This window comes from Corynebacterium sp. HMSC071B10, from assembly GCF_001814825.1.
GTDB lineage: Bacteria > Actinomycetota > Actinomycetes > Mycobacteriales > Mycobacteriaceae > Corynebacterium.
On sequence record NZ_KV818007.1, the window covers coordinates 276,007 to 333,376 of the forward strand.

At 65.0% G+C, this 57,370-nt stretch carries 54 protein-coding genes and 1 tRNA gene (1 of these 55 cut by a window edge); 46 read left to right on the forward strand and 9 right to left on the reverse strand.

What is annotated here, in order from left to right:
• Window positions 1–262 precede the first annotated feature (262 nt).
• The 22 genes from HMPREF2990_RS07955 (at window position 263) to HMPREF2990_RS08060 (ending at window position 23,588) form a co-directional block, all read left to right on the forward strand.
• Window positions 263–334, forward strand: a tRNA-Val gene (locus HMPREF2990_RS07955).
• Between the two features lie 188 nt (window positions 335–522).
• Window positions 523–1,095, forward strand: a complete 573-nt coding sequence (locus HMPREF2990_RS07960; protein ID WP_070763839.1) for a copper resistance CopC family protein — start codon at window positions 523–525, stop codon at window positions 1,093–1,095.
• A gap of 32 nt (window positions 1,096–1,127) precedes the next feature.
• The gene (locus HMPREF2990_RS07965; protein ID WP_070763841.1) at window positions 1,128–1,826 is read left to right on the forward strand and encodes a copper chaperone PCu(A)C; all 699 of its coding nucleotides are present in this window, start codon (window positions 1,128–1,130) and stop codon (window positions 1,824–1,826) included.
• A gap of 53 nt (window positions 1,827–1,879) precedes the next feature.
• Window positions 1,880–3,046, forward strand: a complete 1,167-nt coding sequence (locus tag HMPREF2990_RS07970; protein ID WP_070763843.1) for a Dyp-type peroxidase — start codon at window positions 1,880–1,882, stop codon at window positions 3,044–3,046.
• Window positions 3,047–3,218: 172 nt separating this feature from the next.
• The gene (gene thrS, locus HMPREF2990_RS07975) at window positions 3,219–5,294 is read left to right on the forward strand and encodes a threonine--tRNA ligase (RefSeq protein ID WP_070763845.1); all 2,076 of its coding nucleotides are present in this window, start codon (window positions 3,219–3,221) and stop codon (window positions 5,292–5,294) included.
• Window positions 5,295–5,388: 94 nt separating this feature from the next.
• Window positions 5,389–5,901 (forward strand): HIT family protein, encoded by a 513-nt coding sequence (locus HMPREF2990_RS07980; RefSeq protein WP_246817501.1) that lies wholly within the window; start codon window positions 5,389–5,391, stop codon window positions 5,899–5,901.
• Complete coding sequence (gene pgsA, locus HMPREF2990_RS07985; RefSeq protein WP_038590905.1) at window positions 5,894–6,529, forward strand: phosphatidylinositol phosphate synthase; 636 nt, start codon at window positions 5,894–5,896, stop codon at window positions 6,527–6,529. Before HMPREF2990_RS07980 ends, pgsA begins: the two co-directional genes overlap by 8 nt.
• Window positions 6,530–7,474: a phosphatidylinositol mannoside acyltransferase gene (locus tag HMPREF2990_RS07990; RefSeq protein WP_070763848.1), complete on the forward strand. Its 945-nt coding sequence runs from the start codon at window positions 6,530–6,532 to the stop codon at window positions 7,472–7,474. It begins immediately after the preceding gene.
• Window positions 7,475–8,569: a glycosyltransferase family 4 protein gene (locus HMPREF2990_RS07995; protein ID WP_070763850.1), complete on the forward strand. Its 1,095-nt coding sequence runs from the start codon at window positions 7,475–7,477 to the stop codon at window positions 8,567–8,569.
• Between the two features lie 3 nt (window positions 8,570–8,572).
• Window positions 8,573–9,052, forward strand: coding sequence for a hypothetical protein (locus tag HMPREF2990_RS08000; protein ID WP_070763852.1), 480 nt, complete (start codon window positions 8,573–8,575; stop codon window positions 9,050–9,052).
• A gap of 34 nt (window positions 9,053–9,086) precedes the next feature.
• Complete coding sequence (locus HMPREF2990_RS08005; protein ID WP_070763854.1) at window positions 9,087–9,965, forward strand: acyl-CoA thioesterase; 879 nt, start codon at window positions 9,087–9,089, stop codon at window positions 9,963–9,965.
• Window positions 9,966–10,053: 88 nt separating this feature from the next.
• Window positions 10,054–10,806, forward strand: a complete 753-nt coding sequence (locus HMPREF2990_RS08010) for a YebC/PmpR family DNA-binding transcriptional regulator (protein WP_070763856.1) — start codon at window positions 10,054–10,056, stop codon at window positions 10,804–10,806.
• Between the two features lie 146 nt (window positions 10,807–10,952).
• Complete coding sequence (gene ruvC / locus HMPREF2990_RS08015) at window positions 10,953–11,507, forward strand: crossover junction endodeoxyribonuclease RuvC (RefSeq protein ID WP_070763858.1); 555 nt, start codon at window positions 10,953–10,955, stop codon at window positions 11,505–11,507.
• 11 nt (window positions 11,508–11,518) lie between these two features.
• Window positions 11,519–12,118, forward strand: a complete 600-nt coding sequence (gene ruvA / locus HMPREF2990_RS08020) for a Holliday junction branch migration protein RuvA (protein ID WP_070763860.1) — start codon at window positions 11,519–11,521, stop codon at window positions 12,116–12,118.
• A gap of 6 nt (window positions 12,119–12,124) precedes the next feature.
• Window positions 12,125–13,201 carry a Holliday junction branch migration DNA helicase RuvB gene (ruvB, locus tag HMPREF2990_RS08025; RefSeq protein WP_038590888.1) on the forward strand — a complete coding sequence of 359 codons (1,077 nt, stop codon included), beginning with the start codon at window positions 12,125–12,127 and terminating at the stop codon, window positions 13,199–13,201.
• Window positions 13,202–13,243: 42 nt separating this feature from the next.
• The gene (yajC, locus tag HMPREF2990_RS08030; protein WP_246817492.1) at window positions 13,244–13,558 is read left to right on the forward strand and encodes a preprotein translocase subunit YajC; all 315 of its coding nucleotides are present in this window, start codon (window positions 13,244–13,246) and stop codon (window positions 13,556–13,558) included.
• Window positions 13,559–13,693: 135 nt separating this feature from the next.
• The gene (gene secD, locus HMPREF2990_RS08035) at window positions 13,694–15,544 is read left to right on the forward strand and encodes a protein translocase subunit SecD (protein WP_083317078.1); all 1,851 of its coding nucleotides are present in this window, start codon (window positions 13,694–13,696) and stop codon (window positions 15,542–15,544) included.
• A gap of 2 nt (window positions 15,545–15,546) precedes the next feature.
• Window positions 15,547–16,716 (forward strand): protein translocase subunit SecF, encoded by a 1,170-nt coding sequence (secF, locus tag HMPREF2990_RS08040; protein ID WP_070763864.1) that lies wholly within the window; start codon window positions 15,547–15,549, stop codon window positions 16,714–16,716.
• A 40-nt stretch (window positions 16,717–16,756) separates the two neighbouring features.
• The gene (locus HMPREF2990_RS08045) at window positions 16,757–18,388 is read left to right on the forward strand and encodes an ABC transporter substrate-binding protein (RefSeq protein ID WP_070763866.1); all 1,632 of its coding nucleotides are present in this window, start codon (window positions 16,757–16,759) and stop codon (window positions 18,386–18,388) included.
• Between the two features lie 60 nt (window positions 18,389–18,448).
• Entirely contained in the window at window positions 18,449–19,015 is a 567-nt protein-coding gene (locus tag HMPREF2990_RS08050) for an adenine phosphoribosyltransferase (RefSeq protein ID WP_038590882.1), read from the forward strand.
• Window positions 19,016–19,060: 45 nt separating this feature from the next.
• Entirely contained in the window at window positions 19,061–21,340 is a 2,280-nt protein-coding gene (locus tag HMPREF2990_RS08055; protein WP_070763868.1) for a RelA/SpoT family protein, read from the forward strand.
• A 166-nt stretch (window positions 21,341–21,506) separates the two neighbouring features.
• Window positions 21,507–23,588, forward strand: coding sequence for a bifunctional metallophosphatase/5'-nucleotidase (locus HMPREF2990_RS08060; RefSeq protein ID WP_070763870.1), 2,082 nt, complete (start codon window positions 21,507–21,509; stop codon window positions 23,586–23,588).
• Window positions 23,589–23,749: 161 nt separating this feature from the next.
• Here the strand turns inward: HMPREF2990_RS08060 and HMPREF2990_RS08065 are convergent, their stop codons facing one another.
• Window positions 23,750–24,094: a hypothetical protein gene (locus HMPREF2990_RS08065; protein ID WP_070763872.1), complete on the reverse strand. Its 345-nt coding sequence runs from the start codon at window positions 24,092–24,094 to the stop codon at window positions 23,750–23,752.
• Between the two features lie 236 nt (window positions 24,095–24,330).
• Entirely contained in the window at window positions 24,331–25,329 is a 999-nt protein-coding gene (locus tag HMPREF2990_RS08070; protein WP_070763874.1) for a peptidylprolyl isomerase, read from the reverse strand.
• Between the two features lie 132 nt (window positions 25,330–25,461).
• On the opposite strand from HMPREF2990_RS08070, the gene tpx reads away from it, so the two are divergent.
• The 3 genes from tpx (at window position 25,462) to hisS (ending at window position 27,990) form a co-directional block, all read left to right on the forward strand.
• A complete protein-coding gene (tpx, locus tag HMPREF2990_RS08075) occupies window positions 25,462–25,959 on the forward strand; it encodes a thiol peroxidase (RefSeq protein ID WP_070763876.1) in 498 nt (165 codons plus the stop codon).
• A 79-nt stretch (window positions 25,960–26,038) separates the two neighbouring features.
• Entirely contained in the window at window positions 26,039–26,695 is a 657-nt protein-coding gene (locus HMPREF2990_RS08080; protein ID WP_070763878.1) for an MBL fold metallo-hydrolase, read from the forward strand.
• 11 nt (window positions 26,696–26,706) lie between these two features.
• Window positions 26,707–27,990 (forward strand): histidine--tRNA ligase, encoded by a 1,284-nt coding sequence (hisS, locus tag HMPREF2990_RS08085; RefSeq protein WP_070763880.1) that lies wholly within the window; start codon window positions 26,707–26,709, stop codon window positions 27,988–27,990.
• A 4-nt stretch (window positions 27,991–27,994) separates the two neighbouring features.
• Here hisS and HMPREF2990_RS08090 read toward each other — a convergent pair whose 3' ends face one another.
• The 5 genes from HMPREF2990_RS08090 to HMPREF2990_RS08110 are packed head-to-tail and all read right to left on the reverse strand — an operon-like array spanning window position 27,995 to window position 32,950.
• Window positions 27,995–29,392, reverse strand: a complete 1,398-nt coding sequence (locus HMPREF2990_RS08090; RefSeq protein WP_070763882.1) for an L-serine ammonia-lyase — start codon at window positions 29,390–29,392, stop codon at window positions 27,995–27,997.
• Window positions 29,393–29,434: 42 nt separating this feature from the next.
• Window positions 29,435–30,106, reverse strand: a complete 672-nt coding sequence (locus tag HMPREF2990_RS08095; protein ID WP_070763884.1) for an FMN reductase — start codon at window positions 30,104–30,106, stop codon at window positions 29,435–29,437.
• Window positions 30,107–30,126: 20 nt separating this feature from the next.
• Window positions 30,127–31,245, reverse strand: coding sequence for a CE1758 family FMN-dependent luciferase-like monooxygenase (locus HMPREF2990_RS08100; protein ID WP_070763886.1), 1,119 nt, complete (start codon window positions 31,243–31,245; stop codon window positions 30,127–30,129).
• A 35-nt stretch (window positions 31,246–31,280) separates the two neighbouring features.
• The gene (locus HMPREF2990_RS08105; protein WP_070763888.1) at window positions 31,281–32,030 is read right to left on the reverse strand and encodes a CBS domain-containing protein; all 750 of its coding nucleotides are present in this window, start codon (window positions 32,028–32,030) and stop codon (window positions 31,281–31,283) included.
• A gap of 14 nt (window positions 32,031–32,044) precedes the next feature.
• Complete coding sequence (locus tag HMPREF2990_RS08110) at window positions 32,045–32,950, reverse strand: KPN_02809 family neutral zinc metallopeptidase (RefSeq protein WP_070763890.1); 906 nt, start codon at window positions 32,948–32,950, stop codon at window positions 32,045–32,047.
• 139 nt (window positions 32,951–33,089) lie between these two features.
• On the opposite strand from HMPREF2990_RS08110, the gene aspS reads away from it, so the two are divergent.
• The 16 genes from aspS (at window position 33,090) to HMPREF2990_RS08190 (ending at window position 50,205) form a co-directional block, all read left to right on the forward strand.
• Window positions 33,090–34,910 (forward strand): aspartate--tRNA ligase, encoded by a 1,821-nt coding sequence (gene aspS / locus HMPREF2990_RS08115; protein WP_070763978.1) that lies wholly within the window; start codon window positions 33,090–33,092, stop codon window positions 34,908–34,910.
• Between the two features lie 167 nt (window positions 34,911–35,077).
• Window positions 35,078–36,325, forward strand: a complete 1,248-nt coding sequence (locus HMPREF2990_RS08120) for a protein kinase family protein (protein WP_070763892.1) — start codon at window positions 35,078–35,080, stop codon at window positions 36,323–36,325.
• A gap of 61 nt (window positions 36,326–36,386) precedes the next feature.
• Window positions 36,387–37,769: a replication-associated recombination protein A gene (locus tag HMPREF2990_RS08125; RefSeq protein ID WP_070763894.1), complete on the forward strand. Its 1,383-nt coding sequence runs from the start codon at window positions 36,387–36,389 to the stop codon at window positions 37,767–37,769.
• 90 nt (window positions 37,770–37,859) lie between these two features.
• Window positions 37,860–40,529 carry an alanine--tRNA ligase gene (gene alaS, locus HMPREF2990_RS08130; protein ID WP_070763896.1) on the forward strand — a complete coding sequence of 890 codons (2,670 nt, stop codon included), beginning with the start codon at window positions 37,860–37,862 and terminating at the stop codon, window positions 40,527–40,529.
• 138 nt (window positions 40,530–40,667) lie between these two features.
• Window positions 40,668–41,162, forward strand: coding sequence for a Holliday junction resolvase RuvX (gene ruvX, locus HMPREF2990_RS08135; protein WP_038590855.1), 495 nt, complete (start codon window positions 40,668–40,670; stop codon window positions 41,160–41,162).
• Complete coding sequence (gene mltG, locus HMPREF2990_RS08140) at window positions 41,159–42,310, forward strand: endolytic transglycosylase MltG (RefSeq protein WP_070763898.1); 1,152 nt, start codon at window positions 41,159–41,161, stop codon at window positions 42,308–42,310. The genes ruvX and mltG overlap by 4 nt, the downstream gene beginning before the upstream one ends.
• 12 nt (window positions 42,311–42,322) lie before the next feature.
• A complete protein-coding gene (locus HMPREF2990_RS08145) occupies window positions 42,323–43,201 on the forward strand; it encodes a shikimate dehydrogenase (protein ID WP_070763899.1) in 879 nt (292 codons plus the stop codon).
• 11 nt (window positions 43,202–43,212) lie between these two features.
• Window positions 43,213–43,635 carry a prepilin peptidase gene (locus HMPREF2990_RS08150; RefSeq protein WP_070763901.1) on the forward strand — a complete coding sequence of 141 codons (423 nt, stop codon included), beginning with the start codon at window positions 43,213–43,215 and terminating at the stop codon, window positions 43,633–43,635.
• Between the two features lie 24 nt (window positions 43,636–43,659).
• Window positions 43,660–44,889, forward strand: a complete 1,230-nt coding sequence (gene aroC, locus HMPREF2990_RS08155; RefSeq protein WP_070763902.1) for a chorismate synthase — start codon at window positions 43,660–43,662, stop codon at window positions 44,887–44,889.
• A gap of 2 nt (window positions 44,890–44,891) precedes the next feature.
• A complete protein-coding gene (locus HMPREF2990_RS08160) occupies window positions 44,892–45,473 on the forward strand; it encodes a shikimate kinase (protein WP_083317079.1) in 582 nt (193 codons plus the stop codon).
• Window positions 45,474–45,497: 24 nt separating this feature from the next.
• Window positions 45,498–46,550 (forward strand): 3-dehydroquinate synthase, encoded by a 1,053-nt coding sequence (gene aroB / locus HMPREF2990_RS08165; protein WP_070763904.1) that lies wholly within the window; start codon window positions 45,498–45,500, stop codon window positions 46,548–46,550.
• A 46-nt stretch (window positions 46,551–46,596) separates the two neighbouring features.
• Window positions 46,597–47,034: a type II 3-dehydroquinate dehydratase gene (gene aroQ / locus HMPREF2990_RS08170; protein ID WP_070763906.1), complete on the forward strand. Its 438-nt coding sequence runs from the start codon at window positions 46,597–46,599 to the stop codon at window positions 47,032–47,034.
• A gap of 15 nt (window positions 47,035–47,049) precedes the next feature.
• Complete coding sequence (locus HMPREF2990_RS08175; RefSeq protein WP_070763908.1) at window positions 47,050–48,141, forward strand: aminopeptidase P family protein; 1,092 nt, start codon at window positions 47,050–47,052, stop codon at window positions 48,139–48,141.
• Window positions 48,142–48,214: 73 nt separating this feature from the next.
• Complete coding sequence (efp, locus tag HMPREF2990_RS08180; protein WP_070763910.1) at window positions 48,215–48,778, forward strand: elongation factor P; 564 nt, start codon at window positions 48,215–48,217, stop codon at window positions 48,776–48,778.
• Complete coding sequence (nusB, locus tag HMPREF2990_RS08185; RefSeq protein WP_070763912.1) at window positions 48,778–49,341, forward strand: transcription antitermination factor NusB; 564 nt, start codon at window positions 48,778–48,780, stop codon at window positions 49,339–49,341. Before efp ends, nusB begins: the two co-directional genes overlap by 1 nt.
• A gap of 21 nt (window positions 49,342–49,362) precedes the next feature.
• Window positions 49,363–50,205 (forward strand): PPK2 family polyphosphate kinase, encoded by an 843-nt coding sequence (locus HMPREF2990_RS08190; RefSeq protein ID WP_070763914.1) that lies wholly within the window; start codon window positions 49,363–49,365, stop codon window positions 50,203–50,205.
• Here the strand turns inward: HMPREF2990_RS08190 and HMPREF2990_RS08195 are convergent.
• Window positions 50,202–50,660, reverse strand: a complete 459-nt coding sequence (locus tag HMPREF2990_RS08195) for a YbjN domain-containing protein (RefSeq protein ID WP_070763916.1) — start codon at window positions 50,658–50,660, stop codon at window positions 50,202–50,204. The genes HMPREF2990_RS08190 and HMPREF2990_RS08195 overlap by 4 nt on opposite strands.
• Window positions 50,650–51,213 (reverse strand): type III secretion system chaperone family protein, encoded by a 564-nt coding sequence (locus HMPREF2990_RS08200; protein ID WP_246817494.1) that lies wholly within the window; start codon window positions 51,211–51,213, stop codon window positions 50,650–50,652. Before HMPREF2990_RS08200 ends, HMPREF2990_RS08195 begins: the two co-directional genes overlap by 11 nt.
• A 162-nt stretch (window positions 51,214–51,375) precedes the next feature.
• Between HMPREF2990_RS08200 and pyrR the strand changes: the two genes are divergently transcribed.
• The 5 genes in view from pyrR to carB are tightly spaced (at most 34 nt apart) and all read left to right on the forward strand, a layout consistent with a single transcriptional unit that may run on beyond the window.
• Complete coding sequence (pyrR, locus tag HMPREF2990_RS08205) at window positions 51,376–51,945, forward strand: bifunctional pyr operon transcriptional regulator/uracil phosphoribosyltransferase PyrR (protein WP_070763918.1); 570 nt, start codon at window positions 51,376–51,378, stop codon at window positions 51,943–51,945.
• A gap of 3 nt (window positions 51,946–51,948) precedes the next feature.
• Entirely contained in the window at window positions 51,949–52,869 is a 921-nt protein-coding gene (locus HMPREF2990_RS08210; RefSeq protein ID WP_070763920.1) for an aspartate carbamoyltransferase catalytic subunit, read from the forward strand.
• Complete coding sequence (locus HMPREF2990_RS08215) at window positions 52,870–54,186, forward strand: dihydroorotase (protein ID WP_070763922.1); 1,317 nt, start codon at window positions 52,870–52,872, stop codon at window positions 54,184–54,186. It abuts the gene before it with no gap.
• A 19-nt stretch (window positions 54,187–54,205) separates the two neighbouring features.
• Window positions 54,206–55,381, forward strand: coding sequence for a glutamine-hydrolyzing carbamoyl-phosphate synthase small subunit (gene carA / locus HMPREF2990_RS08220; protein ID WP_141757845.1), 1,176 nt, complete (start codon window positions 54,206–54,208; stop codon window positions 55,379–55,381).
• A gap of 34 nt (window positions 55,382–55,415) precedes the next feature.
• Window positions 55,416–57,370 carry the 5' portion of a carbamoyl-phosphate synthase large subunit gene (carB, locus tag HMPREF2990_RS08225; protein WP_070763926.1) on the forward strand. 1,390 nt of this gene lie beyond the right edge of the window, so only the first 1,955 of its 3,345 coding nucleotides appear in the window; its start codon is at window positions 55,416–55,418; its stop codon lies off the right edge, out of view.

Below are 57,370 nucleotides of genomic sequence, written 5' to 3' on the forward strand. Positions count from 1 at the left end.
GTGATGCGCTACCAACTGCGCTACATCCGCATGCACTGCATTGTGCGAGATAAAACATTAACCTGTTGCTCACCAGAGTCCAAATCGTGAGGTCATGCGCGTAAAGTGGCACCTCTAGTGGTCTCGGTTGGAGGGGTGGGGATTACAACACTGTAGTTTGAAAGCCACGCCGCGTGTTTTTGGGGGGCGGAGCGCGCAAAGCGCCCCATATCCTGCGGATTCGTGGAAAAGGTCACCGGCGTTGTAAAGTACTTACTCGTTCGGTCCTATGGCTCAGTGGAAGAGCGTTCCGTTCACACCGGAAAGGTCGCTGGTTCGATCCCAGCTAGGACCACACCGAGACAGCCGCCAGCTTCTGGCGGCTGTCTTCTTTTCTGAACCCCCCATTTTGGGCGGGCATCAGGGCATCAAACAAAAGTTGGTGGGCCGGGAACTCTTTAGGGCTGTGGCCCGACTACTCTCCTAAGCGGAAACGTGAAACACACGTCCCTCCGCGCGACCAAAGAATGGAGAGCCTTTTTGATGCAACGCTTCCCGTGGCGCACGCAGTGCGCTTTGGCCGCGGCCGGCGCTGTCGCAGGTCTAGCCGCGATTGGTGCCCCGGCGGCACTCGCTCATGACTCGGTGATCGGTGGGGACCCGGAGAACGCATCTGTGGTCTCGGAGTTCCCGGATTCGATTACGTTGGAGTTCTCTGGGCAGCCGAAGGAGGGGTTTAATACCGTCGCGCTGTCTCGCGTCAGTGACGGTGAGATCCTGTTCACTGGGGAGCCCGAGTTAAACGAACGACTGGTGACTGTTGATGTCCCCGCAGAAGTGGAGGAGAACGCCGAGCCTGGCGAGTACCAGGTTGGGTTCCAGATCATCTCTTCTGACGGTCACTCAACAAAAGGCCGCACCACCTTTACTTACGAGCCGGCGGCCGGAGCACACTCCGAGAGCGCAAACGATGACGACGCGGCAGTTGATGCCGCATCCGAAGGCTCTGCAACGCAGGATTCCGGTATGAGCGCCGGTGTACTTATCGGGATCATCGTCGCGGTGATCGCCGTACTTGGCGTCGGCATCGTCCTCATCGGCCGAAAGAACAAGTAAAACCCACTCATCCCGACAGAAAAGAGAAGAACATGTCTATCTCCCGTTCCACCACCATCGCACTTGCAGCTGTGGCAACCTTGACGCTCGGTGCCTGCAGCCCTGCGAATGAGAACGACTCCACGCAGACCGAGGAGACCACCGCCGCATCCGAGGCAGCCACCTCGAGCGCCGCAACCGAGTCTGCGGCCGCAGACTCCTCCGATGCAGCTGATGGCGAGGGTGAGCTGCTTGGCGACGGCGACCTCAAACTGGAGAACGCCACCGTGCGCGCCAAGGCTGCCGCTGATGCGGAGGACGGCACCGAGATGACCGCCATCTTCGGCACCATCCACAACACCTCGGACAACGAGATCACGGTTACCGGCTTCACCACCTCGCTGGGCGAGGCTTCCTACGAGATCCACGAGACCGTGGACGGCGTCATGCAGGAGAAGGAGGGCGGCATCACCATCCCGGCTGGCGGCACGGCAGAGCTGGCCCCTGGCGGCGACCACCTGATGATCATGGGCTACGCCCCGGAGATTCCGGCAGGCGACACCGTTGACATCGAGTTCGAAACCGCTGACGGTGAGAGCATTGCTGTCGACGGCGTCGCGGTGCGCTCCATGCTGCCGGGCGGCGAGGATTACGGCGAAGACGGCCAGCTCGCGGGCCACAGCGCGATGAACCACGATGAGATGGAACATGGCGACATGGACCATGGCGAGATGGATCACAGCGCACACTAGTAGCAAGAGAAGCACCAGAAGCAGAACTAGAAAAGGGGAAGTGAACTTTTACGATGGCGGTTTCGCGACGGGGATTTCTCGCTGGTTCGGCGGGCGTGGCGTCGATAAGCATGCTCGCTGCCTGCGCAGACGAACCGGAAACCCCGCCGCTGCCGCTGCGGGAAGCAACCGTAGATTTTCACGGTGCGCACCAGGCTGGCGTGGCCACGCCTGAGCAGGCGTGCCTGAACCTCATCGGCTTCAACCTCAAAGACGGGGCCGACGCGAAGGTGGTCGCGCGGCTGATGCGGCTGTGGACTGAGGACGCGCGCAGGCTGGCCAATGGGCAGAATCCGCTGGGCAGCCTTGAGCCGGAGATGACGGCTTGGCCCGCAAGCCTTACTTTTACCTGCGGCTTCGGCGAGGGGCTTTTCGCCAAGGCGGGGATGGATAAGCCGGAGTGGCTGCACGACATTCCGGCAATGACCCGCGACAAGCTCGACCCGAAGTGGGGGCAGACCGACCTGGTGCTGCAGATTTGCTGCGACGACCCGGTGATGGGCGCGTGGGCGATGCGGCACATGACGCGCGCGGGCGTGGATTACGTGGAGACGGCCTGGGTGCAGCAGGGCTTTGTCAACGCGCGCGGGGCCACGCCGGAGGGTGAGACCCCGCGCAACCTGTTTGGCCAGGTGGACGGGACGGTCAACCCGCACACGGAGGAAGAATACAACGAGCAGGTGTGGATCCCTTCCGGCCCGTTTGCCGGTGGCACGTCGCTGGTGGTGCGCCGCATCGCCATGAATTTGGACACGTGGGAGCTTTTGGATCGCCGCTCCCGCGAAGAGGCGGTGGGCCGCACCTTAGACACTGGTGCGCCGCTGACGGGCGGGGACGAGTTTTCGGAGCCTGATTTCGAGGCCCGCGATGAGTACGGGCTGCCGGTCATTGACCGCAACTCGCACATGGCGCGCGCCCGCGCGGTGGGCACGAAGATTCTGCGCCGCCCCTACAACTACAACTTGCCGCCCGAGCCGGGGTCCGGCGAGCTGTCCAACGCCGGGCTGGTGTTCATGTCCTATCAGCGCGACCCGGACGAGAGCTTTACCCCGATGCTCGCGCACCTCGATGAGGTCGATCGTCTCAATGAGTGGATCACCCACATCGGCTCGGCCGTGTACTACATCGTGCCCGGCGTCGGTGAGAGCGACTACTGGGGTCAGTCGCTGCTCGAAGCCTAGGTTGCTTTTCGACGCTACGTGACCCCCGCCAACCCGCAACCCCGCACAGCCGCGGGGTAGGATGTGCAACGACGTGTCGGGCCCTCTTTCGCGCCCGCCGCATGACGAACAGTGAACTTGAAGGGGTGCGCCCAGGTACGGCGGACCCCAGATGATGCGCAAAGGAGCGCCAATGGCCACCGATGTAGCCGATGTCAACGTGCAGGTAGAGTTCGAGCCCTTCGAGGTGCCAGCGGGCACCCCCGTGGGCGCGGCGATGCGCGAGCTGAACCTGCCCAACCGGGGCGACAACGCCGTCGTTGTCGTGAAGAACGAGGCGGGCGAGCTGGTTGATCTCTCGCACGTGCCGGATGAGACCGCAACCTTTACCCCGGTCGCTGCCAATACGGAGCTGGGCCGCTCGGTAATCCGCCACTCCTGCGCGCACGTGCTCGCGCAGGCGGTGCAGGCGGAGTTCCCGGGCACGAAGCTCGGTATCGGCCCGGCGATCGAGGGCGGCTTCTACTACGACTTCGACGTGGCTGAGCCCTTTACGCCGGAGGACCTGAAGAAGCTGGAACGCCGGATGAAGAAGATCATCAAGCAGGGCCAGAAGTTTGCCCGCGGCGTCTTCGAGTCCGCTGAGGTGGCGTCGGAAAAGCTGGCGGACGAGCCGTACAAGCTTGAGTTGATCCAGGACAAGGGCAACGTCGACCCGGATTCGGACGAGGCGACCGAGGTGGGTGCCGGTGAGCTGACCTACTACGACAACGTCAATCCGCGCACGGGCGACGTCGAGTGGTTTGACCTCTGCCGCGGCCCGCACGTACCGACCACCAAGTACATCCCGGCGTTCGCTCTGACCCGTTCTTCCGCTGCGTACTGGCGCGGCGACCAGAACAACGCTGGGCTGCAGCGCGTCTACGGCACCGCGTGGGAGTCCAAGGAGAAGCTGGACGAGTACATGACCATGCTCGAGGAGGCGGAGAAGCGCGACCACCGCCGACTGGGCAACGAGATGGACCTGTTTTCCTTCCCGGACGAGGTGGGCTCGGGCCTGCCGGTCTTCCACCCGGACGGCGGCATTGTGCGCATGGTGATGGAGGAGCACTCCCGCCAGCGCCACCTGAAGGCCGGGTACTCCTTCGTCAACACCCCGCACGTGACCAAGGGCGAGCTCTTCCAGAAGTCGGGCCACCTGGACTGGTACGCCGACGGCATGTTCCCGCCGATGCAGCTCGACGGCGAGGTCGACGAGGACGGCAACGTGACCAAGCAGGCGGTGGACTACTACGTCAAGCCGATGAACTGCCCGATGCACAACCTGATCTTCGACTCGCGCGGGCGTTCGTACCGTGAGCTGCCGCTGCGCCTGTTCGAGTTCGGTACTGTGTACCGCTACGAAAAGTCCGGCGTGGTGCACGGCCTGACCCGCGCGCGCGGGTTTACCCAGGACGATGCGCACATCTATTGCACCGAGGACCAGCTGGAAGAAGAGCTGACCAGCGTGCTGGAGTTCATCATCTCGCTGCTGCAGGACTACGGCCTGGACGACTTCTACCTCGAACTGTCTACCAAGGACCCGGAGAAGTACATCGGCGACGACGACATCTGGGAGCGCTCCACCAACATCCTGCAGTCGGTGGCGGAAAAGTCGGGCCTGGAGCTGGTTCCGGACCCGGCGGGTGCCGCGTTCTACGGGCCGAAGATTTCCGTGCAGGCGCGCGACGCGATCGGCCGCACCTGGCAGATGTCCACGGTGCAGCTCGACTTCAACCTGCCGGAGCGCTTCAACCTGGAGTACACCGGCCCGGATGGGTCGAAGACCCGCCCGGTGATGATCCACCGCGCGCTGTTCGGCTCGATCGAGCGCTTCTTCGGCGTGCTGCTCGAGCACTACGCCGGCGCGTTCCCGGCGTGGCTTGCACCGCGCCAGGTGATGGGTATCCCGGTCGCCGACGAGTTCGCCCCGCACCTCGACGCGGTTGTGGGCAAACTCCGCGAGGCGGGCATTCGCGCAGAGGTCGACCACTCCGATGACCGCATGCAGAAGAAGATCCGCACCCACACCACCGGCAAGGTGCCTTTCATGCTCGTGGCAGGTGCCCGCGACGTGGAGGCGAACGCGGTGAGCTTCCGCTTCCTCGACGGCACCCAGGTCAACGGTGTGCCCGTCGACGAGGCCGTGGCGCTGATCATCGACTGGGTCGAGGCCAAGCGCAACGAGCAGCCGAGCGAGGAAGCCATTGCGGCCCGCCGTGGGAACTAACGGCGAGGGTGCCGGCAGCGGCGCTCACGCCGGCAGCGCTGCCCAGGCCGCGGCAGGCGACTACGTCGACAGCGGGGCGGGCGATGCGGACCGTTTGCAGCGCCTGTGGGCCCCGTACAGGTCCAACTACATCGCCACGGCACCGAAGCGCAGCACGGACCCCTTTGTGGATATTCCCAAGGGTAGTGATGAGGACGGGCTGATCATCGCCCGCGGCGAGACGGTCTACGCTCTGCTCAACCTGTACCCGTACAACGCGGGCCACCTTATGGTGGTGCCGTACCGCAAGGTCGCTGAGCTGGAAGCGTTGACCTGCGAGGAGACCGCGGAGCTGATGGTCTTTGCCAAGCGAGCGGTGCGCACGCTCAAAGCCGTGTCCACGCCGGAGGCGATCAACGTTGGGCTCAACCTGGGCAAGGCGGCAGGCGGCTCGGTGGGCGACCACCTGCACTTACACGTCGTGCCGCGCTGGGCAGGCGACTCGAACTTCATGACCGTCATCGGCGGTACGAAGGTGCTCCCCCAGCTGTTGCGCGAGACGCGCCAGCTGCTTGCCGACGCCTGGCCCGGCCCCCAGCCAAACGATAAAGGAGACAGCGATGCTTAGCGTGCACGGGCGCAAGCCCGCGGCCGTCGTGGTCAAGCCCGTGGCGCAGGCGCTGCTGCGCGTGGGGCTGACGCCAAACGTGACAACACTGGTGGGCACCGCCGCCACGGTTGTCGCCTCGGTCGTCCTCATCCCTGCCGACTACTTGGTGTGGGCCGCGCTGCTGAGTATCTTCTTCGCCGCCTTCGACATGGTCGACGGCACGATGGCCCGTCTCTCCGGCGGCGGTACCGCCTTCGGCGCCACGCTGGACGCCAGCTGCGACCGCATTACCGACGGCGCGCTGTTCGCCGCCATCGCCATGTGGCTGGTCTATGTGGATCATGCGCACCCCGCGCACGTTGCCGCCTGCCTGGCGGTGCTCGTGCTGTCGCAGGTGATCAGCTACATCAAAGCCCGCGGCGAGGCTGGGGGCTTACGCATCGTCGGCGGGCTGATCGAGCGCCCCGAGCGGCTCATCATCGCCGTAGTCGGGCTGCTCCTTGAGGGCTTCGGCGTGGGCGGTGCCGTCGTGGTGTCCCTGTGGGTCTTGCTTGTCGGCTCCGCCATTACCGTGGTGCAGCGCCTCATCTTCGCGGCCCGCGACCCGCAGTCCGCGGAGCGTCTCGCACCACCGCCGGGGGCGTAGATGGAACGCATCGATCTGGCGACTGCGGGCTACCTGGCGGGGTGGAAGCTCGTCGGCAAGCTGCCCGCCGGGTGGACTGCCGCAATGTTCGCGAGCGGCGCGGACGCCTTGTCCCAGCAGGGGGCCGGGATGGAAATGCTGCGACGAAACCTCACCCGGGTCGTCAGCCCGACCAAGGTGACGCGGGCGCTGGTGCGCGACGCGACGCGCTCCTATGCGCGCTACTGGCACGAGGTTTTCCGCCTCCCACAGCTTGCGGGCGAGCAGCGACTTATGCGCGAGCTCGACGTCGGTGTTGAGGGCCGGGCACACATCGACGCCGCGCTGGACAAGGGTAGGGGCTTGATCTTGACGCTCCCGCACAGTGGTAACTGGGATATGGCGGGGATGTGGCTTGCGCACCACTACGGGGGCTTCGCCACCGTGGCCGAAAGGGTCAAGCCGGAGGCCTTGTTTGATGCCTTTGTGGACTTCCGTGAGCAGCTCGGCTTTGAGGTGCTCCCGCTCACGGGCGCGGCGACCCCGCCGTTTGCGCGTCTCAAGGAGGTGCTCGCAGACGGCGGCATCGTGTGCCTCATGGGCGAACGCGACCTGAAAGGAAGCGGCGTGAAGGTACGCTTCTTTGGCGAGGGCACCACGATGCCGGCAGGCCCGGCCAAGCTCGCCATGGAAACTGACGCGCAGCTTGCGGTCGCGCACTCCTGGTATCCCGATCCTGCCGCACGGGGTCCGCGGTGGGGCTTTTTGGTCTCCGCACCCGTGGAGGTTTCCACGCTCGAGGCGACCGCGCAGCGGGTGGCCGACGAATTCGCCGCAAACATTGCGCGCCACCCCCAGGACTGGCACGCGCTGCAGCCCATCTGGCCCGCCGATGCACAGTGGCGTAACGCCGCGCACCCGCGCCGTCGGCAGGCACCCGGAGGGGAGTCAGGGGGCGCAGCCTAGATGCGCATCGGCATGGTCTGCCCTTACTCCTTTGACCACCCCGGCGGGGTGCAGTCCCACGTGCTCGATCTCGCGCGCGTGTTTCGGTCTCGGGGGCATGTAGTTGGGGTGCTCGGCCCGGCGTCGGCAAGCACTGCTCTGCCAGAGTGGGTGACCCGCGGGGGCCCTGCCGTGCCGGTGCGCTACAACGGCTCTGTGGCGCGGCTGGCGTTTGGGCCGCAGGTGCGGCGCACCACCCGCGAGTTTCTCGCGCGGGGCAACTTCGACGTGCTGCACGTGCACGAGCCGAACTCGCCGAGCTACTCCATGGTCGCGACCGCGCTGGCCAGCGGGCCGATCGTGGCGACGTATCACACCTCGGCAACGCACTCCTATGCCCTGCGCGCCGCGCTGCCCCTGCTGCGCGCGAATCTGGAGAAGATCCACGCGGGCATCGCGGTGAGCGAACTCGCACGCCGTTGGCAGGTGGAGCAGGTGGGCGCGGACCCGATCGTGATCCCCAACGGTGTCGACACCGCACAGTTTCGGCAGGCGCGTGTCCCGCGCGACCCGGCGGCACCGGTGGAGATCGTCTTCCTCGGCCGTCTCGACGAGCCGCGCAAGGGGCTCGATATCTTCCTGCGCGCAATTGCGCTTCTCGACGTCCCCGTGCGCGTCACCGTCATCGGCGCGGGCCACCACATCACCGCGGTCGAGGGTGTGGACTTCGTCGGTGCGGTCAGCGACGAGGAGAAGGCACGCATCTTGGGTCGCGCCGACATCTACGTCGCGCCGAACACGTCCGGGGAGTCCTTTGGCATCGTGCTCGTCGAGGCGATGGCGGCGGGTTGCGCCGTGGTGGCCAGCGATCTCGAGGCGTTTGCGCGAGTCTGCGACGCAGACTCGGCGACACCCGCCGGGGCACTCGTGCCGGTGGGCGACCACGTTGCGCTGGCGGCGACGCTGCGCAAGCTCGTTGCAGATCCGCACGCGCGGGACGAACTCATTGCACGGGGCGGCGCGCGTGCGCTGGAGTACGACTGGGACACCGTGGCGGATCAGATCTTGACGGTCTACGAAACGGTCGTGGGCGCGGCCAACGTGAAGGGTGAGTAAGCAGTGACGGTGGTGTGGGTCGTTGTTGCAATCGCGGTGACGCTGTTCGCCGCGTGGGCGTATTTCACAGCACAGCGCTTAGACCGGCTGCACACGCGCTTGGATCGCTCGCGCGAGGCGTTGCAGGCCGCGCTGGATCGGCGCGCTGCGGTGGTGGCCGCGGTGGTGCCGCAGCTGCGGGAGCGTGCGCGTGCGATCGAAGAGGTGCGACTCGACGCACGTGACGTCGATAGCCGACTCGAGCTCGAGCGCACGTTTGCCGCTGACCTTGTGGCGCTCACGGATGAGGTGCTTGCGGCACCGGAAGTGCGCCGGGAGCTGCAGGATGCGCAGACGCGCGTGTTTCTCGCGCTGCGCTTCTATAACGAGGCGGTCTCCGACACGCGCGATTTGCGACTGCGGCCGCTGGTGCGTGTGCTGCGACTCGGTGGGACCGCGGCCCTGCCCGAATATGCCGCGCTCGAGGAACTGGAGTTGAACTGAACAGCTGGGCCGTGAGCGCGTAGTGTGAGGTGGCATGCACCACGATTTACCAACTTCTGCGTCCCAGCCCACCTATATTCAGCGGATCCTGGATCTTGAGCGCATTGACAAGAACATCTACCGCGGTGCGGCGATGCACTCGGAGAACTTTGTGCGCACCTTCGGCGGCCACGTTGCCGGGCAGGCGCTTGTCGCGGCGACGCGCACGATCGCAGATGACAAGCACGTGCACTCCCTGCACGGCTACTTCTTGCGACCTGGCGACGCCAACGAGGCCACGGTCTACCGGGTTGGCCGCCCGCGCGACGGGCGCAGCTTTGCCACACGCACCGTCGAGGCAGTCCAGGATGGCGAGGTGATCTTCTCCATGCAGGCCAGCTTCCACCGCACCGACGACGAGGGCCTGGAGCACTCCGACGAGATGCGTGCAGTGCCCAGCCCGGAAGATCTAGGAGAGGAGGCGAACCCGGAGCATTTGGGGCCGGGGTCGAAGCACGATTGGAACGAGTGGGATATCCGGATTGTCCCGCAGGATCGCTACGCGCCGAACCAGTACACGCAAAGCCAGCAAGTGGTCTGGTTTCGTTCCAAGCGTCGGTTGCCGGACGAGGACACCTTCCACGCCTGCACGCTGACCTACATGTCGGATATGACGCTGCTGCATTCTTCGCTTGCGGCGCACCCGGGGCGCAAGGTGCAGCTGGCCTCGCTGGATCACGCGGTGTGGTTCTTACGTCCTTTCCGTGCGGACGATTGGCTGCTCTACGACCAGATTTCGCCCTCGGCCCACGCTGGTCGCGCGCTCACGCACGGGCGCATTTTCGACCGCGCGGGCAACCTCGTTGCTGTGGTGGTGCAGGAGGGGCTGACGCGGAACCTGCGTGAGGGTGCCACCGCTGTGCCGGAGAAATAGGCGCGGTCCACCAGTCAAAGCGGGGTAGGCGGCGCGGGGCACGTATAATCGTCAAAGTTCATCCTCCAGCGACGAAAAGGGGTGCCATATGGCGGGCCACTCAAAGTGGGCTACGACGAAGCACAAGAAGGCTGCGAACGATGCAAAGCGTTCAAAGCTGTGGGCGAAGCTGATTAAGGATATCGAGGTGGCTGCCCGTACCGGCGGCGGCGACCCGGCGGGTAACCCCACGCTCGACGACATGATTAAAAAGGCCAAGAAGGCCTCCGTGCCGGGCGACAACATTGAGCGCGCCCGCAAGCGCGGCTCCGGCGAAGAGGCTGGCGGCGCTAACTGGGAATCCGTGATGTACGAGGGCTACGGCCCCAACGGCATTGCGCTGCTCATCGAGTGCCTGACCGATAACCGCAACCGCGCGGCCACCGAGGTGCGCACCGCGATGACGAAGAACGGCGGCAACATGGGCGACTCCGGTTCGGTTGCGTACATGTTCAAGCGCACCGGCATCGTCACCGTGAAGAAGGGCGAGCTCACCGAGGACGACATTCTTATGGCGGTGCTCGACGCCGGTGCCGAGGAGGTCAACGACCTGGGCGAGGAGTTCGAGGTTGTCTGCGAGCCGACCGACGTGCAGGCGGTGCGCGACGCGCTGAAGGACGCCGACATTGAGGTCGAGGGGGCGGACCAGGACTTCCGCGCCGACATCGAGGTGGAGGCGGATCTCTCCGCCGCGAAGAAGACGCTGAACCTGATTGATGCGCTTGAGGACGCGGACGACGTGCAGAATGTCTACACCAACATGAGCATCCCCGACGAGGTCGCCGCGCAGCTGGACGACTAGTTCCCGCACGCACCGATGCGTTCGGTGCCGATATGCCCCGCCGTGGGCCGCGTGTAACGCGGTGTCTGCGGCGGGGCTTCGCGCTGTGGCGCGACCTATGGTAGAACATGTGTGTTAGTAGGTTGTCCGTGTGTGGGAGGTAAGGCATGCACCTTGAAGGGCTGCGGGTGATGGGCGTTGACCCGGGGCTGACTCGGTGCGGCCTGTCCGTGGTGCAGGCCGGGCGCGGCAGGCAGATCTTCCCCATCTCGGTGGGGGTGGTGCGTACGCCGTCGGACGCAGATCTCGGCGAGCGGCTCCTGCGGCTCTCCCGCGCAGTGGGGGACTGGATGGATGAGTACCGCCCTGATGTCGTGGCGATGGAACGTATTTTTGAGCGCGGCAATGTGTCCACGGTGATGCACACCGCGCACGCCGTTGGTGTGCTCGTGCTCGCCGCCGCGGAGCGTGACATTCCGGTGCACATGTACACGCCCTCCGAGGTGAAGAAGGCGATCTCCGGTAATGGTCGCGCCGATAAGAAGCAGATGACGGCCATGATTACGCGTATCCTGGGCCTTTCGGAGCCGCCGAAACCGGCTGACGCGGCGGACGCGCTGGCCATCGCGGTGTGCCACTGCTGGCGCGCGCCGCTTCTCACGCGTAGCGCGCAGGCACAGCGGTTGCAGCAGGCGCAGCAGGCAGCACAGGTAGGGAAGTGAAGGAGTACAGCATGATTGATTCGCTCAACGGAGAGGTCATCTCGATCGGGCTCGACCACGCGGTTATTGAGTGCGCGGGCGTGGGCTATCGCTTCCTGGCCAGCCCGCCGACGTTGGCCACGCTGACTCGCGGCGAAAACCGCCGTGTGCTCACGTCCATGGTGGTCAAAGATGATGGGGTGACGCTCTACGGGTTTTGGGACGACGAGGCGCGCGAGATGTTCCACCGCCTGCAAAGCGTCACGGGCCTGGGCCCGAAGCTTGCGCTCGCCTCGCTCTCCGTATTCGGCGCGGGCGAGCTCGCGGGCTTGATCTCCGAGCAGGACACCAAACGCATCCAGACGATCCCCGGTGTGGGCAAGAAGATGGCCGAGCGCATTGTGCTCGAGCTGAAGGACAAGATGGCCGGCTTCGCCACCGACCAGGAGGAAACGCCGGCTCCCGCGGCGAAGTCCTCGCTGGCCACCGAGCAGGTGGTCGAGGCACTCATCGGTCTCGGCTTCCCCGAGCGCAGCGCGCGCCCCACCGTGGACCGGGTCGTCGAGGCGAACCCGGAGGCGCAAACCTCGGCACTGCTGCGTGCCGCGCTGTCCGAGCTAGGAAAGAAGTAGCCGCCCATGTCGGATGTGGAGAAAACAGAGTTCAGCCTCCCGGAAGGCATGTCGCGGCCGAGCAATTCGCTTATCGACGCCACGTCGCAGCCCGAGGAACGCGACGCCGAAAAGTCCCTGCGCCCGAAGTCCATCGAGGAGTTCATCGGGCAACCGAAGGTTCGGGAGCAGCTGAGCCTGGTGCTCGCCGGAGCGCGACGCCGCGAGGTCACGCCGGACCACATCTTGCTCTCCGGCCCACCCGGCCTGGGTAAGACGACGATGGCGATGATCATCGCGCAGGAACTGGGAACCTCGCTGCGGATGACCTCGGGCCCGGCACTTGAGCGCGCCGGCGACCTGGCGGCCATGCTGTCGAACCTGATGGAAGGCGACGTGCTCTTCATCGACGAGATCCACCGCATTGCGCGCCCGGCGGAGGAGATGCTCTACATGGCGATGGAGGACTTCCGCATCGACGTGATCGTGGGCAAGGGCCCGGGCGCGACCTCTATTCCACTCGAGATTCCTCCCTTTACGCTCGTCGGTGCCACCACGCGCGCCGGCATGCTCACCGGTCCGTTGCGCGACCGTTTTGGTTTCACCGCGCAGATGGAGTTCTACGAGGTGGACGATCTCACTCGCGTGGTGACCCGCGCGGCGACAATCCTCAACGTCAATATTGACGACGATGCTGCCGTCGAGATTGCCTCGCGCTCGCGCGGCACGCCGCGCATCGCCAACCGCCTGCTGCGCAGGGTGCGCGACTGGGCGGACGTCAACGGCGACGGGCACGTCGACCTGGCCGCTGCGCAGTCCGCACTGGCGGTATTCGACGTCGACGAGCGCGGTCTCGACCGGCTGGATCGGGCAGTGCTGGATTCGCTCATCCGTGGGCACGGCGGCGGGCCAGTAGGTGTGAACACGCTCGCCATTGCGGTGGGGGAGGAACCCTCGACCGTCGAGGAAGTCTGCGAGCCATACCTGGTGCGCGCGGGGCTGATGGCGCGTACCGGTCGCGGGCGTGTCGCGACAGCTGCCGCCTGGGACCACCTGGGCATGACTCCGCCGCCCGAGGCGCCGGGGCAGTTGAACTTGATGTAGGGAACCGTTGGCCGCACAGGCCACTATGCAACAATGGGGCGCATGGATTTCCTCATGATTCTCGTTGTCCTGCTCATTTTCCTGCTGCCCTCCATGCTGATGATGCGTGGGCAGAAGAAGCGCCAGCGCCAGGTCCAAGAGATGCAAGCCTCGATTGCTCCGGGCGACAAGGTGGTCAACGTCGCCGGCTTCCACGCCACTGTGGTGGAGCACAACGGCGACAGCCTGCTTGTTGAGCTCGCCCCCGGCGTGCAGGTCACGATGGAGACCGCTGGTGTGATGAAGCGCGTGGAAGACCCCGCAGCACCGGCACCGGCATCCGAGCCCGCCCCGGGCGAGACCGAGCAGGAGCGCTAAAAGCACGAGTCACACCTGAGAGTTTTTCAGGGACCACGTGGCCGACCACGTGAATACGCGCACCATGCCGTAGCATAGATGCGTTGTGCGCAAGGCGCAGAACCATTCATCGGATCAATTAAGGAGTCAGCGTAAGTGTCGTCACACACTCGGCGTTCCGGCGATCTGAGGTCCAAGCGGACATGGCCAGGCAAGGCCTTGGCGTTGTTCCTCCTCATCGTCATAGGCGTGTACGCATTAGTCTTTTTCACCGGCGATAAGTCGGCGACGCCGAAGCTCGGCATCGACCTCCAGGGCGGTACCCGAGTCACGCTGGTGCCGCAGGGGGAGGAGCCGACCCGCGAGCAGCTTGACGACGCCAGGCGCATCCTGGAGAACCGCGTCAACGGCATGGGCGTTTCCGGCGCGACCGTCGTGGTGGACGGCAACACGATTGTGATCACCGCCGCCGGCGATGACACCTCGGAGGTCCGCAACATTGGGCAGACCTCGCAGCTGCTGTTCCGCCCCGTGATGGAGCCGCCGCAGCCGGACGCCGCAGCGATTACCCCTACGTTGCTGGAGACCGCAAACGAGTGGGTCAAGTACGGCGTAATGACCAAGGAGCAGGCGCAGGGCGTGCTGGACCAGGCCGTCCAAGCTAACCAGCCCGAGGGCGAGAACGCGCCCCAGGGGCCGAAGGTTGACGCGGAGCCCCTGCCGGAGCCGGAGGGCCCGGTGGGGGCCGCCGAGCGTCGTCAAGAGGCGACGGAAGTACTGCGCGAATCCCGCCAGTCGGAGGATCCGACCCAACAGTTCGCCTCCATGATTCTGCTCTCGGGCGTCTGCGCCAGCCAGGACGTTGACCCGTTGGCCGGCACGGACGCGGAGGACCGCCCGCTGGTGGCCTGTGACTCCAACTCGGGCCAGCCTCTACTGCTTGATCAAGTGCCGCTGCTGCAGGGCGTGACCGACGAAGACGGCCCGCGCCTCACCGGCGAGCAGATCGACACCACGCGCCCGATCTCCGGCGGCTACAACCCGCAGTCTTCCCAGATGGAGATCAGCTTCGCGTTCAGCCAGAGCGGCGACGTGAACGGTTCCTCCACCTGGGCTGCGCTGACCAGCGAGATGATCGGCAAGCAGATAGCCATCACCCTGGACTCCCAGGTCATCTCCGCGCCCGTGATCCAGGGCGCAACCCCGGTCGGCTCTGCTACCGCGATTACCGGCGATTTTACCCAGGAAGAGGCCGAGGGTCTGGCGAACAACCTGCGTTACGGCGCGCTGCCGCTGTCGTTCGCAGGTGAGAACGGCGAACCGGGTGGCACCGCGATGACGGTGCCGCCGTCACTCGGCCTTGCATCCCTTCAGGCTGGCCTCTACGCAGGCTTGGTGGGTCTTGCCCTGGTCGCCCTGTTCGTCTTTACCTACTACCGCCTCTACGGCCTGATCTCTCTGGCCACCCTGGCGGTGGCTGGTGTGCTGGTGTACGGCGCGCTCGTGCTGCTGGGCCGCTGGATCGGCTACTCGCTCGACCTGTCTGGCGTGGCGGGTCTGATCATCGGTATTGGTACGACCGCAGACTCCTTCGTGGTGATTTACGAGCGCATCAAGGATGAGGTGCGCAAGGGCAAGACCTTCCGTTCTGCCACGGCTTCTGGTTGGGATCGCGCGAAGGAAACCGTCGTGACCGGCAACATGGTTACGCTCATCGGCGCGGTGATTATTTACTTCCTCGCCGTGGGTGACGTGAAGGGCTTCGCCTTTACCATGGGCCTGACCACCATCTTCGACCTGTTGGTGACCTTCCTGGTCACCGCGCCGCTGATGGTGCTGGCCTCGCGGAGCAAGTTCTGGTCCAAGCCAGGCGTCAACGGGATGTCGAAGGCTTTTGCCACCGGTGCCGCGGTGCGGGCTGGGGAAGCGGAAGAACGTGAGGCGGTGGGCGTCGAAAAGCGCGAGCCCGTAGGCGCCGTAAGCGGCCACGAAGCTGAGGAGAAGTAAACATGACTAACGCTACTCTCACCGACGCCGCCGAGCACCGCTCGGAGCGGCTGCACACCGGCTACGGCGTGATCGACTTCGTCGGGCGCCGCAAGCTGTGGTACTCGATCACCGTCGGGCTCATCGCGATTGCTGTGGTTGCGATGCTCGGCCGCGGCTTCAACCTGGGCATTGACTTCGAGGGCGGCACAAAGATGTCCATGCCTGCCGACGAGCTTGTCGCCGAAGAAGTCGAAGCAACCTTTATTGACGCCACTGGGGTCACTCCGGAGCTGACCCAGATTGTGGGCGCGGGCGACGCGCGCACGCTGGAGATCAATTCCGAGCACCTCACGCAGGAGCAGATTGACCAGGCACGCCAGGCGATCTTCGAGGAGTACCACCCGAAGGATGCCAACGGCGAGGTCTCCGCGAACGCGATCGGTGACTCGACGGTGTCCGAGTCCTGGGGCGACACGATTACCCAGCGCATGCTGCTCGCAATGCTCGTGTTCATTCTGGCCGCAGCGGTCTACGTGGCGCTGCGCCTGCAGCGGCAGATGGCCGCCGCGGCGCTGCTGGCACTCGTGGTGGACGCGATCTTGATCATGGGCTTTTACGCCCTGTTCGGGCTGGAGATCACCCCGGCGATGATCATCGGTCTGCTCACCGTGCTGACCTTCTCCCTCTACGACACGGTCATCGTGTTTGACAAGGTCAAGGAAAATACCTCCGGCATTCTGGATTCGCGCAGGTCTACCTACGCGGAGCAGGCCAACCTGGCGGTAAACCAGACGGTGATGCGCTCGATTTCTACCTCGGTGATCTCGGCGCTGCCGATCATCGCGCTGATGATCGTCGCCGTGTGGATGCTCGGCGTCGGCACGCTGCGCGACCTTGCGGTTATCCAGCTCATTGGTGTGATCGAGGGCGTGATCTCCTCGCTCTTCCTTGCCACTTCGCTGCTGGTGACCTTCGTGGAGCGCAAGCCTTCCATCCGCAAACACAACGCTGCCGTTGAGGCTTTCCGGAACGGGGAGGACTCCGAAGAAGACGTCGAGGACGAGGCCGCCGGCAAGCGCACCGTTGCTTCCGTGAGCACTCCGGCCGGGCGCGCGCCTGCGCCGAGCGCCGCGCCGGAGCAGCCGCGTGGCGAGTCCTCCGGCTCCGCGACGTGGAGGCCGGGACGCTAGGCGAGCGGTTTTGGTTTCGTTGAGAGGCGAAGGATCAGTGATGGCTGAACGAACTCCGCGCGCGCTTGCGGCGGTACTGACGGCGAGCGCCCTCGCGCTGGCCGGATGCAGCACGCTTGGCGACGACAACGGGCAGCTGGACGACCAGCACTTCGGGTACCAGGTATCCGGACCGCTGCTGACCACCAACGCAGCGTCGCTGCAAGGCGCGTCCACGCAGGCACAGCGGCTTTCGGGCCGCCTGTACCCGGGCGTGTTCGTCCCCGGTCCGGGCGGGGAGATGATCCCCAATACGGACCTGGTCAAGGCACAAGCGTTGCCCGGTGCGCAGCGGCGCGTAAGCTACACGCTTTCCGACGCGGCCGTCTTCTCCGACGGCACCCCGGTAACCTGCGCCGACTACCTGCTCACCTTCACGGCCGGCCAGTTCCCGGAGCTCTTCGGCGCGCACCTGCCGCTTTTCGACGACACCGAGTCCCTCCAATGCACCCCCGGAGCCAAGACATTCACCGTGGTCTTTAAAGAAGGTCGCGGGGATCGCTGGCGTGGCCTTTTCGACGCAGGTACAGTGCTGCCTGCTCACGCGGTGGCCAAGAAGACAGGTATGAGCGAGGAAGAACTCGTCGACGCCCTGCACTCTTTGGATCCGGCACGGATCGCGCCGGTTGCCAAGGTGTGGCGCACCGGCTTCGATTTCGCGGAGTTCGACCCTGAGCTGCAGGTCTCTTTCGGCCCCTACGTGATTGAGAGTTTCGGCGAGCAGGGTGAGGTGAATCTGGTCGCCAACGAGCACTACTACGGCGACCAACCGCAGGTCGAACGCCTTGTGGTGTGGCCTGGCTCTGCCGACAGTGCGCAGCTCTACGAGCACGACGCGCTCAAGGTCGCGGACTTAGACGAGCCGGACCCCGAGTGGTTCGACGTGAACGCGGAGAACAACCGGATCGATCTGACCACTGTGCACGGCGAGCTTACCGAGGTGCTCACGTTCCCCGACGTCGGCCCGTGGGCCGAGCCGGCACAGCGCAAGGCACTGTCGCGGTGTCTCGATCCACGCGCGGTAGCGCAGGCCTCCGGCGAGCTCGCCGGGGTAGAGGTGCCGGTTGCCCCGGTACACGTGCTGCAGCAGGACGACCCGCTCTATGGGCGCGTGATCGACGTTGCCACTCCGAACCTGGACGTGGACATCGCGGCGGCATCTCGCATCTCCGGCGCGCAGATCCGCATGGCGTACCCCTATCCCAACGCGCGGCATGCGGCGATGGTGGAGTCCATGCGGCGCACCTGCGAACCGGCCGGGATCACGATTATCGACGTGACCGAGTCCGGCAAGACGCTCGCGGACCTGCCGCACGCTACCCTCGATGACCAGGGGAACCCTGGCTATTCCGAGGGCAACATTGACGTGTTGCTGCGACCGGTTGACCCGATGAAGGAATACCCGGCAGCTGACAATAGGGCGGCTAACGTAGGTGCCCTGCGTGCGCAGGAGAAGGCGCTGTGGGAGCAGCTGCCTTCGCTACCGCTGGCCACCCAGCCGCGCACGTTTGCTGTGCACCGGGGCGTGGCCAACGTGGTGCCGTACGCGGGCATGAACGGTATCAGTTGGAACATGGACCGCTGGCGTATGTTGGCTAAGGACGATATTCCGCCCGCACCTGATCAAGGGTGACGCGAAGTGCTCGCCCTGCTAATGCACTGACGAAGATTCTCAAGCAAAGGTTTCGCTGACATGGCTACACACCCCACCCAGTACTCTTCCGCGCAGGAGGCTTTGGCGCATAAAGTGCGCCGCGTGCCCGATTTCCCATCTGAAGGCGTGCTCTTCGAGGACCTCACGCCCGTGCTCGCCGACCCGGCGGCGCTCCACGCGGTCATCCGCGAGATGGCCGAGGCCAGCCAAGACCTCGGCGCGGACCTGATCGGCGGGCTGGACGCGCGCGGATTCTTACTGGGCTCCGCAGTGGCCTTCGACATGGGCCTGGGAATTCTTGCGATCCGCAAGAAGGGCAAGCTGCCGCCGCCGGTCATTACGCAGGAGTACGAGACCGAGTACAGCACCGCCGCTCTGCAGATCCCCGCTGACGGTGTGGATCTGGCGGGCAAAAAGGTCGTGCTTGTCGACGACGTCTTGGCCACCGGCGGCACCCTGGTTGCCGCCACGAATCTCATCGAGCACGCCGGGGGCGAGGTCGTGGGTTACGTGGTGGTGCTTGAGGTAGAGGGCCTGGGCGGCCGGGAGAAGTTAGCTGGTGCGCCACTTGTCGTGCTTGATGACGGGCACCGGGTCAACGGCTAGTATCGTTGCAATATGTTCCCATCCGCTCTTTGATGGAGGATTGCGTTGACGCACGAGAAAACACCCAAGCGATCGGGGCAGACCGTGCGCAGCGTGTCGGCACGCCTTGCACGTTCACTCACGGGCGGCGGTAAACCGAAGATTAACCCGGTGCTGGACCCGCTGCTGTCTATCCACCGGCAGTACCACCCGAAGGCGAAGGTCGAACTGCTCAACCGTGCCTACGAGACGGCGGAGCGCCTGCACGAGGGCGTAATGCGCAAGTCTGGGGACCCGTACATTACGCACCCGCTGGCCGTGGCCACGATCTGCGCCGAGATCGGCATGGACACCACGACCGTGGTGGCTGCCCTGTTGCACGACACCGTCGAGGACACCGACTACTCGCTTGAGGAACTCACCAACGACTTCGGGCCTGAAGTCGCCCGGCTTGTTGACGGGGTCACCAAACTGGACAAGGTGGAGATGGGCCAGGCCGCGGAGGCCGAGACCATCCGCAAGATGATCGTGGCGATGGCGAAGGATCCCCGCGTCCTGGTGATCAAGGTCGGGGACCGCCTGCACAACATGCGCACGATGCGCTTTTTACCGCCGGAGAAGCAGGCGAAGAAGGCGCGCGAGACGCTCGAGGTCATTGCCCCGCTGGCGCACCGGTTGGGCATGGCGTCGGTGAAGTGGGAGCTGGAAGACCTCGCCTTCGCTATCTTGTACCCGAAGAAGTACGAGGAGATCGTGCGCCTTGTCGCCGACCGCGCGCCCTCGCGCGACCGGGCGCTGAAAGAGCTGACCGAGGAAATCCAGGCGGAGCTGAAATCCAACGGCATTGAGGCCGAGGTGATGGGGCGGCCGAAGCACTACTGGTCGATTTACCAGAAGATGGTGGTGCGCGGCCACGAGTTCAACGAGATCTTCGACCTGGTGGGCATCCGCGTGCTGGTGGATAACGTCCACGACTGCTACGCGGCTGTCGGCGTGGTCCACTCGCTGTACTCGGCGATGCCGGGGCGCTTCAAGGACTACATCTCCAACCCGCGCTTCGGCGTGTACCAGTCGCTGCACACTACGGTGATGACGGACACGGGCCGCCCGCTCGAGGTGCAGGTGCGCACCCACGATATGCACTACAACGCCGAGTTCGGCGTCGCGGCGCACTGGCGCTACAAGGAGACGAAGGGCTCGCACAAGGGCAACCAGAACGAGGTCGACGAGATGGCGTGGATGCGCCAGCTGCTCGACTGGCAGAAGGAGGCCGCCGACCCGGACGAGTTCTTGGACTCGCTGCGCTACGACCTGACCAGCCAGCAGATCTTCGCCTTTACCCCCAAAGGCGACGTAATCAACCTGCCGGCGGGCTCGACTCCGGTGGATTTTGCCTACTCCGTGCACACTGAGGTAGGCCACCGCTGCATCGGTGCCAAGGTCAACGGCAAGCTGGTGGCGCTGGAGTCGGAGCTGAAGTCCGGCGACCGGGTGGAGATCTTCACCTCGAAGGACCAAAACGCCGGGCCCTCGCGCGATTGGCAGGACTTTGTGGTCTCCCCGCGGGCGAAGGCGAAGATCCGGCAGTGGTTTGCCAAGGAGCGCCGCGAGGAGCACTTAGAGGCCGGCCGCGACGCGCTTGCGGCGGAGGTGCAGCGCGGTGGTTTGCCGATGCACCGCCTGTTTACCTCGCAGTCGATGCGCCAAGTCGCGCAGCGCCTGCACTACCCGGACGTTGATGCGCTGTACACGGCGATTGGCGCGGGGCATGTGTCCGCGCAGCACGTGAGCAAGATGCTGGTGGATCTTTTCGGGAACGAGGAGGACGCCGTCGATGCGCTCACGGACCGCGCGCCAATGTCCGAGTTGGTACGCCGCGAGTCCCGTTCGTCCACGAGCGGCGTGCTGGTCCAGGGCAGCCCCGACGTGATGGCCAAGCTGGCAAAGTGCTGCCAGCCGGTGCCCGGGGACGAGATCTTCGGCTTTGTCACCCGCGGCGGGGGAGTCTCAGTGCACCGCACTGACTGCACCAATGCGGCCAAGCTGGGCGAGGAGCCCGAGCGGCTTATCGACGTTGCGTGGGCCGACAGCACCAACGCCGGCGGTGCCTCCCTGGCGACCCTGCAAGCCGAGGCGCTCGATCGCCACGGCCTGCTCGCGGAGCTGACCGGCGTGCTCACGGAGCAGAATCTTCCCATCTTGGCACTGTCCTCGCAGGCCTCCGATGACCGGATTGCCAACGTGCGCTTCACCATCGAGGTTTCCGATACGAAGCAGCTCGGTGCGCTGATGAACCAGCTGCGCAATGTCGAGGGTGTTTTCGACATTTACCGCGTGACGTCGTAAAGCGGGCTCCGGATTGTGAGTGAACTGCACATGAATTCTTGGCAACGGTGAGCTTGAATGCCGAGGAAAGTTCGTAAACATCGCCGAGGTTGCGCTGCGAGGTGACTGATTTCGGGCTAGAAAACACGTAAAGACCCCCACACCGTTTGAAGCAGAGGAGCTTTTCGTGTTTTCTTACCGTCGCCTCGGTGCCCTGGTGGCTGCCACCACGTCTACCGCACTCGTTGTCACCGCTGTGCCTGCACTCGCCGCAGAAGATGAGAAGGTGCAGATCAACGTTGCCAACTTCACGGACTTCCACGGCCGCCTTGAGGCTGGCCTGAGCAAGGACCGCGAGACCGGCAAGCTCATCCCGAAGGCGGGCGATGAGATGGGTGCGGCGAACATTGCCGGCATCATCAACTACCTGCGTGCCGAGAACGAGAACCAGCTGGTGACTACCTCCGGCGACAACCAGGGTGGCTCCGCGTTCGTTTCCGCGATCTCGGACGATGAGTACACGATGGAGTTCCTTAACGCCATCGGTACGGACGCTTCTGCTGTGGGTAACCACGAGTTTGATAAGGGTTACGACGACCTGGTCGACCGTATTGTCCCGGGCACCAAGGGCGTCCAGCTCGGCGCGAACATTTACAAGGAAGACGGCTCCCGCGAGATTGACCCGTACCGCATCGTCGAGGTCGAGGGCGTGAAGGTCGCACTGGTGGGCACCACCTCGAACCTGACCAAGAGCAAGTCCAGCCCGGACCACGTCAAGGGCCTGAACATCACCGACTCTTCTGAGGAAGTGAACAAGGAGGCCAAGAAGCTCAAGGATGAGGGCAAGGCTGACGTGGTCATCGCCCTGATCCACGACCCGGTCGATACGGGCGCTCCCAAGCTCGATCCGGAGTACGTGGACTTCATGTTCGGCGGCGACAGCCACGTCAACGCGGTTGATACCGAAGCGAAGGTGCCGAACGCGCAGTCCTGGGAGTACGGCAAGGTCGTATCCGACCTGGGCTTTACCTACAACAAGACCACCGGTGAGATCGAGGACCTCAAGCTTGAGCAATACAACGCTGAGTCCTTGATCGAGCTCGAGATCGCGCCGGACGCCGAGGTAGAGAAGCTAGTGGACGAGGCCCGCGAGAAGGCCGGCGAGCTGGGCCAACAGGTCGTCGCGACGGTTAAGGACACCTACCTGCGCGGCTCCAACCCGGGTGCGAAGACTGGTTCCAACCGCGGTACCGAGTCCACCGCGAACAACATGCTTGCACAGTCCGCGCTGGTGGCGCTGAACGCGTCGCTGGATGAGAAGATCGACCTGGGCATCATGAACGCCGGCGGCGTCCGCGCCGACCTGCCAGCGGGCGAGGTGACCTACCAGCAGGCCTTCGAGGTACAGCCGTTCGGCAATGACATTTCCGTGGCCACCCTGTCCGGCAAGGCGATCAAGCAGGCACTGGAGAACCAGTGGCAGTCTGAGGAGGACGCAGCAAAGTCGGGCCGCCCGCGCCTGGACATGGGCCTGTCCGACAATGTGTCCTACACCTACAACCCGGAGGCCGCCCGCGGTGAGCGCATCACCTCGATCACCATCGACGGCGCACCGCTGGAAGACGAGAAGGACTACCGCGTTGCGGCCTCCTCCTTCCTCCTCGGTGGCGGCGACGGCTTCATCGACCCGGCCGAGGTCCGGAACGAGCTCAACGTCGGTTACAACGACCTCGCCGCTTTCGTGGACTACCTCAAGACCGACGAGGTCGGTGTGCGCAAGGGCCAGAAGGACGTCGGCGTCGTGCTGCCTGCCGAGGGTCTGAGGGCCGGCACGAAGGCCACCATCAAGCTCAGCTCCCTGAACTACTCCTCGGAGGGTGAGCCGATGGCCAAGGAAGCAACCGTGAAGCTCGGTGAGACGACCGCCACCGCAGACATCGACGCGGCAACGACCGAGGCGGACACCGGCCTGGGCGAGCAGGGCCGCGCCGAGGTTATCCTGGACATTCCGGCTGAGCTGAGCGGTGAGCAGACCCTGACGATCACCACTGACGCTGGCACCGAGGTTTCCCTGCCGGTGACGGTCGCGGAGGCAGATGCGCAGGAGCCGGGCGAGAAGCCGGGCGAGACCCCGGAGAAGGGCAGCTCCGCTGACACGGGCACGATCTTCGGTGCGATCGCCGGTGTGCTCGCGCTGATTGGCCTGCTGAGCATTGTCTTCGCAGGCCCGATCGACCAGGTGCTTGGCCCGATCGCGAAGCTGCGCTAACGCGACTAAAAGCGCGGTAGCGCAAGACCGGCCCGAAGCCTTGTGGCTTGGGGCCGGTCTTCTTTGTTTGCCAGTTGTTTAGCCACATGCCTAGCCTCGCGCAGGCATGCAAAAAGCCCGGCCGGGGCCGGGCTTTCAAGCGAGTGTTCGCTGCTTAGAGCTTACGGACGCATGTACTTGTCCAGGAAAGCGAACAGGGTGCCGATCGCGCCGATGATGGCGGTGAAGACGGCGATCCAATCGCGAATCTCAGCCGGGGACATGTCCTTGACGGAGGAGCCGTCCTTCTTGTTGTTGTTCTTGTCGTTGGTGACGGTCGGCTTCGCCTGGGACTCCGGCTTCTTGGTCGCGGTGGTGGTCGGCTTGGTGGTGCCGTTGTCAGCCGGCTTCGACGTGGTGGTGGTCGGCGCGGTGGTGGTGGTTTCCTGCGCCTGGACGGCGACGGCACCGGTGGACATGACAGCGGCTGCGGTTGCAGCGGCGACGAGACCCTTACGGAACTGCATCTGATTCCCTATCTTTCGGAGAGGTTCGATTTGACGTTGACTACCTTAGCCAGACGCCAAGAGATACGCAACAGTTTTGTCGGCGTTTTCGGAGGATTCCCGATATTGGAGATGAACTTTGAATGAACTGGTCAGGTGGGCCTTTGCGGGAAGTGGGAGCTTCCCGAAAGGTATCTGGGCGAGTGTGCAAAGTTGCCGTATCGCCCGGTATGCGATACTTGAATGTATCGACAGGGCTACTTCACGGTAGCGGTTTTGATCTTGACTTCCTCCGCTGGTGCGCCGTCGGCAGCGCCGCCTTCAACGCCCTGCTCGGCGATCTTGTCCAGAGTCTCGAGACCAGCGTCATCAATCTGGCCAAAGTAGGTGTACAGCGGGGGCAGGACGGAGTCGCCGTAGTTCAAGAAGAACTGGGAACCATTGGTGCCAACGCCCGCGTGAGCCATCGCAATGGTGCCGCGGTCGTAACGCTTGGGACCGTTCTGTAGCGCCATTGCGCGGTACTGTTCCTTCTCTTCCTCGGAGACGCCCTCTGGGATTTGCAGGTCAGCGTCGTCAACCTGCTCGAGCGCTTCGTCGGTGGGGAACTCGTTCGCAAACTGGAAGCCCGGGCCGCCAGAGCCAGAGCCGGTGGGGTCACCGCACTGGAGGACCTTCAGCCCGTCGCCGGTGGTGAGGCGGTGGCACACGGAGTCGTCGAAGTACTTCTCCTCAGTCAGGTGCTCGATGGCGTTGACCGTGCAGGGGGCGACGCTGCGATCAAGCTCCATCCCGATCGGGCCCGCGCTGGTATCCAGCTCGATGTTCACCTTGCCCTCAGTGGAGATGTCCTCTTCCTTCGGCTTCGAGGCGGCCTCGCTTTGATCTGCCTGCGGGCTGTCGTTGTACGAGCAGCTCACCGTGGCCGGCAGGGCAGTGGCGCGCGCGGTGCCCACTGCCTCGTACTGCGACGCGTCGAAGGTCTCCTCGGCCTCAGTGGTTTCCGAGGTCTCCTCCTCGGCAGCGGTGACCTCTTCGTCGTCATTCTGCGTCGCGGCGAAGTAGATCGCACCGCCAACAACCATGATCACCACCGCGGACAGCGCAGCGACCGTCAGCGGCTTGGACTTTTCCTTTCGGTCGCGCGAATCCAGCTCGCGCTTGAGGTGGCGCAGCGCGTCCTCGCCGCGCTTCGCGTTGTCAGTGGTGGGTGTGTTGGATGCGCTGCTGTCTGCAGCACCCGAGTTCTCAGCCATGATGTGCTTCCTCGTCCTTGTTGTGAGTATTCAGCGCGCCCGGAGCGCACCATGAAATTCCGGTTGTTAACACTAGCAGTGTGGAAGTACCGACCCTTGCGCAGTACAGCGCGCGTCCATAGAATCGCGGCCATGGCTACCGTGACTTTTCAAGGCAATGACACTACTACTTCCGGCGAGCTGCCCGCCGTCGGCGAAGCGCTGCCCAACAGCACGCTTGTCGCAGGCGATTTGAGCGAGAAGTCGCTCGCAGACTACGCGGGCAAGCGCCTCGTTTTGAACATCTTCCCGTCCCTGGACACGGGCGTGTGCGCGACCTCCGTGCGTAAGTTCAACGAGCTCGCTGCATCCCTCGACAACACTGAGGTGCTCTGCATCTCCAAGGACCTGCCGTTCGCGCAGCAGCGTTTCTGCGCGGCAGAGGGCATCGAAAGCGTTGAGGCGCTCTCCGCGTTCCGTTCTTCCTTTGCCAAGGACTTCGGCGTTGAGCTGGAAGGCTCCCCGCTGCAGGGCCTGACTGCCCGCGCCGTGGTCGTCACGGATGCGGACCACAAGGTCATCCACGCCGAGCTCGTCTCCGAGATCACCAACGAGCCTGACTACCAGGCTGCAGAAGACGCGCTGAAGTAAGCACCGCACCCTTTCCCGGGGCACCTAAGGCCGCCGCGCCGTGGGTGCCCCTTTTCCTTTGTCCGCCTACGATGTGGCTATGAAGCTTTCCGGTTTTGCTGCAGGCCCTTACCAGACCAACTGCTTCGTCGTGTGCGGCGAGCGCTCGCGCGAGGCGGTCATCATCGACCCGGGCATGGGCGCGTACGAGCACGCGATGCGCATCGTCGAGCAGGCAGGTGCCACCCCTGCTGCGGTGCTGCTCACCCACGGCCACCTCGACCACACCCGCGATGCGGCCCAGTTCGACGTGCCCGTCTACATCCACCCAGACGACGAGTTCATGCTCGAGGGAGGCAAGGGCCTGCCGGAGAACTCCCGCACGCTTTTCGACGCCGCGTCGATGGAGCTGCCCAAAGAGGTCCGCCCGCTTGACGACGGCAACACGCTCTCCTTCGCCGACACCACCTTTACCGTCCGCCACGCCCCGGGCCACTCGCCGGGCAGCGTGCTGCTGCTCACCGAGTACGAAGGGCAGGCCGGCCCGGTCTTTTCCGGCGACGTGCTCTTCCGTGGCTCGATTGGCCGCACCGACTTTGCCAACTCGGACCCGGACGCGATGCGGGAAACATTGCGTGGCCCGGTCTGGGACTTGGACGATGAGTTGGCGGTCCTGCCCGGGCACGGTCCGACGACCACGATGGGGCAGGAGCGGGCGAGCAACCCATTTCTCCTGCAGGCCAACCCAGACCGCTAGACTGAGCAGTCGTGAGTGAATCGAAGAAGTCCGCAAAGTTCCAGCCGCTGTCGGCCCCGAAGGGCCTGCCGGATTACGTCCCGCCGCAGTCCGCGACCTTCCTGCGCGTCCGCGATGAGTTTGCCCGCCAGGCCCACCTCGCGGGCTACCAACACATCGAGCTGCCGGTGTTCGAGGACACCACCCTGTTCGCCCGCGGCGTCGGCGAATCCACCGACGTGGTGAGCAAGGAGATGTACACCTTCACCGACCGCGGTGATCGCTCGGTCACCCTGCGCCCCGAAGGCACCGCGGGCGTGATGCGCGCGGTGATCCAGCACAACCTGGACCGCGGCTACCTGCCGGTTAAGCTGAACTACTACGGTCCCTTCTTCCGTTACGAGCGCCCGCAGGCGGGCCGCTACCGCCAGCTGCAGCAGGTGGGCGTGGAGGCCATCGGTGTTGACGACCCGCTGCTGGACGCAGAGGTCATCGCGCTCGCGGACCGCTGCTTTCGATCCATCGGGCTGCGTGGCTACCGCCTGGAGCTCAACAGCCTGGGCGATGCGCAGTGCCGCCTTGCCTACCGCGAGAAGCTGCAGGAGTTCCTCTTCGCCCTGCCGCTGGACGAGGAGACTCGTGCCCGCGCTGAGATCAACCCGCTGCGCGTCCTCGATGACAAGCGCGCCGAGGTCCGCGAGATGACCGCGGACGCGCCCCTGATGGTTGACCACCTCTGCGACGAGTGCCGCGCCCACTTCGACACGGTGCGTGCCACCCTCGACGCGATGGGCGTGGAGTACGTGCTCAACCCGCGCATGGTGCGTGGCCTGGACTACTACACCAAGACCTGCTTCGAGTTCGTCCACGACGGCCTCGGCGCGCAGTCCGGCATCGGTGGCGGCGGCCGCTACGACGGGCTGATGGCGCAGATCGGCGGCCAGGACCTCTCCGGCATCGGTTTCGGCCTCGGCGTCGACCGCGCCCTGCTCGCCCTCGAGGCGGAAGGGGTGACTCTCGAGGGCGTTGAGCGCCGCGTCGACGTCTTTGGCGTCGCGATCGGCGAGGCGGCGCAGGCGCGCATGGCGCTGCTTATCGACGAGCTCCGCGCCGCCGGGCTCAGCGCCGACATGGCCTACGGCGGCCGCGGACTTAAGGGCGCGATGAAGGGTGCCGACCGTGCCGGTGCGAAGTACGCCCTCGTGCTGGGCGACCGCGAGCTTGAAAGCGGCGAAGTCGCTGTGAAGGACCTCGCCGCGCACACCCAGGAGACGGTGGAGCTGTCGGCCGCGGCGGTGCTGGAGCAGCTGCGCTAGCTGACTAGCACTCGGTGATGTTGACTGGCAGTCCGAGCTGGACTGCCAGTCCACCCATCGAGGTCTCCTTATACTTGGTCATCATGTCGCGGCCCGTTGCCGCCATGGTTTCAACGACGTCGTCGAGGGTGACGATGTTCGTACCGTCGCCAAGCTTGGCCAGGCGGGCCGCGTTGATCGCCTTCACACCGCCGATGGCGTTGCGCTCGATGCACGGCACCTGGACGAGCCCGCCGACGGGATCGCAGGTCAACCCGAGGTTGTGCTCGAGGGCGATCTCCGCCGCGTTTTCCACCTGCGCGGGTGTGCCACCGAGGACGGCGCACATGCCTGCCGCAGCCATGGAGGAAGCTGAGCCCACCTCGCCCTGGCAACCCACCTCGGCGCCGGAGATCGATGCGTTAGTCTTGATGATGATGCCGATGGCACCGGCGGTGAGCAGGAAGTCGCGCGCCTGTTCCACGCCAAAAGCACCTTCGGTGAAGTCGCGGCAGTAGTGCATGACCGCGGGGATGATCCCGGCCGCGCCGTTGGTTGGGGCGGTGACCACCTGGCCGTGGGCGGCGTTTTCCTCGTTCACCGCGAGCGCGTAAAGATTCACCCACTCCATGGCGTCGAGCCCGCGGGCCGTGGACTCCTCGTACTCCGCGGTAAGCAGCCGGTGCAGGCGGTTCGCGCGGCGCTTCACGCCGAGGCCGCCGGGGAGCACGCCTTCGGTCTTCAGCCCGTGGGCGACGCACTCCTGCATGACGTCCCACACCGCGTCGAGGTGGGCGTCGAGACGCTCGCGGCCGTGCAGGTGCTCCTCGTTGGCGCGCATCAGCTGGGCGATGGAAAGCCCGGTTTCCTCGCACAGCGCCACGAGCGTCTTCGCGTCGTCGAACTCGTAGGGCAATGGTTCACTTTCGCGCACCGTGGCCACGCCCGCCTCGTTCTCGTGCGCCTCCATGCCGGCGCGGTCCAGGATGAAACCGCCGCCCACCGAGTAGTACTCCGAGCGGGAGGCGATGCGGTTGCCGTCGGCGTCCCAGGCGTCGAAAATCAGGCAATTGGGGTGCTTGGACACCGGGGTGGGGTTGAACTGCACCTCGTAGTCCACCGAGCCCGCCGGGCCGCTAATCGTGCCCGTGGTGGGGATCGGCTCGCCGGGCTTCGGCGAAATATCCGCTGAAGTGGTCGTTGGCGTGTAGCCGACTAGGCCCAAAAGGGCTGCGCGGTCCGTCCCGTGGCCCACGCCGGTGGCGGCAAGCGATCCGCGAAGTTCGATGCGTACCGAGGCGGGCAATTGGCCGAGTGCCTCAATAAACGCAAGGGAAGCGCGCATCGGGCCGACCGTGTGCGAGGACGACGGGCCAATGCCAATACTGAAAAGGTCTACGACACTGACTGTGCTGTGGGGCATGCGCGCGATAATACAGACCTACGCGCCGGTGATGCAGCGGGCCTAGCCCTGCGCTCCCGTCTGCTGGCCCAGTAGCTGGCCAAGCGGCACAAACTCGTCGAGGTCCGTGCCGGAGCGGCGCGGCCGGGGCTGCGCTGACTCATCGAGCGAGCCCGCAAGTCCCGAGACAGCGCCTGTGGTTGCCACCAGTAGCTCGGCCAGTTCGCGTGCGGCGCGGTCCACGCGCCGTGTAAAGGCCGCGCCCTCGTCGCTGCCAAAGTCCTCAGTCGCGGCGAACAGTGAGGTCGGCACGACGTTTGCGCGGAGGTAGGTAAACAGCGGGCGTAGCGCGTACTCGGTGACAAGGCTGTGGCGCTGCGAACCGGCCGTAGCCGCGATGATGGTGGGCATGGCGTTGAGAGAATCGGTATGCAGGGCGTCGAAAAGCATCTTGAACAGCCCGCTGTAGCTGCCCTGAAACACCGGGGTCACGGCCACGAGGCCATCTGCGCTGGAGATGTCGCGCTTGAGCGCTTCGAGCGCGGGCGAATCCATCCCGGTGAGCATGAGCTGGGTGAGATCCTGGGCGTACTCGCGGACCTCCACCGTGCGGACCTTAAGGTCCTCGCCGCGCGCGGTGACCTGGGCGCGCACCGCGGCTGCGATCTGATCGGCCACATGCCGCGTGGTCGAGGGAGTGGAAAGCCCAGCGCTCACGACCATCAACTGCTTCATAGTGCTCCTTTTACTATTGACTACTCAGCAGGCGCAACGCGGAAGTGCGGCAAATCCTTCCCTTCCCGCTTCGCCTGGGCAAGGGAGGCGAACGACGGCGGATCGCTTGGGACGTGCGCAGGGCGGCGCTGCTCCATGCGACGGCGCAGCTCAGGCACGACCTCGCGGCCGAGCAGCTCGACCTGGCGCAGCGCTACCTCGAGGGGGAGGCCTGCGTGGTCGATGAGGAAGAGCTGGCGCTGGTAATCACCGACCCAGTCGGCGAACTGCATCGTGCGCTCGATGACCATTTCGGCAGTCCCCACCGTGAGCGGCGTGTGCGCCGTGTACTCCTCCAAACTCGGCCCGTGTCCGTAGACGGGAGCGTTGTCGAAGTAGGGGCGGAACTCGCGCACGGCCTGAGCTTCGGTATCTGCGATGTAGGTCTGGCCGCCTAGCCCCACGATGGCCTGGTCGGCGTCGCCGTGTCCGTAGGCCGCGAAGCGGTTGCGGTACAGGCCCACCATCTTTGCGGTGTGCTCCTTGTTCCAGAAGATGTTGTTGTGGAAGAAGCCGTCGCCGTAATACGCCGCCTGCTCCGCGATCTGCGGGGACCGGATCGAGCCGTGCCAGACAAACGGGGCCACGCCCTCAAGTGGGAACGGCGTGGTGGTAAACCCCTGCAAGGGTGTGCGGAAACGGCCCTGCCAGGTGACGTTGCGCTCGCGCCACAGGCGGCGCAGCAGGTGGTAGTTTTCTACCGCCAGGTCGATGCCGTCGCGGATGTTCTTGCCAAACCACGGGTAGACCGGGCCGGTATTGCCGCGCCCCAGCATCAAATCCATGCGCCCGTCCACCAGGTTTTGCAAGAAGGAGTAGTCCTCCGCAATGCGCACCGGGTCAGTCGTGGTAATCAGCGTGGTCGCGGTGGACAGCACGATGTTTGTGGTCTGCGCGCCAATGTAGGCCAAGTGTGTCGTCGGCGCGGAAGGCACAAACGGCGGATTGTGGTGCTGGCCGGTGGCGAAGACGTCCAGGCCAACCTCTTCCGCCTTCAGCGCGAGCTGCGTCATCGCATCAATGCGCTGCTTTTCCGTCGGTGTTTCACCGGTCGTGGGGTCGGTGGTGACATCGCCAATAGTGAAGATGCCAAACTGCATGTCTACTTCTGCCTTTCTTGCAACGTCGTGGCCACTTAGCTAGCTGCGAGCAGGGCCGGAATCTCAGTTGCGACAAGCACCGCGAAAGGCCGCTGGCGCGGGTTGCCGTTCTCTGTGATGATGGCCATCCGCGGCAGCGCGCCGGACTCCAGCGGGGTAGTCAGTGCATCCACCGCAGCCGCGGCCGTCACGTCGCGGGACAAAAAGACCGGCTGGTCGTGGCGTCCGGACAATTCGAGCACCTCGTTGACCGTGGCACTGCGCAGCCGGGTGTCTTCCTCGACCTCGCGCGCCACCCAGCGGGCCAGCGCGTTGGTGGTGAGCAAACCGACGCACACGCCATTGTCGTAGATAGGGAACTGCTTGTGGCCGGTCTCGCGCAGTGCGCGCAGCGGCTCGAGCACGTCGTCGTCGGGGGAGAAGGTGAGCACCTTCTCCGGTTGGATGACGTCGAGAGCAAGCGCAGGGCGCAGCAACGCCTCGCGCAGCTGCTCAATTTCCGCAACCGTTTCGGGCAGCGGCTCCGCGATCGGGCGCAGATCCCGGTACTCGCCATGGGAGATCGCGTTGCGCAACTCAGCAAACTCGATCAGCGTGTCCGCCTGGTCCCTGGTGATGACCTTCTTCTTTGCCGCCAAGTTGGTCATCCACTTAAAGGAATCGGACTTCTTCGCGTTCAACTCATCGCGGAGAAACCCTTCGATGGCGTTAAACGCCGCCATAAAGGGCACCGCCCGATTCGGCGCGGGGGTAGGGGAGTTGGTGTCCTGCGTGGCGCTATCCATGCCTAATAGCGTAGTTAGCCCTCGGTGTAGACGCCGCGGTTGAGCGTATCGCACGCGGCCATCTGGCCGGTGGTGTAGCCGGACATGAACGCCTCGCTGCGCTGCTCGGAGGAACCGTGCGTCCACGCATCCGGGTCGACGTCGCCGCCGGACTTGCGCTGAATGTTATCGTCGCCAATCGCCTGCGCCGTCTGGATCGCCTGGTTGAGCTGCTCTTCTGTGATCGGCTCCAGCGCCGCATCCGGACCTTCGGAGGCATGCTTGGCCCAAATACCGGCGTAGCAGTCGGCCTGCAGCTCAATTGCTACGGCGGCCGAGTCCTCGCCCGGGTTCTTGTAGTCGCTCAAGCCCAGGGTTCCCTCGAGCTGCTGGATGTGGTGGCCCATCTCGTGCGCTGTGACGTATTCCTGGGACAGCGCGCCGTCGGAGCCGCCCAGCTGGCCGAGCTGCTCGAAGAAGGACACGTCGAGGTAGGCGGTGGTGTCGCGCGGGCAGTAGAACGGGCCAGTATCCGCCGTGGCGTAGCCACAGCCGGTGTTCACATCACTGCGGAAGAGCGTGATACCAGCTGGTTCGTATTCGAGGTTGGCCTGGCTGGGCAGGACCTCGGACCAGACCTGGTCGACGGAGCGCGCCACGGCTTCGGCGCGGCAGTCGTCGTATTCGTTCGCGGCACCCGGAGTATCGCAATGGCTCAAGTCATAGTCGCTCTGGCCCTGCGGGGAGGACTGCGAGCCCCCGCCAACCAGGCCGTCGAGACCGCCGTTGAGGAAGAAGACGAGCGCAAGCAGCAAAATGGTGCTCAGCCCGCCGCCGCCGACCGCGATCGGGATACCCACGCCACCGCCGCGCCGACCTGATCCGGAGCTGGTCTGAGCACGCCTGCCCTGGCCCTGGCCAAAATCGTTCTTAAACGTCATGGTGCAAATCTTGCCAAAAATCCAAGGCGAGCGCCGCATCGGTGTGCGTCGGAGGGGCGCTTCGGCGCGACAGTCCGGCAAAGGGTAAAGTGCTTGGGGTTAAAGTATTGCCCTCACGTGGAAGGACGTGGAAGAGACCGTGCTGCGCACTCACCTTGCGGGTGATCTCCGCAAAGACCTCGATGGACAGACCGTAACCCTGACCGGTTGGGTGGGGCGTCGCCGTGACCACGGCGGCGTCATCTTCATCGACCTGCGCGACCGCTCCGGCCTGGCGCAGGTGGTATTCCGCGAGTCCGAGGTAGCCGAGGCTGCGCACGACCTGCGCAGCGAGTACGTCATCCAGGTCACCGGCGTGGTCGAGCCCCGCCCGGCCGGCTCCGAGAACCCGAACTTGGCGTCGGGCGAGATCGAGGTCAACGTCTCCGAGCTCAACGTGCTCAACACCTCCGCCGCACTGCCGTTCCAGATCGAGGATGCGTCGTCGACGGAGGTCGGCGAGGAGACCCGCCTGAAGTACCGCTACCTGGACCTGCGCCGCGAGCGCCAGGCGGAGGCACTGCGTCTGCGTGCCAAGGCCAACCAGGCAGCGCGCCGCGTGCTGGATGAGCACGGCTTTACCGAGATCGAGACGCCGACGCTGACCCGCTCCACCCCGGAGGGTGCGCGCGACTTCCTCGTGCCGGCGCGTCTGCGCCCGGGCAGCTGGTACGCGCTGCCGCAGTCCCCGCAGCTGTTCAAGCAGCTGCTCATGGTTGCCGGTATGGAGCGCTACTACCAGATCGCGCGCTGCTACCGCGACGAGGACTTCCGCGCTGACCGCCAGCCGGAGTTCACGCAGTTGGACGTCGAGGCCAGCTTCGTGGATCAGGACGATGTGATCGAGCTCGCCGAGCAGATCCTGGTGGAGCTGTGGAAGCTCATCGGCTACGAGATCTCTACGCCGATCCCGCGCATGACCTACAAGGATGCGATGGAGAAGTACGGTTCGGACAAGCCGGACCTGCGCTTTGACATCCAGCTGACCGACTGCACCGAGTTCTTCGAGGACACTACTTTCCGCGTCTTCAACGCGGAGTACGTCGGTGCCGTGGTGATGGACGGTGGCGCATCTCAGCCGCGTCGCCAGCTTGATGCATGGCAGGAGTGGGCAAAGCAGCGCGGTGCGAAGGGCCTGGCGTACATCCTCGTCCAGGAGGACGGCACCCTGGCGGGCCCGGTGGCTAAGAACATCACCGATGAGGAGAAGGCGGGCATTGCCGACCACGTCGGCGCGAAGCCGGGCGACTGCATCTTCTTCGCCGCTGGTGAGACGAAGGCTTCCCGCGCGCTGCTGGGCGCTGCCCGCGGCGAGATCGCCAAGAAGCTGGACCTGATCAAGGACGGCGACTGGGCGTTTACCTGGGTGGTTGACGCGCCGCTGTTCGAGCCTGCCGCGGACGCGACCGCATCCGGTGACGTCGCGCTGGGCCACTCGAAGTGGACCGCTGTGCACCACGCCTTTACCTCGCCGAAGCCGGAGTACCTGGACACCTTTGATAAGGAGCCGGGCGAGGCATTGGCGTACGCCTACGACATCGTGTGCAACGGCAACGAGATCGGCGGCGGCTCGATCCGTATCCACCAGCGCGACGTGCAGGAGCGCGTCTTTGACGTGATGGGTATTACGGAGGAAGAGGCACGCGAGAAGTTCGGCTTCCTGCTGGACGCCTTCGCTTTCGGTGCCCCGCCGCACGGCGGCATCGCCTTCGGCTGGGACCGCATCGTTTCCCTGCTTGGCGGCTTCGAGTCCATCCGTGACGTCATCGCCTTCCCGAAGTCCGGCGGCGGCGTCGACCCGCTCACGGATGCGCCGGCCCCGATCACCAAGGAGCAGCGCAAGGAGACCGGCGTGGACTTTAAGCCGAAGGCTGACGCGGCGAAGAGCGCCGCGAAGGATGCTGAAGGCACAGACAAGTAACGCCTTGCGCCCGCGTCATCTTTCGGCCCCGGGGTCTCGCGTCTCAGCGTCGCCTCGGGGCTGACGCATGCGACAGCATGCCGCCACATGGCGCAGTGTGTCAGACTTAAAGCGTATCGGCAGCACGCGTGACCCAAAAAGGACGAAACCCACAAGGAGGGGTTCGGTTGGACCAGGAGACGATTATCGCCCAGGCGGAGGAAATCCTCACCCGCCGCTACGGGGGTGCGCAGAAGCTGAGCGGGGTGGATCCGCTGAGCGGCTCCGGCTTCGCCCACGTCCTCCGTGCCCGAGTGGCCACCAACCCTTTCCTGCAGCACCGGACTGTGGTGGTGAAGTACTCCCCGGAGACGGGTAATGCGGTCGAGGACGCGGCCTTCTTGCGTGAGGTGGTGGCCTACCAGTTCACTACGTCGTTAAGCGAAGAAGCCCGGCCGGGCCCGGTGCTGCTTGGCTACGACGTGGATCAGCGCATCATGATCATCAGCGATTCCGGCGAGGGGGACACGCTCGCCACGCTGTTGGATCACGCGGATGCGGAGAGCCACGTACAGATCCTGCGCAACTTGGGCACGGCGCTCGGGCGGATGCACGCCGGGTCGGCGGGCCGCGAGCACGCCTTCGACGTACTTTTTGCCCGAGCGGCGAATAGCCGTTCCGGGGCGGAGACCATTCAGCGCCTGCGGGAGCGTCTCCTGGCGCACCGGATCCGCTTCGGCTTAGAGATGCTAGAGGCAAGCGGCATCGACGTGCCGGACGAGGTGGCGATTACCGCGACGAACGTGCAGTCGCGCCTGTTCAAGGGCGGTTCGCGGGCGTTTACTCCCTTCGACTTGTCGCCGGACAACATCATCTACGCCGACCGCACGCAGTTTTTGGACTACGAGTGGGCGGGTTTTCGGGACGTCTCCTTCGACGTGGCGTTCGTGGTCGCGGGTTTTCCCCTGTACGTCTCCGAGTGGGACTACAACGAGGAGGCCGTCGACGCGTTTATTGACGCGTGGCTGCACGAGATCCGCGACACCTGGCCCGCCTTCCAGCACGAGGACACCCTGCAGGCCCGTATCACCGGGGCGATGGTCAGCTGGGCCCTGTCGAGCCTGTCAGTCATGGGACAGTTCTCCCTAGAGGAGCTGGCCGCACGCGACGAAGCACTGGCCGAGGAGCTTGCTGCAGCGGGTATCGACGTCACTGATCAGCTAGCCGATGGCCAGTCGTCGTCTACACCGCAGGGCGCTGGTCCGGGCATCCTGCGTCCGCAGAGCCAGGGGCCGTTTACCCACGAGGAGGAGCTTGTGCGCCGCGACTTTGAGGAGACCTTTGACGCGCTCGCAGCCTATGCAGGCACGGGCCGGGACACTGCCTACCTAGTCATCGCGGAGTTTGCGCGTACCGTAGCGGCGCGCTTTAAGTAGCGCTGCGAAAACTCAAGCGCTTTCAGGCAGGGCGCTTCGACAAAGGAGGAGGTGCGAAAACGTGGCGCAGGAAGACCTTTTCGGCGGTGGTCTCGGCGGTGGTCTCGGCGGGGACGAGGCAGAAACACCGGGCGCGGGGCGTCGCGGCGCAAGCTTCTTCCACGCTGGAGCGACGGCACCGCTGGCCGCGCGGATGCGACCGCGGAGCTTGGACGAGATCGCGGGCCAGACCCACCTGCTGTCAGAGGGCAAACCGCTGCGCAGGCTGGTTGAAGGCTCGGGGGCGGCATCCGTGATCCTCTACGGCCCGCCGGGGACGGGCAAGACCACGATCGCGTCGCTGATTGCGCAGACGATGGAGCAGAACTTCGTCGGGCTTTCCGCGCTGTCCTCCGGGGTCAAAGAGGTCCGCCAGGTCATTGACCAGGCGCGGCGCGACCTCATCCGCGGCGAGAAGACAGTGCTGTTTATCGACGAGGTACACCGCTTCTCCAAAACACAGCAGGACGCACTGCTTGCCGCGGTGGAAAATCGCACGGTGCTGCTGGTTGCGGCGACGACGGAGAACCCGTCGTTTAGCGTGGTGGCCCCGCTGTTGTCGCGCTCGCTGTTGCTCAAGCTGGAGTCGCTGTCGCGGGAAGAGCTGACCAAGGTCATCGACAACGCGGTGACGGCCGAGCGCGGTCTCGCCGGCACCGTCGAACTTGACGAGGAAGCCCGCGAGCAGCTGGTCACGCTCGCCGGCGGCGACGCGCGCCGCGCACTGACTTACCTCGAAGCCGCAGCCGAGGCTGTGCCGCAGGGCGGGCGGATCACCGTCGATACGCTGCGCGAGAACGTCAACCGCGCGGTGGTGCGCTACGACCGTGACGGGGACCAGCACTACGACGTGATCTCCGCGTTTATCAAGTCCATCCGCGGCTCGGACGTGGACGCGGCACTGCACTACCTGGCGCGCATGATCGAGGCCGGCGAAGACCCCCGCTTTATTGCCCGCCGCCTGGTCATCCACGCCTCCGAGGACATTGGGATGGCGGACCCTTCCGCGCTGCAGATCGCCACCGCGGCGGCGAACGCGGTCCAGCTTATCGGCATGCCGGAGGGCCGCCTCCCGCTTGCGCAGGCCACCATCCACCTCGCCACCGCACCGAAGTCGCCGTCGGTGATTCAGTCGATCTCGAAGGCCCAGGCGGACGTCGCCCAGGGCAAGATCGGTGCCGTGCCGCCGCATTTGCGCGACGGCCACTACGAGGGGGCCAAGGCGATGGGCAACGCGGTGGGCTATCAGTACCCGCACGACGATCCGCGCGGCGTGCTCGCCCAGCAGTATTTGCCGGATGAGCTGGTGGGCACGGAGTACTACGAGCCCACAGATCACGGCGCGGAGAAGCGGATCAAGGATTTTCTCGGCCGTCTGCGAGGCATTCTGCGCGGCAAGGGCTAGCGCGCTTATCGACGCGCACTGCGTCTCCCGCATACCTCAGGGGTAGAGTAGTCCGGGACAATTTTGCAAGCTTTGAAAGGACACCACCTCGTGCAGACTCATGAGATCCGAGAGCGGTTTACCAACCACTTCGTGAAGGCGGGGCACACCTCCGTGCCAAGCGCGTCGTTGATCTTGGATGACCCGCAGCTGTTGTTTGTCAACGCGGGCATGGTGCCGTTCAAGCCATATTTCTTGGGCCAGCAGAACCCGCCGTTTGCAAACGGCCTGGCCACCTCTATCCAGAAGTGCGTGCGCACCCTGGACATCGAGGAGGTGGGTATCACTACGCGCCACAACACCTTCTTCCAGATGGCGGGCAACTTCTCCTTCGGCCAGTACTTCAAGGAAGGCGCCATTACGCACGCCTGGGAGCTTCTGACCAGCGCCGTCGCCGACGGCGGCTTTGGCCTTGACCCGGAGCGGTTGTGGGTAACCGTCTACTTGGACGACGACGAGGCCTTCGAGATCTGGCGCGACAAGGTCGGCGTGCCCGCCGAGCGTATTCAGCGGATGGGCATGGAGGATAACTTCTGGTCCATGGGCGTGCCCGGCCCCTGCGGTCCCTGCTCGGAGATCTACTACGACCGCGGCCCCGACTACGGCAAGGAAGGCGGTCCTGCTGTAGATGACAACCGCTACATGGAGATCTGGAACCTCGTGTTCATGGAGTCCATCCGCGGCGAGGGCGACAAGAAGGGCGGATTCGAGCTGCTCGGCGAGCTGCCGAAGAAGAACATTGATACCGGCCTTGGCATCGAGCGCGTGGCCTGCCTGCTGCAGGGCGTGGACAATGTCTACGAGACGGACCTGCTGCGCCCCGTTATCGACGAAGCAGTGCGCCTGACCGGTACGAAGTACGATGCCGGCAACGACGAAGACGATGTGCGCTTCCGCGTGATCGCGGACCACTCGCGCACCGGCATGATGATCATTCTCGACGGCGTGACCCCGTCGAACGAGGGCCGCGGCTACATCCTGCGCCGCCTGCTGCGACGCATCGTGCGCTCTGCGCGCCTCCTCGGTGCCGAGGGCAACGTGCTCGAGGTCTTCATGAACACCATCATGGACACGATGACTCCGTCCTTCCCCGAGATCGCGGACAACCGCGAGCGCATCCTGCGCGTGGCGAAAGCCGAGGAGCGTGCCTTCTTGAAGACGCTGGCCTCCGGTACGACTCGTTTCGACGAGGCGGCGGCTGCGCTGCGCGAATCCGGGGCCAAGGTGCTGCCGGGCGAGCAGGCCTTCGAGCTGCACGACACCTACGGTTTCCCCATCGATTTGACCCTGGAGATAGCCCGCGAGGCAGGCCTCGACGTGGACATGGACGCCTTCGACGCGGCGATGCAGGAGCAGCGCGCACGCGCGAAGGCCGATAACAAGGCAAAGAAGCAGGGCAACGTCGATGAGTCCCTCTACCGCGAGTGGGTGGATGCGCACCCGACCGAGTTCGTCGGCTACGACCAGCTCCAGCACGAGGGTACAGTCCTCGGCCTGGTCAGCGGCGGCAAAAAGGTCACCGAGGCACAGGCTGGGGATGAGGTTGAGGTGATCCTGGACGTCACCCCGATGTACGCCGAGGCCGGCGGCCAGATGGCCGACCGCGGCCGCATCGTGGTCGGCGACACGATCCTCAACGTCAACGACGTGCAGAAGGTGGGCAAGAAGCTCTGGGTGCACAAGGCGACCGTGGCGCAGGGCGGGCTGGACCTCGGCCAGACCGTGACCACCGAGGTGGATGGCGCGTGGCGCCACGGTGCCCGCCAGGCGCACACCGCGACGCACCTGATCCACGCCGCGCTGCGCCAGGTGCTAGGCCCGACCGCCGTGCAGGCGGGCTCGCTGAACAAGCCGGGCTACCTGCGCTTCGACTTCAACTACACCGAGCAGCTCACTGACGCGCAGCTGAAAGAGATCGCGACGATTACCAACCAGGCGGTCGACGCGGACTTCGCGGTCAACACCATCGAGACTTCCCTGGACAAGGCGAAGGAGATGGGCGCGATGGCGCTGTTCGGCGAGAACTACGGCAACCAGGTCCGCGTCGTCGAAATCGGCGGGCCGTTCTCCATCGAGCTGTGCGGCGGCACGCACGTGGAACACTCCTCGCAGATCGGCCCGGTGGCCGTACTCGGCGAGTCCTCCGTCGGCTCCGGTGCCCGCCGTATCGAGGCTTACTCCGGCATGCACTCCTTCGACTACTTCTCCAAGGAAGCTGCGCTGGCCTCGGGACTTGCGGCCGAGCTGAAGACGCCGACCGAGCAGCTGCCGGAGCGTATCGCCCAGCTCACCGAGCGTCTGCGCGCGGCCGAGAAGGAGATCGAGGCGCTGCACCGCCAGCAGCTGCTCTCGCAGACCTCCGGCCTGGCCGACAAGGCTGAGAGCTGCGGCGAGTTCAAGCTTGTCGCAGTGCAGCTTCCCGACGGCGTGTCCGGCGGCGACATCCGCACCATCGCGCAGGATGTGCGCGCCAAATTCGGTGCTGAGCCAGCCGTGATCGCGCTTGCCTCCAAGGACGGCGCGAAGGTGCCGTTCGCGGTCGCGGCGAACAAGGAGGCCGTCGCCCGCGGCGTGAAGTCCGGTGACCTGGTCAAGCTCGTCGGCGGCTACATCGATGGCAGGGGTGGCGGCAAGCCGGATCTTGCGCAGGGCTCTGGGTCGAAGCCGGAGGGTATCAACGCCGGTCTGCAGGCGCTGCGAGAGGAACTGGCCAACCGCTAAGGTGGGAATATAACAAAATGGTCAAGGGACACGCCGTGCGCGTGCCCCGGCCTTTTTGTATGGAACCGGTATTTTAGCTGTGAACGCGAGCGTCGAGAAGCGGCAAGCCCCGGCGAGCCGAGCAGATCGGAGAAACTTTTGAAGGTTGAGCCTGACACCCCAGGGGTGGACGACCCGGGTCCGGGGCGGCGCCTTGGCGTTGACGTGGGCACCGTGCGCATCGGGGTCGCGTCCTCTGATCGGGATGCGAAGCTGGCGATGCCGGTGGAGACTGTCAAGCGCGTCACCGGTTTCAAAGACCGCGACGGGGCGGACATTGACCGCCTGGTGGAGCTGACCGAGCAGTACCAGGTGGTCGAGGTGGTCGTTGGGCTGCCGCGGGACTTGCAGGGCAACGGCTCGCGCAGCGTGAAGCATGCCAAGGAGATCGCGTTTCGGATCAACAGGCGCACCGGTTTGCCGGTGCGCATGGCCGACGAGCGGCTGACCACGGTGGCTGCTACACACGCGATGCGGGCCTCGGGGCGCAGCGAGAAAGCGCAACGCGACGTGATCGATCAGGCCGCTGCAGTAGAGATTTTGCAGTCGTGGCTGGATGGCCGGCAGAACTATCTAAAGGAGAATGAATCGTGACATCCCGACAGAATGGCCGCCGGCGCACCCGTGGCGTGGCAGTGCTCGTTGCCTCGATTTTGCTCATCATCGGCCTAATCGCCTGGATCGCGGTGGCGCACCAGAACGGCGCCGGTAATGATTTCCGTGGAAGCGGCAACGGCGAAGAGGAAGTTGTGGAGATCCCCGAGGGCTCGAATATCTCCGCGCTTGGCCCAGAGCTGGAGGAGCGCGGGATCGTCGCTTCCAACAAGGCCTTCCAGTCTGCGGCCGCGGCCGATCCGGACTCCGACAATATCCAGCCGGGCTTCTACCGCCTGGAAGGCGAGATGAGCGCGAAGAGCGCCGTGTCCGCGCTGCTGGACCCGAACAACAAGGTCACGCCCCTGCAGGTGTACGGCGGCGCGACGCTGATGGACATCCAGGTCGTCGGCGGCCAGACCCGCCACGGCATCCTGACCATGATCCAGGACGTGACCTGCGGTGGGAACGCCACGCACGATTGCGTGGACGTCGAGCGCCTGCAGCACGTCGCCGCTGAGGCGGACGCGGCAAGCCTCGGGGTGCCCGAGTGGGCCCGCGAAGTGGTCGACGGCCGCAAGGGCGACGCGAAGCGCCTCGAGGGCCTGATCGTGCCGGGCGAGTACATCATTGACCCGGGCGCGACCGCGGAGCAGATCCTCACTGACCTGGTGACCCGCTCGACCAAGGTGTACGAGTCCACCGATATCGAGGCGCGCTCCGAGAAGGTGGGGCTGAGCCCCTACGAGCTCGTCGTCGCTGCCTCCCTGGTCGAGCGAGAGGCTCCGGCCGGCGAGTTCGACAAGGTGGCACGAGTGATCCTCAACCGCCTGGACAAGCCGATGCGCCTGGAGTTCGACTCGACGGTGAACTACGGGCTGGAGCAGGTCGAGGTCGCGACCACCGACGAGGACCGTGAGCGGGTCACCCCGTGGAACACGTACGCGATGGACGGGCTGCCGCAGACGCCGATCGCCTCGCCGTCGGTGGAGGCCATCGATGCGATGGAGCACCCGGCCGAGGGTAACTGGCTGTTCTTCGTCACTGTGGATAAGGACGGCACGACGGTGTTCAACGACACCTTCGAGCAGCACCAGGAAGACACCCGCCGCGCCATCGACTCCGGCGTGCTGGATTCGCGTCGCTAGGGGGAGTTGCTGATGGAGAAGGAAACAGGAGTGCCGCGTACCGTGCGCCATCGTGCGGCGGTGCTGGGCTCGCCAATCGCGCACTCGCTCTCGCCGGTGTTGCACCACGCAGGATATAAGGCGGCGGGACTGGACGATTGGGTCTACGAGCGGATTGAGTGCGCCGCCGAGGATTTGCCGTCCATCGTCGGCGAGGCTGCGCCGGAGTACCGCGGCTTTTCCGTCACCATGCCCGCGAAGTTCGCGGCACTGGAGTTCGCCACCGAGGTCACGCAGCGCGCCCGCGCGATCGGCTCGGCTAACACGCTCGTGCGCACCAGCGAGGGCTGGCGTGCGGACAACACCGACTGCGAGGGAATCCACACCGCGCTGAAGGCGCTGCTTGGCGACGAACCGCCCACGCGTGCCCTAGTTATCGGCGCTGGTGGGACGGCCCGCCCCGCGCTGTGGGCGCTGCAGCAGCAGGGGGTAAGCGAGATTGTGGTGGTCAACCGCTCAGACCGCTCCGCTGAGGTGGCCGAGCTGGTCAGTGGGGTAGAGACCCGCTTTGTCGATTACTCCGCGGACCTTTTTGAGCTCTCAGCATGGGCGGACGTGATCGTCTCAACCGTGCCCGCCGCTGGCGTGGAGCCTTATGCGCCACAGCTGGGGCATGCGCCGGTGCTGGATGTGATCTATGACCCGTGGCCGACCCCGTTGGCGGTGCGCGCCTCCGCGAATGGGTACCCCACCGTCGGCGGGCTGACCATGCTGGCCGGACAGTCCTACTCGCAATTCGAACAGTTCACCGGAGTCGCCGCCCCGCGCACAGCGATGCGGGAGGCGCTGTTTGCGCACTGGGAGGCTTCGCACGCAGAGAGTGCACGGGACAGGGACCAAGACAGCCACTAGGCTTTGTCCCCATGGGAAATGGGGGACTTTGCATCTTCGCGTTGTGCACCTTTGCCGTTTGGAGCGCGGCGCTGTGTCTATACGATCTGCGGTGGCGAAGGCTACCGAATCCACTGACGGTGCCGCCCGCGCTTGCGTGCCTGCTCGTTTGCATAACCGCGCCGGTACTGGCGTGGGGGCTGGTGTGGCCAGCACTGTATTTCGTGGCGGGGAGGGGGATAGGCGGCGGCGACGTCAAGCTCGCGGTCACTTTAGGGGTTGTGCTCATGGCGCTCGGCGGGCTCGGCGCAGTACTCGCTGCGGTGGCGCTTTCCGGAGCTGCGACAGTGGTGCTTGGGCTCGCACTGCGCCTGCCCAAACTCGCGCACGGGCCGCAAATGCTGGGTGCAGCCTGGGCGGTGGGAACGTTTGTTGGGCTAAACGGCTCAGTTTGAGCCAGCGTGTGAGACAATGCGTGCATGCTTCGTTGGACAACCGCTGGGGAATCCCATGGACAGGCGCTCATCGCGCTGATTGAGAACATGCCCGCAGGTGTGCCGATCACCGAAGAGGAGATCGCTCACCACCTCGCGCGTCGTCGGCTGGGGTACGGCCGCGGAGCGCGCATGAAGTTTGAGGCCGACGCGCTCACGCTGCTCACCGGCATCCTGCACGGCCGCACGCTGGGCAGCCCAATCGCCATCCAGATTGGGAACTCGGAGTGGCCGAAGTGGACCACGATCATGTCGCCGCACCCGTTGGATATGGACGACCCGGAGGTGGCGAAGGCCATGTCCTCTGGGCGCGGCGCGAAGCTGACCCGCCCGCGGCCTGGCCATGCGGATTTCGCGGGCATGCTCAAGTACGGTTTCGACTCGGCACGCCCGGTGCTCGAACGCTCTTCAGCCCGCGAGACAGCGGCAAGGGTCGCGGCTGCCGCCGTGGCGCGTTCCTTCCTGCGCGAGACGCTCGGGGTGGAGGTCTTTTCGCACGTGATCTCGATCGGGGAGTCGGAGCCTGCCGGGGGAGACCTTCCCACCTTTGCAGACATTGAGGCCATTGACGCCTCGCCGGTCCGCGCCTTCGATTCGGAGGCGGAGGCCTCGATGATCTCGTGCATCGAGGATGCGAAGAAGTCCGGCGACACGCTCGGCGGCGTCGTCGAGGTCATTGTCGACGGACTGCCGATCGGGCTGGGCTCGCACATCTCTGGCGAGCACCGCCTGGACGCCCAGCTGGCCGCCGCGTTGATGGGCATCCAGTCGGTGAAGGGCGTGGAGATCGGCGACGGTTTCGAAGAGGCGCGCAGGCGCGGCTCGGCCGCGCACGACGAGATGGTGCGCGACGAGACGGGTGTGCACCGCCTGACCAACCGCGCTGGTGGCCTGGAGGGCGGCATGACCAACGGCGAGCAGCTGCGCGTCCGTGCGGCCCTGAAACCGATTTCCACCGTGCCGCGCGCGCTGAAGACCGTGGACATGCGTAGCGGTGAGCCGGCGACGGGCATCCACCAGCGCTCGGACGTGTGCGCGGTGCCTGCCGGCGGCGTTGTGGCCGAGGCGATGGTGGCGCTCGTGCTCGCCCGCGCGGTGTTGGAGAAGTTCGGCGGCGATAGCCTGGAGGAGACAAAGCGTAACGTCGAGGCGTACAAGGAAGCAGTCGAGCGTCGATTAGCTTTCGAGCAAGACGGGGCGGAAGAAGGGCAGTAGCGATGACGCACACAGATCAGGGCGTGACCACGGTGCCGGAGGAGGCGCAAGCGAATTCAGCGGTCGTCGCATCGGCGCCGCGCGTCGTACTTGTCGGCCCGCCGGGTGCTGGCAAGTCCACCATTGGCAGGCGCATTGCCAGCGCGCTGAACTTGCCGATCGTGGATAGTGACCTGCTGATCGAGCAGGCGCATGGCAAGGCCTGCGGCGAGATTTTCAGCGAGCTCGGGGAGGAGCGATTCCGCGAGCTGGAAGCCGGGTGCGTGGCCCAGGCGCTGGCTACCGGCGGGGTTGTCAGCCTCGGCGGCGGGGCCGTGCTCACCCCGTCGACGCGTCAGCTGTTGCAGCGCCACACCGTGGTGTGGATCGATGTGACTGCGGAGGAGGGCATCCGCCGTACCGCGGGCTCGACGTCGCGCCCGGTGCTGCAAGCCGATGACCCGGCGCAGCACTACCGCGACCTGCTGGCCACGCGCGAGCCTTTCTACCGCGAGGTTGCGAACTACCGGGTGCGGACGGATTCCCGGCCGCCGCAGCGTGTGGTGGCCGAGGTGCTCAGCATCATCGAATCAACCGAGGAATAGTTTTTACCCACCCAAGGAGCAACCATGGCCACAGTGCAGGTAACTGGAGCAGACCCGTACACCATCCACATCGGGTACGACACCATTCGCGACGTTGCGGCGCGGGTGAAAGAAATCGGCGCGCGCAAGGCAGCGATCGTGCACCAAGGGCCGCTGCAGGCGGTAGCGCGTTCCATCGCGCAAGACCTTGAGGGCGAAGGCCTTGCCGCAGTGCTGGCACCGATCCCGGACGCGGAGGCAGGCAAGTCGCTGGAGACCGCAAGCGGGCTCTGGGATCTGGTCGGCGAGCACGGCTTCTCCCGCCAGGATGTGATCATCGGTCTGGGCGGCGGCGCGGCCACAGACATCGCCGGGTTCATCGCCGCGACGTGGATGCGTGGCATCAAAGTCATCCAGGTGCCGACCACGCTTTTGGCCATGGTGGATGCCGCGGTCGGTGGCAAGACGGGCATCAACACCTCGGTGGGTAAGAACCTCGTCGGCGCGTTCCACGAACCGGATTCGGTGTTCATCGACCTCGAGCGCATTTACACCCTGCCGCAGGAGGAGATTGTTTCGGGCTCCGCTGAGCTGGTCAAGACCGGTTTTATCGCCGACCCGAAGATCTTGAAGCTGTACCGCGCCGGCGCGGACGCGCACTGGGCGGAGTTGGTCGAGCGCTCCGTGGCGGTCAAGGCCGCTGTGGTCAGCCGCGATCTCAAAGAGTCGGGCCTGCGCGAGATCCTCAACTACGGGCATACGCTCGGCCACGCGATTGAGCGCCGCGAGAACTACACCTGGCGCCACGGCAATGCGGTGGGTGTGGGCATGATGTTCGCCGCGCACTTGGCGCACAATCGCGGGCTTATCGACGACTCCCTGCTCGCTCTCCACCACGAAGTGCTCACCGCAGTCGGCCTCCCAACCACCTACGAGGCGGGCGCTTTCGACGAGCTGTACGAGGCGATGACGCACGATAAGAAGAACCGCGACGGACAGATCCGCTTCGTGGTGCTGAACAAGCTCGGCTCGTGTACCCGTCTGGAGGACGCAACGGTCGAGGAAATGCGCGCGGCCTACGACGCGATTGCGGAGTAGCGCGCTCACACACAGGGCAAGGCTTCTAGGAAGGGACGTAAAAGCGATGAAGATTTTGGTGCTCAACGGACCCAACTTGAACCGGCTGGGCAAGCGTCAGCCGGAGATCTATGGGCACGCAACGCTCGAAGACGTGGAGCGCCAGCTTCAGGCGCGCGCGGAGGAGCTCGACGTGGAGGTTGAGCTGCGCCAGACCAACCACGAGGGCGAGATGCTCGAGTGGGTCCACGAGGCGGCAGAGGCGGGCCTGCCCGTCATTATCAACCCCGGCGGCTGGACGCACACCTCGGTGGCGTTGCGCGACGCCTTGGTGGAACTGACCGACCACCACGGTTTCATCGAGCTTCACATTTCCAACGTGCACGCCCGCGAGTCTTTCCGGCACCACTCGTACCTGTCACCCATTGCTAAGGGCGTGGTCGCCGGGCTGGGCACCCAGGGCTACCTGCTCGCACTTGAATACTTTGCACAGACCGAAAGTTAAGGTTTGGAGGAACACATGTCACTGGCTGATACTCGTTTTGAAACGCGGCGTCGGAAGCTTGCCTCCGCACTGGCCGCGAAGCGGATTGACGACGTGCTGATCACGCACCTCACGCACGTGCGCTACCTTTCGGGTTTTAGCGGCTCCAACGGCGCGCTGCTGGTGTCGAAGGACCGCACGGCAAAGATCGCCACGGACGGGCGCTACACCACTCAGATTGGTGAGGAAGTGCCCGACATCCCCGCGACCATTACCCGCAAGGTGGCCGAGGAGCTGCTGGCGCAGGTGGTCGAGGGCCACCGCGTGGGCTTCGAGGCGGATTACCTCAGCGTGAGCCAGCTCGAGGTGCTGAAGAAAGCGTGTCCGGAAGACGTCACGTTGGTGCCGGTCTCCGGTGCGGTGGAAGACATCCGCCTGACCAAGGACGGCCTCGAGCTGCACCGCCTGGAGGAGGCCGCAGCGCTCGCCACCGAGGCGCTCGAGCAGCTTATCGACGCCGGCGAGCTCGCCGCAGGCCGCAGCGAGCGCGACGTCGCCGCGGACCTGGAGTACCGCATGCGCAAGCTCGGCGCGGAGCGTCCCAGCTTTGACACGATCGTCGCCTCCGGGCCGAACTCTGCGAAGCCGCACCACGGCGCAAGTGAGCGCATCGTGCAGGAAGGCGAGCTGGTGACCATCGACTTTGGCATGCACCGCCTCGGGTTCAACTCCGATATGACCCGCACCTTTGCCATCGGCGAGCCGAATGAGTTCCTGCGCGAGATCTACGAGGTCACCCTGGCGTCCCAGCAGGCAGGTGTGCGCGCCGCGGTGGCGGGATCCAAGCTTGTCGACGTCGACGCGGCCTGCCGCACAGTGATCGAAGAGGCAGGCTACGGCGAGTACTTCGTACACTCCACCGGTCACGGCGTGGGCCTTGACGTTCACGAGGCCCCGTACGCCTCGACGACGGGCAAGGGCGAGCTGCGCGAAGCGATGACGCTGACCATCGAGCCGGGTATCTACGTGCCTGGCAAGGGCGGGGTGCGTATTGAGGACACGCTGATCATCACCTCTGGGGCACCGAAGGTGATCACGCAGTACCCTAAGGAACTGACTGTGCTGTAGCATTGTTGTGTTTGCACACGCTTTGCTGAAGTATTCAGCGGCACTTTCATGAAGGATTAGAGGAAGGTTTCACGTGGCAACTACCGCCGATTTTAAGAACGGGCTCGTACTCAAGAACGAGGGCAAGCTCCAGCAGATCATTGAGTTCCAGCACGTCAAGCCGGGCAAGGGCCCTGCATTCGTGCGCACCAAGCTCAAGGACGTCGTCACCGGCAAGACCGTGGACAAGACGTGGAACGCTGGTGTGAAGGTAGAGACCGCGAACGTTGACCGCCGCGACATGACCTACCTGTACAACGACGGCACCGCCTACGTCGTGATGGACGATAAGACCTACGAGCAGTTCGAGCTGTCGGCCGACAAGTTCGGCGAGGCGGCGCGTTTCCTGCTGGAGAACATGCGCGTGCAGGTTTCTTTCCACGATGGTGAGGCGCTGTTCGCCGAGCTGCCGATCTCGGTGGACCTGAAGATCGAGCACACCGAGCCGGGCCTGCAGGGCGACCGTTCCTCCGGTGGCACCAAGCCGGCAACGCTGGAGACCGGTGCGGAGATCCAGGTGCCGCTGTTCCTGGACACCGGCAACGTGGTCAAGGTAGACACCCGCACGGGTGAGTACCTCTCCCGCGTGAGCAACTAATGGCGGACTTTAAGCGCCACGGAGCCCGCTACCGCGCACGTCGTCGCGCGGTAGACATCCTCTTTGAGGCGGAAACGCGCGACGTTGATCCGGTCGCGATTGTTGAAGACCGCGTCGAACTGGCGAAGAACCCGCAGAACTCAGTCGCGCCCGTCGCCGAGTACACGCAGCAAATCGTGGCCGGTGCCGCTGAGCAGCTCGACGACCTGGATGACGCGATTGAGCGCTTCTTGGTCGACGACTGGGAGCTGTCCCGCCTGCCAGCGGTGGATCGCCAGATCTTGCGCGTGTGCGCCTGGGAGATCATGTTCAACGACGCGGTCGACGCGCCAATCTCCATCAAGGAGGGCGTGGAAATGGCCGCGGAGTATTCCGCCGCGCAGGCTGCGCCCTACATCAACGTGGTGCTCGACGGGGTCGCGCAGCGCGGACTCCCGGAGGCACCCTTCGCGGAGGAAGATGACGCAGAGCCAGCCCAAAGCGCAGATGACGCGCAGCGAATCGTGACCGAGACGGTGGCCGAGGCCGCTGTCCCGACTGAAATGAGCCCGCAAGAACCCTAAGACACCGCAAGGACACACCCAATGGCAAAGGTCTCCATCGAAGAAGCACAGGCCTTCAAGGTCGGCCCGGATTTCCAGATCGACGATGTGGACCCGGCAGCCACCCCGGGCGTCAAAGACGTGGGGGAGGCCTTCGAAAAGTTCGACGATGAGCTTGGCGTGCTGCAGAAGAAGCTCTATGCCAACGGGCGCGCGGGCACGCCGGGGACCGGCTCGGTGCTCTTGGTGCTCCAGGGGATGGATACTGCGGGCAAGGGCGGGATCATTCGCCACGTCATCGGCGGGACGATGGATCTGCAGGGGGTGCACATCAAGGCTTTCGGCGCGCCGACTGAAGAGGAAGCCGAGCACGACTTTCTGTGGCGGATCGCCCCGCACCTGCCGGAGCCTGGCCAAATCAGCGTGTTCGACCGCTCCCACTACGAGGACGTGCTGGTCCAGCGGGTCAAGCAGATGGCACCGCCGGAGGAGATCGAGCGCCGCTACGGCGCGATCGTGGACTTTGAGGAGAAGGCTGCGGCGCAGGGCACGAAGATCATCAAGGTCATGCCGCATATCTCGCGCGAGTTCCAGGCGGAAAACCTGCGCGAGCGCATCGAGAACCCGGAGAAGCACTGGAAGTACAACCCGGGCGACATCGATGACCGGAAGTTGTGGACGCAGTACATGGCCGCGTATCAGATCGCGTTGACGCGCACGTCGACAGATACCGCCCCCTGGTACTGCATCCCCTCCGACAACAAGAAGTACTGCCGCACCGTGGTCAAGACGCTGCTTGTCGACGCGCTCAAGCAACTCGATCCACAGTGGCCCGCCGCCGACTTTGACCCGGCGACGGAGCTTGCGCGGCTAGAGAACTCTTAGCTCTCCGTTTTCTGGGCGGCCTCGCGGGCCGAGGTGATTTCCTCAATCAGGGCATGCATCGCGTCCTGGCCGCGCATCAGTCCGTCGAGGCTGCGCTTGAGGGCGCTGGAGAGCTGCTCGTCGGTCATGCCGGCAGCGACCTGGTTCTCCGACTCCGTGCGGATAATCAGCGTGTCCGCCTTGTTGACAACAAGCGCGCGAGCGTCCAAGAAAGAGGAGTTGACCTGGTTTGCAGCCAGGTACACGGTGGGGTCCGGCGTATCGGACGGCGTTTCCGTTGCGGCGTCGGCGCGCGCGATGAGCACCGAGTCCAGCAGGACGAACAGCACGTTGTAGCCGTTGATGTTGGCATGCGCGGCGCGGCCGGAGGCGTCGGTCTGCACGGTGACGTCGAGGTCTGCGAGCGCGTCCGCGACGCGGTCGATGGTGACCAGTTGTGTTGTATTAGTGCTCATCGTGCGGATCCTCCCAAGTGACGAGGGTGGGGAATGAAGTGGCCAAGAAGTCGAAGGCCTGCAGCGTGGTGTCGATCGAGCTCATGATGAACGCACCGAGCTGGTTGTAGGATGCGCCGTGCGTGATGTCGAGCGTGCGGATCGCGCTAATCGCCAGGTGGTCTTCGCCCTGCTCGAAGAATCGCAGGGTGGGCGCGAAGTGCGTCTGGTTGTGCTCGTTGGTGGCGAGCAGGATGTGCGAGGCCATGTCCTTCGGAATCTTTCCGCGCCAGAGCGACTCGAAGATGAGGTGGTCGCTGTCGAATGCCACCACGATGGCGGCGTTGATGAAGCCGGAGCGCACCGTGCCGTCCTCGACGCGGTGCTCGAGGCCCTCGGCGCTGAAGATCTCGGCGACGGCCTCCGGGGTCACCTCCTTGAGCTCGTTGTTGGAGTCAGCCTGCGCTGCGGCGTTGACCTCGGCGACGGTCTCCGCGTCCGGGGCGCTCGGAAGCTCGGCCCCGTCCGCAGCTGACTGGGACGCGTGTGGGGGTGTCGTGTTGTTGCTACTCACACAGACGACTGTACCTGCCACGCTTCGTCACGCGAGTGAGGCATAAGTGCTAAAATGCTGGGCAGTCTCAACAATCTTTCAGACCGGGACTCGGCCCGCAGTACGCGGGTTTTGCACAAGCATCCTTTAAATTCCGCACTGTGAGGCGGGGAAGGAGGCGAGATGAGTGGAGATACCCGCACGACGGTGGAGCTGCTAAGCGCAGACGACGTCGCGCGCACGATCGCACGCATTGCGCACCAGATAATTGAAAAGACGGCGCTGGACACAGCATCGCAAGATGGTACCGCGCCCGTGCAGCTGCTCGGCATTCCCTCCGGGGGTGTGCCCTTGGCGCAGCGCATCGCGGCAGCTATTGAGGAATTCTCCGGGGTGAGCGTGCCCGTCGGTAGCCTCGATGTCACCCTGTACCGCGATGACTTGCGCGACAAGCCGCACCGCGCGCTGCGCCCGACCAGCATTCCTGCACCGCTCGATGGGGCGACGGTGGTGCTCGTCGATGATGTGCTGTACTCGGGGCGCACGATCCGCGCTGCCCTGGACTCGCTGCGCGACATCGGGAGGGCAGAGACGATTCAGCTTGCCGTGCTGGTTGACCGTGGGCACCGCCAGCTGCCCATCCGCGCAGACTATGTGGGCAAGAACATCCCGACCGCGTTGAGCGAGGACGTGACCGTCACACTCACGCCGATCGACGCCGTTGACGCGGTCACGCTGCACCGGGAGGCATAAGAGATGAAACACCTCATTGATATTGCAGACCTAAGCCGGGACGAGGCGCTTGCCATCATGGACGAGGCCGACCGCTTCAAGGAGGCCCTAGACGGCCGCGAGATCAAGAAGCTGCCCACACTGCGGGGCCGCACCATCTTCACCCTGTTCTACGAGAACTCCACCCGCACCCGCTCCTCGTTTGAGACAGCGGGCAAGTGGATGAGCGCAGACGTGATTAATATCTCCGCGTCCAGTTCCTCGGTGAAGAAGGGCGAATCGCTCAAAGATACGGCGCAGACGGTCGAGGCCGTCGGCGCGGACGCGATCGTGGTGCGCCACCCGGCTTCGGGTGCGGCGCAGCTGCTGAAGCAGTGGCTGCCGGGCACTTCGATCATTAACGCAGGTGACGGCAAGCACCAGCACCCCACGCAGGCCTTGTTGGACGCGGTGACCATGCGCCAGCGCATCGGCGAGATCGCCGGGCGCAAGGTGGTCATCGTGGGCGACATCGTGCACTCGCGCGTGGCGCGCTCGAACGTCGACCTGCTCCACCTGTTGGGCGCGGAAGTCGTGCTCGTGGCTCCGCCGACGCTTTTGCCCACTGGGGTGGAGCACTGGCCGGCGCGCGTGGCCTACGACCTGGACGCCGAGATTGCGGATGCGGACGTGGTGATGATGCTGCGCGTGCAGGCCGAGCGCATGCACGGCGGGTTCTTCCCCTCGCACCGCGAGTACGCCACCCTCTACGGCTTGAGCACGCAGCGCGCCAACCGGATGAAAGAAGGCGCGATCATCATGCACCCGGGCCCGATGTTGCGCGGGATGGAAATCAACTTTGCTGTTGCGGAGCGCGACAACACCGCGGTGCTGCAGCAGGTCACCAATGGCGTCTACACCCGCATGGCCGTGCTGTTTACGCTGCTTGTGGGAGAGGAAGAGTAAATGGGAAAGCTCGTAATCAAAAACGTCCGTCCCTACGGTGAGGACGAGGTGCAGCTGCTTATCGACGGCGGCGTGATCCAAGCCATCGGTAAAGACCTCGGCCTCGATGAGACAGATGAGTCCTTCGAGGTCATTGACGCCGGCGGCAAGGTGTTGCTGCCGGGCCTGGTGGATATGCACGTCCACCTGCGCGAGCCGGGACGCGAGGACACGGAAACCATTGCCACCGGCTCCGATGCGGCAGCCAAGGGCGGGTTTACCGCGGTGTTCACCATGGCGAACACCAGCCCCGTGATCGACCAGCCTTTCCTCGCCGACGCGGTGTGGGAAAAGGGCCAGGCCTACGGCAAGTGCGACGTCTACCCGGTCGGTGCGATCACGCAGAACCTGGAAGGCACACAGCTCAGCGAGATCGGGCTGATGAGCCAAGGACACGTCCGCATGTTCTCCGACGACGGCAAGTGCGTCAACGACCCGCAGGTCATGCGCCGCGCGGTCGAATACGCGAAGGCCTACGACGTCCTGCTCGCCCAGCACGCCGAAGACCACCGCATGACCGCGGACGCGGTCGCCCACGAGGGCGAGACCGCGGCCCGGCTGGGCTTGGGCGGTTGGCCGCGCGTGGCGGAGGAATCCGTCGTCGCCCGCGACGTAATCATGACCCGCGACTACGGCGGCCGCCTGCACATCTGCCACGCCTCGACCGAGGGCACAGTCGAGCTGCTGCGCTGGGCAAAGGAACAGGGCATCAGCGTCAGCGCCGAGGCGACCCCGCACCACCTGCTGCTTACCGACGAGAAACTCGAGACCTACGACGGCGTCTACCGCGTCAACCCGCCGCTGCGCGAGCAGCGCGACACGATCGCGCTGCGCGACGCGCTGCTTGACGGCACGATCGACGTGGTGGCCACCGACCACGCCCCGCACGGCTCCGAGGACAAGTGCGTGGAGTTCGAGCACGCCAAGCCCGGCATGCTGGGCCTGGAGACCTCGCTGCCGATCATCGCGCAGGTCTTCGTGGAGTCCGGTCTGGCGGACTGGCGCTTCGTGGCGAAGGTGATGAGCGAGCGCCCCGCCGAGATCCTGCGCCTTGCAGACCAGGGCCGCCCGATCGCGGAAGGGGAGCCGGCCAACCTGGTGCTCGTCGACCCGGGTAAGGCGTGGACCGTCGAGGGCGAGAAGCTGCGCTCCAAGGCGTCGAACACCCCGTACGAGGGCACGGAGTTTGCCACCAGCATCGCGTTGACGATGCTGCGCGGCGAAGTGACCTACCGGGCCGACGAGACTGAGACCGAAACGACTACCAGCACGAAGTAATTTTTCAAAGGAAGCAATCATGACTGAATCTCGAATCCCTGCGGCCCTCGTGCTTGGCGACGGTCACGTTTACCGCGGCTATGCCTTCGGTGCCGTCGAGCCCGACAGTGCCATCGACCCTGTCTACGGGGAAGCGGTGTTTACCACCGGCATGACCGGCTACCAGGAGACCATGACGGATCCCTCGTATCACCGCCAGATCGTGGTGATGACGGCACCGCAGATCGGCAACACCGGCTGGAACGACGAGGACAACGAGTCCCGCGACGGCCGCATCTGGGTCGCTGGCCTGATCGTGCGTGATCTTTCCAAGCGCGTATCGAACTGGCGCGCTGAGCGCTCGCTGGAAGAGGAGATGCGTGCCCAGGGCATCGTGGGCATCTCCGGAATTGATACGCGCAGCGTGGTCCGTCACCTGCGCAACGAGGGTTCTGCGCCGGCGGGCCTGTTCGTGGGCGAGGCGTCGCAAAGCGATGTCCAAGACTTGGTGGCGAAGGTCAACGAGCAGCCGACCATGGCTGGCGCGGACCTCTCTGCACAGGTCAGCACTGATGCGCCCTACACCATTGAGGCGGTGGGAGAGAAGCGCTTTACCGTCGTGGCCTACGACATGGGTATCAAGACGGCCACCCCGAACCACCTGGCCCAGCGCGGCGTGGAGACGATCGTCGTGCCGGCGAACACCCCCTTCGAGGACATTGCGCAGTACTCGCCGGACGGCGTGTTCATTTCCAACGGCCCGGGCGACCCGGCGACCGCGGACGAGATGGTTGGGATTACCCGGAAGGTCATCCAGGAGAAGCTGCCGCTATTTGGCATTTGCTTTGGCAACCAGATCCTCGGCCGCGCGCTCGGGCTTGACACGTACAAGCTGAAGTTCGGCCACCGCGGCGTCAACGTGCCGGTGAAGAACCACCTGACCTCCAAGATCGACATCACCAGCCAGAACCACGGCTTCGCGCTCGCCGCACCTGAGGGCGTCGGCGCCGGCGAAACCTTCGACACCGAGTTCGGCCCGGCCGTCATCACGCATACCTGCCTTAACGACGACGTCGTGGAGGGCGTGGCGCTGGAAAATGGGATGGCGTACTCGGTGCAGTTCCACCCCGAATCCGCCGCCGGCCCGCACGACGCGAACCCGCTCTTCGACCAGTTCATCGCGCTGATGGATGAGCACAGCCCGAACGCAAAGTAACCAGGAAGAACGAAAGTACTAGGGAGTATCACCGATGAAACGAGAAGACATCAACCACGTCCTGGTTATTGGCTCCGGGCCGATTGTGATTGGTCAAGCCTGCGAGTTTGACTACTCGGGTACGCAGGCGTGCCGCGTCCTCAAGGAAGAGGGACTGCGGGTCACGCTGATCAACTCGAACCCGGCCACCATCATGACGGACCCGGAGTTCGCCGACCACACCTACGTCGAACCGATCGAGCCGCACTACATCGACATGATCCTGGAGAAGGAGGCGAAACAGGGCAACCCTGTCGACGCTATCCTGGCAACGCTTGGCGGCCAGACCGCGCTGAACGCCGCAATCCAGCTGGATCGCCAGGGCATCCTGGAAAAGCACGGGGTCGAACTGATCGGTGCGAACATCGACGCGATCGAGCGTGGCGAGGACCGCCAGAAGTTCAAGGACATCGTGGAGAAGATCGGCGGCGAGTCCGCCCGCTCCCGCGTCTGCTACACCATGGACGAGGTCCACGAGACGGTCGAAGAGCTTGGCCTGCCGGTCGTCGTGCGCCCGTCGTTTACCATGGGCGGGCTGGGCTCCGGCCTGGCCTTTACAATGGAGGACCTCGACCGCATTGCCGGCGGCGGCCTAGAGGCCAGCCCCGAGGCGAACGTGCTCATCGAGGAATCCATTCTGGGCTGGAAGGAGTTCGAGCTCGAGCTCATGCGCGACGGCGACGACAACGTCGTGGTCATCGCCTCGATCGAAAACGTGGATGCGCTCGGCGTGCACACCGGCGACTCCGTCACCGTGGCACCCGCGCTGACGCTGACGGACCGCGAGTACCAGACCATGCGTGACCAGGGCATCGCCATTATCCGCGAGGTGGGCGTGGACACCGGCGGCTGCAACATCCAGTTCGCAGTCAACCCGGAAGACGGCCGCATCATCACCATCGAGATGAACCCGCGCGTGTCGCGCTCCTCGGCGCTGGCGTCGAAGGCGACCGGCTTCCCGATCGCCAAGATCGCCTCCAAGCTGGCCATCGGCTACACGCTCGACGAGATCACCAACGACATCACCGGTGTCACGCCTGCCGCCTTCGAGCCGACGCTGGACTACGTGATCGTGAAGATGCCGCGGTTTGCCTTCGAGAAGTTCCCGGGCAGCGACGACACGCTCGGCACCTCCATGAAGGCGGTTGGCGAGGCCATGGGCATCGGCCGCAACTACATCCAGGGCCTGAACAAGGTCATGCGCTCGATGGAGGACAAGCCGAATGGCTTCTGGACCCGCCCGGACGAGTACTTCGCGGAGGGCCGCGAGAACGACGTGGCCGCAGTGCTCGAGGACCTCAAGGTCCCGACGGACAAGCGCATGTACGACGTCGAGCTCGCCTTGCGCCTCGGCGCGAGCGTCGATGAGGTGCACGAGGCCAGCGGCATCGACCCCTGGTTCCTCGCCGAGCTGCAGGCGCTCGTGGACTTCCGCCAGCAGCTTATCGACGCCCCCGTGCTCGACGCCGAACTCCTCCGCGAGGCCAAGGCCTATGGGCTGTCCGATGCCCAGATTGCGGCGCTGCGGCCGGAGCTGGCGGGCGAGGACGGCGTGCGTTCCCTGCGCTGGTCGCTGGGCATCCACCCCGTGTTCAAGACCGTCGATACCTGCGCCGGCGAGTTTGAGGCACAGACGCCGTACCACTACTCGGCCTACGAGATAGACCCGAACGCCGAGAGCGAGGTGGCCGAGACCGGCCGCGAGAAGGTCATCATCTTGGGCTCCGGCCCGAACCGCATCGGCCAGGGTATCGAGTTCGACTACTCCTGCGTGCACGCGGCGCTGGAGCTGTCGCGTATCGGCTACGAGACGGTGATGGTCAACTGCAACCCGGAGACCGTCTCCACCGACTACGACACGGCGGACCGTCTCTACTTCGAGCCGCTGACCTTCGAGGACGTCATGGAGATCTACCGCGCCGAGTCGGCCTCGGGCACGGTGGCTGGCGT

Excerpts from the sequence above, each read along its gene's own strand:
- HMPREF2990_RS07960 (WP_070763839.1), top strand. The coding sequence starts at position 523 with ATGCAACGCTTCCCGTGGCGCACGCAGTGCGCTTTGGCCGCGGCCGGC.
- HMPREF2990_RS07965 (WP_070763841.1), top strand. The coding sequence starts at position 1,128 with ATGTCTATCTCCCGTTCCACCACCATCGCACTTGCAGCTGTGGCAACC.
- HMPREF2990_RS07970 (WP_070763843.1), top strand. The coding sequence starts at position 1,880 with ATGGCGGTTTCGCGACGGGGATTTCTCGCTGGTTCGGCGGGCGTGGCG.
- thrS (WP_070763845.1), top strand. The coding sequence starts at position 3,219 with ATGGCCACCGATGTAGCCGATGTCAACGTGCAGGTAGAGTTCGAGCCC.
- pgsA (WP_038590905.1), top strand. The coding sequence starts at position 5,894 with ATGCTTAGCGTGCACGGGCGCAAGCCCGCGGCCGTCGTGGTCAAGCCC.
- HMPREF2990_RS07990 (WP_070763848.1), top strand. The coding sequence starts at position 6,530 with ATGGAACGCATCGATCTGGCGACTGCGGGCTACCTGGCGGGGTGGAAG.
- HMPREF2990_RS07995 (WP_070763850.1), top strand. The coding sequence starts at position 7,475 with ATGCGCATCGGCATGGTCTGCCCTTACTCCTTTGACCACCCCGGCGGG.
- HMPREF2990_RS08005 (WP_070763854.1), top strand. The coding sequence starts at position 9,087 with ATGCACCACGATTTACCAACTTCTGCGTCCCAGCCCACCTATATTCAG.
- HMPREF2990_RS08010 (WP_070763856.1), top strand. The coding sequence starts at position 10,054 with ATGGCGGGCCACTCAAAGTGGGCTACGACGAAGCACAAGAAGGCTGCG.
- ruvC (WP_070763858.1), top strand. The coding sequence starts at position 10,953 with ATGCACCTTGAAGGGCTGCGGGTGATGGGCGTTGACCCGGGGCTGACT.
- ruvA (WP_070763860.1), top strand. The coding sequence starts at position 11,519 with ATGATTGATTCGCTCAACGGAGAGGTCATCTCGATCGGGCTCGACCAC.
- ruvB (WP_038590888.1), top strand. The coding sequence starts at position 12,125 with ATGTCGGATGTGGAGAAAACAGAGTTCAGCCTCCCGGAAGGCATGTCG.
- yajC (WP_246817492.1), top strand. The coding sequence starts at position 13,244 with ATGGATTTCCTCATGATTCTCGTTGTCCTGCTCATTTTCCTGCTGCCC.
- secF (WP_070763864.1), top strand. The coding sequence starts at position 15,547 with ATGACTAACGCTACTCTCACCGACGCCGCCGAGCACCGCTCGGAGCGG.
- HMPREF2990_RS08045 (WP_070763866.1), top strand. The coding sequence starts at position 16,757 with ATGGCTGAACGAACTCCGCGCGCGCTTGCGGCGGTACTGACGGCGAGC.
- HMPREF2990_RS08050 (WP_038590882.1), top strand. The coding sequence starts at position 18,449 with ATGGCTACACACCCCACCCAGTACTCTTCCGCGCAGGAGGCTTTGGCG.
- HMPREF2990_RS08065 (WP_070763872.1), bottom strand. The coding sequence starts at position 24,094 with ATGCAGTTCCGTAAGGGTCTCGTCGCCGCTGCAACCGCAGCCGCTGTC.
- HMPREF2990_RS08070 (WP_070763874.1), bottom strand. The coding sequence starts at position 25,329 with ATGGCTGAGAACTCGGGTGCTGCAGACAGCAGCGCATCCAACACACCC.
- tpx (WP_070763876.1), top strand. The coding sequence starts at position 25,462 with ATGGCTACCGTGACTTTTCAAGGCAATGACACTACTACTTCCGGCGAG.
- HMPREF2990_RS08080 (WP_070763878.1), top strand. The coding sequence starts at position 26,039 with ATGAAGCTTTCCGGTTTTGCTGCAGGCCCTTACCAGACCAACTGCTTC.
- HMPREF2990_RS08090 (WP_070763882.1), bottom strand. The coding sequence starts at position 29,392 with ATGCCCCACAGCACAGTCAGTGTCGTAGACCTTTTCAGTATTGGCATT.
- HMPREF2990_RS08095 (WP_070763884.1), bottom strand. The coding sequence starts at position 30,106 with ATGAAGCAGTTGATGGTCGTGAGCGCTGGGCTTTCCACTCCCTCGACC.
- HMPREF2990_RS08100 (WP_070763886.1), bottom strand. The coding sequence starts at position 31,245 with ATGCAGTTTGGCATCTTCACTATTGGCGATGTCACCACCGACCCCACG.
- HMPREF2990_RS08105 (WP_070763888.1), bottom strand. The coding sequence starts at position 32,030 with ATGGATAGCGCCACGCAGGACACCAACTCCCCTACCCCCGCGCCGAAT.
- HMPREF2990_RS08110 (WP_070763890.1), bottom strand. The coding sequence starts at position 32,950 with ATGACGTTTAAGAACGATTTTGGCCAGGGCCAGGGCAGGCGTGCTCAG.
- HMPREF2990_RS08145 (WP_070763899.1), top strand. The coding sequence starts at position 42,323 with ATGGAGAAGGAAACAGGAGTGCCGCGTACCGTGCGCCATCGTGCGGCG.
- HMPREF2990_RS08150 (WP_070763901.1), top strand. The coding sequence starts at position 43,213 with ATGGGAAATGGGGGACTTTGCATCTTCGCGTTGTGCACCTTTGCCGTT.
- aroC (WP_070763902.1), top strand. The coding sequence starts at position 43,660 with ATGCTTCGTTGGACAACCGCTGGGGAATCCCATGGACAGGCGCTCATC.
- HMPREF2990_RS08160 (WP_083317079.1), top strand. The coding sequence starts at position 44,892 with ATGACGCACACAGATCAGGGCGTGACCACGGTGCCGGAGGAGGCGCAA.
- aroB (WP_070763904.1), top strand. The coding sequence starts at position 45,498 with ATGGCCACAGTGCAGGTAACTGGAGCAGACCCGTACACCATCCACATC.
- aroQ (WP_070763906.1), top strand. The coding sequence starts at position 46,597 with ATGAAGATTTTGGTGCTCAACGGACCCAACTTGAACCGGCTGGGCAAG.
- HMPREF2990_RS08175 (WP_070763908.1), top strand. The coding sequence starts at position 47,050 with ATGTCACTGGCTGATACTCGTTTTGAAACGCGGCGTCGGAAGCTTGCC.
- nusB (WP_070763912.1), top strand. The coding sequence starts at position 48,778 with ATGGCGGACTTTAAGCGCCACGGAGCCCGCTACCGCGCACGTCGTCGC.
- HMPREF2990_RS08190 (WP_070763914.1), top strand. The coding sequence starts at position 49,363 with ATGGCAAAGGTCTCCATCGAAGAAGCACAGGCCTTCAAGGTCGGCCCG.
- HMPREF2990_RS08195 (WP_070763916.1), bottom strand. The coding sequence starts at position 50,660 with ATGAGCACTAATACAACACAACTGGTCACCATCGACCGCGTCGCGGAC.
- pyrR (WP_070763918.1), top strand. The coding sequence starts at position 51,376 with ATGAGTGGAGATACCCGCACGACGGTGGAGCTGCTAAGCGCAGACGAC.
- HMPREF2990_RS08210 (WP_070763920.1), top strand. The coding sequence starts at position 51,949 with ATGAAACACCTCATTGATATTGCAGACCTAAGCCGGGACGAGGCGCTT.
- HMPREF2990_RS08215 (WP_070763922.1), top strand. The coding sequence starts at position 52,870 with ATGGGAAAGCTCGTAATCAAAAACGTCCGTCCCTACGGTGAGGACGAG.
- carA (WP_141757845.1), top strand. The coding sequence starts at position 54,206 with ATGACTGAATCTCGAATCCCTGCGGCCCTCGTGCTTGGCGACGGTCAC.